58 protein-coding genes, 3 tRNA genes and 6 pseudogenes (1 of these 67 running past the window's edge) are annotated in these 56441 nt (G+C 42.2%); 39 read left to right on the top strand and 28 right to left on the bottom strand.

The features are described 5' to 3' along the window. A protein-coding gene (locus tag GBN19_RS05425) for a potassium transporter Kup (protein WP_151708409.1) crosses the window boundary here: on the top strand, positions 1-422 show its final stretch. Its footprint begins 1459 nt before the window's first position; only the last 422 of its 1881 coding nucleotides appear in the window; the start codon falls outside the window, past its left edge; its stop codon occupies positions 420-422. Between the two features lie 162 nt (positions 423-584). Here GBN19_RS05425 and GBN19_RS16075 read toward each other — a convergent pair. Continuing rightward, a pseudogene (locus GBN19_RS16075) lies at positions 585-759 on the bottom strand (hypothetical protein); the annotation flags it as partial. Positions 760-1018: 259 nt separating this feature from the next. On the opposite strand from GBN19_RS16075, the gene GBN19_RS05415 reads away from it, so the two are divergent. Both GBN19_RS05415 and GBN19_RS05410 read left to right on the top strand, forming a co-directional pair. Further along, positions 1019-2035, top strand: a complete 1017-nt coding sequence (locus GBN19_RS05415; protein WP_151777439.1) for a DNA/RNA non-specific endonuclease — start codon at positions 1019-1021, stop codon at positions 2033-2035. Positions 2036-2050: 15 nt separating this feature from the next. Continuing rightward, positions 2051-2296, top strand: coding sequence for a hypothetical protein (locus tag GBN19_RS05410; protein ID WP_151708412.1), 246 nt, complete (start codon positions 2051-2053; stop codon positions 2294-2296). Here the strand turns inward: GBN19_RS05410 and znuB are convergent. The 3 genes from znuB to GBN19_RS05395 are packed head-to-tail and all read right to left on the bottom strand — an operon-like array spanning position 2291 to position 4356. Beyond that, positions 2291-3091 (bottom strand): zinc ABC transporter permease subunit ZnuB, encoded by an 801-nt coding sequence (znuB, locus tag GBN19_RS05405; RefSeq protein WP_151777438.1) that lies wholly within the window; start codon positions 3089-3091, stop codon positions 2291-2293. The genes GBN19_RS05410 and znuB overlap by 6 nt on opposite strands. A 3-nt stretch (positions 3092-3094) precedes the next feature. Then, complete coding sequence (znuC, locus tag GBN19_RS05400) at positions 3095-3886, bottom strand: zinc ABC transporter ATP-binding protein ZnuC (protein ID WP_151777437.1); 792 nt, start codon at positions 3884-3886, stop codon at positions 3095-3097. Next, positions 3859-4356 carry a transcriptional repressor gene (locus GBN19_RS05395; protein WP_151708415.1) on the bottom strand — a complete coding sequence of 166 codons (498 nt, stop codon included), beginning with the start codon at positions 4354-4356 and terminating at the stop codon, positions 3859-3861. Before GBN19_RS05395 ends, znuC begins: the two co-directional genes overlap by 28 nt. A 125-nt stretch (positions 4357-4481) precedes the next feature. On the opposite strand from GBN19_RS05395, the gene GBN19_RS05390 reads away from it, so the two are divergent. The 18 genes and pseudogenes from GBN19_RS05390 (at position 4482) to GBN19_RS05305 (ending at position 19860) form a co-directional block, all read left to right on the top strand. Further along, complete coding sequence (locus GBN19_RS05390; RefSeq protein ID WP_375707854.1) at positions 4482-5318, top strand: metal ABC transporter solute-binding protein, Zn/Mn family; 837 nt, start codon at positions 4482-4484, stop codon at positions 5316-5318. Positions 5319-5488: 170 nt separating this feature from the next. Further along, on the top strand, positions 5489-5887 hold the full coding sequence (locus tag GBN19_RS05385) for an ATP synthase subunit I (protein ID WP_151708417.1): 399 nt from the start codon (positions 5489-5491) through the stop codon (positions 5885-5887). Between the two features lie 99 nt (positions 5888-5986). Then, complete coding sequence (gene atpB, locus GBN19_RS05380; protein ID WP_151708418.1) at positions 5987-6862, top strand: F0F1 ATP synthase subunit A; 876 nt, start codon at positions 5987-5989, stop codon at positions 6860-6862. 81 nt (positions 6863-6943) lie between these two features. Continuing rightward, positions 6944-7183, top strand: coding sequence for a F0F1 ATP synthase subunit C (gene atpE / locus GBN19_RS05375; RefSeq protein WP_111894935.1), 240 nt, complete (start codon positions 6944-6946; stop codon positions 7181-7183). A gap of 40 nt (positions 7184-7223) precedes the next feature. Continuing rightward, positions 7224-7694 carry a F0F1 ATP synthase subunit B gene (locus tag GBN19_RS05370; RefSeq protein WP_151777435.1) on the top strand — a complete coding sequence of 157 codons (471 nt, stop codon included), beginning with the start codon at positions 7224-7226 and terminating at the stop codon, positions 7692-7694. Between the two features lie 11 nt (positions 7695-7705). Further along, on the top strand, positions 7706-8242 hold the full coding sequence (locus GBN19_RS05365; RefSeq protein ID WP_151708420.1) for a F0F1 ATP synthase subunit delta: 537 nt from the start codon (positions 7706-7708) through the stop codon (positions 8240-8242). Positions 8243-8283: 41 nt separating this feature from the next. Further along, entirely contained in the window at positions 8284-9828 is a 1545-nt protein-coding gene (gene atpA, locus GBN19_RS05360) for a F0F1 ATP synthase subunit alpha (RefSeq protein ID WP_151777434.1), read from the top strand. A gap of 77 nt (positions 9829-9905) precedes the next feature. Continuing rightward, complete coding sequence (gene atpG, locus GBN19_RS05355; RefSeq protein WP_151777433.1) at positions 9906-10775, top strand: F0F1 ATP synthase subunit gamma; 870 nt, start codon at positions 9906-9908, stop codon at positions 10773-10775. A 29-nt stretch (positions 10776-10804) separates the two neighbouring features. Beyond that, positions 10805-12199, top strand: coding sequence for a F0F1 ATP synthase subunit beta (gene atpD / locus GBN19_RS05350; protein WP_151777432.1), 1395 nt, complete (start codon positions 10805-10807; stop codon positions 12197-12199). A gap of 27 nt (positions 12200-12226) precedes the next feature. Further along, entirely contained in the window at positions 12227-12646 is a 420-nt protein-coding gene (locus GBN19_RS05345; protein WP_151777431.1) for a F0F1 ATP synthase subunit epsilon, read from the top strand. A 337-nt stretch (positions 12647-12983) separates the two neighbouring features. Then, the gene (locus tag GBN19_RS05340) at positions 12984-13388 is read left to right on the top strand and encodes an ExbD/TolR family protein (RefSeq protein ID WP_151777430.1); all 405 of its coding nucleotides are present in this window, start codon (positions 12984-12986) and stop codon (positions 13386-13388) included. Between the two features lies 1 nt (position 13389). Then, positions 13390-14208 carry an energy transducer TonB gene (locus GBN19_RS16220; protein ID WP_151777429.1) on the top strand — a complete coding sequence of 273 codons (819 nt, stop codon included), beginning with the start codon at positions 13390-13392 and terminating at the stop codon, positions 14206-14208. An 18-nt stretch (positions 14209-14226) separates the two neighbouring features. Next, the gene (locus tag GBN19_RS05330) at positions 14227-16509 is read left to right on the top strand and encodes a TonB-dependent receptor family protein (RefSeq protein ID WP_151777428.1); all 2283 of its coding nucleotides are present in this window, start codon (positions 14227-14229) and stop codon (positions 16507-16509) included. A gap of 12 nt (positions 16510-16521) precedes the next feature. Continuing rightward, positions 16522-17145 carry a MotA/TolQ/ExbB proton channel family protein gene (locus GBN19_RS05325; RefSeq protein ID WP_151777427.1) on the top strand — a complete coding sequence of 208 codons (624 nt, stop codon included), beginning with the start codon at positions 16522-16524 and terminating at the stop codon, positions 17143-17145. Between the two features lies 1 nt (position 17146). Next, positions 17147-18397, top strand: coding sequence for a phospholipase D-like domain-containing protein (locus GBN19_RS05320; RefSeq protein ID WP_228271215.1), 1251 nt, complete (start codon positions 17147-17149; stop codon positions 18395-18397). Then, on the top strand, positions 18387-19145 hold the full coding sequence (locus GBN19_RS05315; protein WP_171494438.1) for a CDP-diacylglycerol diphosphatase: 759 nt from the start codon (positions 18387-18389) through the stop codon (positions 19143-19145). Before GBN19_RS05320 ends, GBN19_RS05315 begins: the two co-directional genes overlap by 11 nt. A gap of 161 nt (positions 19146-19306) precedes the next feature. Then, positions 19307-19429, top strand: a pseudogene (locus GBN19_RS16345) (hypothetical protein); the annotation flags it as partial. Positions 19430-19551: 122 nt separating this feature from the next. Further along, complete coding sequence (locus GBN19_RS05305) at positions 19552-19860, top strand: hypothetical protein (protein ID WP_228271214.1); 309 nt, start codon at positions 19552-19554, stop codon at positions 19858-19860. Here GBN19_RS05305 and GBN19_RS05300 read toward each other — a convergent pair. Continuing rightward, positions 19857-20300 (bottom strand): ATP-binding protein, encoded by a 444-nt coding sequence (locus GBN19_RS05300; RefSeq protein ID WP_151777424.1) that lies wholly within the window; start codon positions 20298-20300, stop codon positions 19857-19859. The genes GBN19_RS05305 and GBN19_RS05300 overlap by 4 nt on opposite strands. Before the next feature lie 222 nt (positions 20301-20522). Between GBN19_RS05300 and adhP the strand changes: the two genes are divergently transcribed. After that, positions 20523-21554: an alcohol dehydrogenase AdhP gene (adhP, locus tag GBN19_RS05295; RefSeq protein WP_151777423.1), complete on the top strand. Its 1032-nt coding sequence runs from the start codon at positions 20523-20525 to the stop codon at positions 21552-21554. Positions 21555-21609: 55 nt separating this feature from the next. Here the strand turns inward: adhP and GBN19_RS05290 are convergent, their stop codons facing one another. The 3 genes and pseudogenes from GBN19_RS05290 to GBN19_RS16065 all read right to left on the bottom strand — a co-directional run. Continuing rightward, positions 21610-21900, bottom strand: coding sequence for an RcnB family protein (locus tag GBN19_RS05290; RefSeq protein WP_151777422.1), 291 nt, complete (start codon positions 21898-21900; stop codon positions 21610-21612). Between the two features lie 220 nt (positions 21901-22120). Then, entirely contained in the window at positions 22121-22666 is a 546-nt protein-coding gene (locus GBN19_RS05285) for a glutathione peroxidase (RefSeq protein ID WP_151777421.1), read from the bottom strand. A gap of 30 nt (positions 22667-22696) precedes the next feature. Further along, a pseudogene (locus GBN19_RS16065) lies at positions 22697-22930 on the bottom strand (hypothetical protein); the annotation flags it as partial. 141 nt (positions 22931-23071) lie between these two features. Between GBN19_RS16065 and GBN19_RS05275 the strand changes: the two are divergent. Beyond that, positions 23072-23980, top strand: a complete 909-nt coding sequence (locus GBN19_RS05275; protein WP_151777420.1) for a DMT family transporter — start codon at positions 23072-23074, stop codon at positions 23978-23980. Here the strand turns inward: GBN19_RS05275 and GBN19_RS05270 are convergent. After that, positions 23977-25323 (bottom strand): alpha/beta fold hydrolase, encoded by a 1347-nt coding sequence (locus GBN19_RS05270; RefSeq protein WP_151777419.1) that lies wholly within the window; start codon positions 25321-25323, stop codon positions 23977-23979. The genes GBN19_RS05275 and GBN19_RS05270 overlap by 4 nt on opposite strands. Before the next feature lie 199 nt (positions 25324-25522). On the opposite strand from GBN19_RS05270, the gene GBN19_RS05265 reads away from it, so the two are divergent. Next, a complete protein-coding gene (locus GBN19_RS05265; RefSeq protein WP_151777418.1) occupies positions 25523-26119 on the top strand; it encodes a YqiA/YcfP family alpha/beta fold hydrolase in 597 nt (198 codons plus the stop codon). A gap of 4 nt (positions 26120-26123) precedes the next feature. Then, complete coding sequence (parE, locus tag GBN19_RS05260; protein WP_151777417.1) at positions 26124-28004, top strand: DNA topoisomerase IV subunit B; 1881 nt, start codon at positions 26124-26126, stop codon at positions 28002-28004. Between the two features lie 48 nt (positions 28005-28052). On the opposite strand, the pseudogene GBN19_RS05255 reads toward parE, so the two are convergent. Beyond that, positions 28053-28481: pseudogene (locus GBN19_RS05255) on the bottom strand (transposase); the annotation flags it as partial. On the opposite strand from GBN19_RS05255, the pseudogene GBN19_RS05250 reads away from it, so the two are divergent. Continuing rightward, positions 28480-28734 (top strand): annotated as a pseudogene (locus tag GBN19_RS05250) (transposase domain-containing protein); the annotation flags it as partial. The pseudogenes GBN19_RS05255 and GBN19_RS05250 sit on opposite strands and share 2 nt — an antisense overlap. A 120-nt stretch (positions 28735-28854) precedes the next feature. On the opposite strand, the pseudogene GBN19_RS05245 reads toward GBN19_RS05250, so the two are convergent. From GBN19_RS05245 to GBN19_RS05230, 4 genes and pseudogenes are all read right to left on the bottom strand, one after another. Then, positions 28855-29823: pseudogene (locus GBN19_RS05245) on the bottom strand (zinc-binding dehydrogenase); the annotation flags it as partial. A gap of 5 nt (positions 29824-29828) precedes the next feature. Beyond that, positions 29829-31247 carry a coniferyl aldehyde dehydrogenase gene (locus GBN19_RS05240; RefSeq protein WP_151777416.1) on the bottom strand — a complete coding sequence of 473 codons (1419 nt, stop codon included), beginning with the start codon at positions 31245-31247 and terminating at the stop codon, positions 29829-29831. Between the two features lie 9 nt (positions 31248-31256). Continuing rightward, positions 31257-31943, bottom strand: a complete 687-nt coding sequence (locus tag GBN19_RS05235) for a type 1 glutamine amidotransferase domain-containing protein (protein ID WP_151777443.1) — start codon at positions 31941-31943, stop codon at positions 31257-31259. Between the two features lie 18 nt (positions 31944-31961). Continuing rightward, a complete protein-coding gene (locus GBN19_RS05230; protein WP_151777415.1) occupies positions 31962-32570 on the bottom strand; it encodes a TetR/AcrR family transcriptional regulator in 609 nt (202 codons plus the stop codon). Between the two features lie 476 nt (positions 32571-33046). Between GBN19_RS05230 and GBN19_RS05225 the strand changes: the two genes are divergently transcribed. The 4 genes from GBN19_RS05225 (at position 33047) to GBN19_RS05210 (ending at position 38030) form a co-directional block, all read left to right on the top strand. Then, positions 33047-34231 carry a 5-methyltetrahydropteroyltriglutamate--homocysteine S-methyltransferase gene (locus tag GBN19_RS05225; RefSeq protein WP_151777414.1) on the top strand — a complete coding sequence of 395 codons (1185 nt, stop codon included), beginning with the start codon at positions 33047-33049 and terminating at the stop codon, positions 34229-34231. A gap of 102 nt (positions 34232-34333) precedes the next feature. After that, positions 34334-35740: a methylenetetrahydrofolate reductase C-terminal domain-containing protein gene (locus tag GBN19_RS05220; protein ID WP_151777413.1), complete on the top strand. Its 1407-nt coding sequence runs from the start codon at positions 34334-34336 to the stop codon at positions 35738-35740. Positions 35741-35896: 156 nt separating this feature from the next. Continuing rightward, on the top strand, positions 35897-37195 hold the full coding sequence (locus GBN19_RS05215) for an FAD-dependent oxidoreductase (RefSeq protein WP_151708434.1): 1299 nt from the start codon (positions 35897-35899) through the stop codon (positions 37193-37195). Between the two features lies 1 nt (position 37196). Next, positions 37197-38030 (top strand): SAM-dependent methyltransferase, encoded by an 834-nt coding sequence (locus GBN19_RS05210; RefSeq protein ID WP_228271213.1) that lies wholly within the window; start codon positions 37197-37199, stop codon positions 38028-38030. Here GBN19_RS05210 and GBN19_RS05205 read toward each other — a convergent pair. From GBN19_RS05205 to hisF, 3 genes are all read right to left on the bottom strand, one after another. Continuing rightward, a complete protein-coding gene (locus GBN19_RS05205) occupies positions 38011-38907 on the bottom strand; it encodes an EamA family transporter (RefSeq protein WP_151708435.1) in 897 nt (298 codons plus the stop codon). The two genes, GBN19_RS05210 and GBN19_RS05205, sit on opposite strands and share 20 nt — an antisense overlap. Positions 38908-39041: 134 nt before the next feature. Then, positions 39042-39117 (bottom strand) — tRNA-Thr (locus GBN19_RS05200). Positions 39118-39188: 71 nt separating this feature from the next. Further along, the gene (gene hisF, locus GBN19_RS05195; protein ID WP_151777412.1) at positions 39189-39947 is read right to left on the bottom strand and encodes an imidazole glycerol phosphate synthase subunit HisF; all 759 of its coding nucleotides are present in this window, start codon (positions 39945-39947) and stop codon (positions 39189-39191) included. Between the two features lie 112 nt (positions 39948-40059). Here hisF and GBN19_RS05190 point away from each other — a divergent pair, with 112 nt between their 5' ends. Genes GBN19_RS05190 through GBN19_RS05180 form a run of 3 tightly spaced genes read left to right on the top strand, consistent with a single transcriptional unit; the run spans position 40060 to position 42046 of the window. Then, positions 40060-41016: a homoserine kinase gene (locus GBN19_RS05190; RefSeq protein ID WP_151777411.1), complete on the top strand. Its 957-nt coding sequence runs from the start codon at positions 40060-40062 to the stop codon at positions 41014-41016. Between the two features lie 2 nt (positions 41017-41018). Beyond that, positions 41019-41636 carry a DUF1294 domain-containing protein gene (locus GBN19_RS05185; protein ID WP_151777410.1) on the top strand — a complete coding sequence of 206 codons (618 nt, stop codon included), beginning with the start codon at positions 41019-41021 and terminating at the stop codon, positions 41634-41636. A 14-nt stretch (positions 41637-41650) separates the two neighbouring features. Next, positions 41651-42046 (top strand): DUF4870 family protein, encoded by a 396-nt coding sequence (locus GBN19_RS05180; protein ID WP_151708439.1) that lies wholly within the window; start codon positions 41651-41653, stop codon positions 42044-42046. 38 nt (positions 42047-42084) lie between these two features. Here GBN19_RS05180 and hisA read toward each other — a convergent pair whose 3' ends face one another. From hisA to hisB, 4 genes are all read right to left on the bottom strand, one after another. After that, the gene (gene hisA, locus GBN19_RS05175) at positions 42085-42822 is read right to left on the bottom strand and encodes a 1-(5-phosphoribosyl)-5-[(5-phosphoribosylamino)methylideneamino]imidazole-4-carboxamide isomerase (RefSeq protein WP_151708440.1); all 738 of its coding nucleotides are present in this window, start codon (positions 42820-42822) and stop codon (positions 42085-42087) included. 74 nt (positions 42823-42896) lie between these two features. Beyond that, entirely contained in the window at positions 42897-43487 is a 591-nt protein-coding gene (locus GBN19_RS05170) for a 3'-5' exonuclease (protein WP_151777409.1), read from the bottom strand. 60 nt (positions 43488-43547) lie between these two features. Further along, positions 43548-44165, bottom strand: coding sequence for an imidazole glycerol phosphate synthase subunit HisH (gene hisH, locus GBN19_RS05165; protein ID WP_151708442.1), 618 nt, complete (start codon positions 44163-44165; stop codon positions 43548-43550). Then, positions 44165-44758 (bottom strand): imidazoleglycerol-phosphate dehydratase HisB, encoded by a 594-nt coding sequence (gene hisB / locus GBN19_RS05160; protein ID WP_004898951.1) that lies wholly within the window; start codon positions 44756-44758, stop codon positions 44165-44167. The genes hisH and hisB overlap by 1 nt, the downstream gene beginning before the upstream one ends. 89 nt (positions 44759-44847) lie before the next feature. Between hisB and GBN19_RS05155 the strand changes: the two genes are divergently transcribed. The 4 genes from GBN19_RS05155 (at position 44848) to GBN19_RS05140 (ending at position 47089) form a co-directional block, all read left to right on the top strand. Continuing rightward, on the top strand, positions 44848-45249 hold the full coding sequence (locus GBN19_RS05155) for a GNAT family N-acetyltransferase (RefSeq protein WP_151777408.1): 402 nt from the start codon (positions 44848-44850) through the stop codon (positions 45247-45249). A gap of 63 nt (positions 45250-45312) precedes the next feature. After that, positions 45313-45388: transfer RNA gene (locus tag GBN19_RS05150), tRNA-Phe, on the top strand. A 128-nt stretch (positions 45389-45516) separates the two neighbouring features. After that, positions 45517-45592, top strand: a tRNA-Phe gene (locus tag GBN19_RS05145). A 150-nt stretch (positions 45593-45742) separates the two neighbouring features. Next, on the top strand, positions 45743-47089 hold the full coding sequence (locus GBN19_RS05140) for an Nramp family divalent metal transporter (protein ID WP_151777407.1): 1347 nt from the start codon (positions 45743-45745) through the stop codon (positions 47087-47089). Here the strand turns inward: GBN19_RS05140 and GBN19_RS05135 are convergent. The 4 genes from GBN19_RS05135 to ompR form a co-directional block, all read right to left on the bottom strand. Then, entirely contained in the window at positions 47086-47505 is a 420-nt protein-coding gene (locus GBN19_RS05135; RefSeq protein WP_151777406.1) for a GNAT family acetyltransferase, read from the bottom strand. The genes GBN19_RS05140 and GBN19_RS05135 overlap by 4 nt on opposite strands. A 129-nt stretch (positions 47506-47634) precedes the next feature. Further along, complete coding sequence (locus tag GBN19_RS05130) at positions 47635-49125, bottom strand: acetyl-CoA hydrolase/transferase family protein (protein ID WP_151708445.1); 1491 nt, start codon at positions 49123-49125, stop codon at positions 47635-47637. A 268-nt stretch (positions 49126-49393) separates the two neighbouring features. After that, the gene (locus tag GBN19_RS05125; protein ID WP_375707853.1) at positions 49394-50806 is read right to left on the bottom strand and encodes an ATP-binding protein; all 1413 of its coding nucleotides are present in this window, start codon (positions 50804-50806) and stop codon (positions 49394-49396) included. Positions 50807-50821: 15 nt separating this feature from the next. After that, complete coding sequence (gene ompR / locus GBN19_RS05120; RefSeq protein WP_004898958.1) at positions 50822-51586, bottom strand: osmolarity response regulator transcription factor OmpR; 765 nt, start codon at positions 51584-51586, stop codon at positions 50822-50824. A 315-nt stretch (positions 51587-51901) separates the two neighbouring features. Between ompR and GBN19_RS05115 the strand changes: the two genes are divergently transcribed. Both GBN19_RS05115 and GBN19_RS05110 read left to right on the top strand, forming a co-directional pair. Then, the gene (locus GBN19_RS05115; protein WP_151777405.1) at positions 51902-54262 is read left to right on the top strand and encodes a Tex family protein; all 2361 of its coding nucleotides are present in this window, start codon (positions 51902-51904) and stop codon (positions 54260-54262) included. A gap of 83 nt (positions 54263-54345) precedes the next feature. Continuing rightward, the gene (locus GBN19_RS05110) at positions 54346-54852 is read left to right on the top strand and encodes a DinB family protein (protein ID WP_151777404.1); all 507 of its coding nucleotides are present in this window, start codon (positions 54346-54348) and stop codon (positions 54850-54852) included. A 49-nt stretch (positions 54853-54901) separates the two neighbouring features. Here the strand turns inward: GBN19_RS05110 and GBN19_RS05105 are convergent, their stop codons facing one another. The 3 genes from GBN19_RS05105 to GBN19_RS05095 all read right to left on the bottom strand — a co-directional run. After that, positions 54902-55789: an SDR family NAD(P)-dependent oxidoreductase gene (locus GBN19_RS05105; RefSeq protein ID WP_151777403.1), complete on the bottom strand. Its 888-nt coding sequence runs from the start codon at positions 55787-55789 to the stop codon at positions 54902-54904. A gap of 274 nt (positions 55790-56063) precedes the next feature. Next, complete coding sequence (locus GBN19_RS05100; RefSeq protein ID WP_266095376.1) at positions 56064-56366, bottom strand: PLP-dependent transferase; 303 nt, start codon at positions 56364-56366, stop codon at positions 56064-56066. Further along, positions 56332-56441, bottom strand: a 110-nt coding sequence (locus GBN19_RS05095) for a transposase (protein ID WP_171494437.1), incomplete at its 5' end; no start/stop codon positions are given. The genes GBN19_RS05095 and GBN19_RS05100, both read right to left, overlap by 35 nt.

Below are 56441 nucleotides of genomic sequence, written 5' to 3'. Positions count from 1 at the left end.
CAAACGTTGTTCCACATGCGATGTTGCATAACATTAAGCACAATAAGGTATTACATGAACGTAATATTCTTATTACTGTGATGGTACAAGATGTTCCGTATGTGACCCAAGAAGAACGGATTCAGGTTGAAACACTCAATGAGCGTTTTTATCGTATGCAATTGTTTTATGGTTTTAAAGATGAACCTAATGTTCCGCGTGATTTAAAACAGGCTTATGAACAGCTCGGCTTTGAGTATGATTTGATGCATATCAGCTTCTTTATTTCTCGTGATCGCGTTGTACATAAAGTTGGGGATGGTATGTCACCATGGCGTGAACGTTTATTTATTTCTATGCAACGTAATACCAGTCCTGTGAGCGATTTCTATCAGATTCCAACCAATCGTGTGGTTGAATTAGGTGGGCAAATCGAAATTTAAGCCTAAAAAAACCAAGGTGAAGACCTTGGTTTTTTTATCGGAATTATTAAGCTTATGGCGCTGGTGTCATTGCTGGAGCTGGGCTTTCAGGAGTTGCTGCTGGTGCAGTATTGTCTGACGCCATGGGCTGAGTTGGTTGAGGTGTTGCAACTGCTGTAAATTTACCACTGCTCATTAAGTCAGCCAACGAACCTGGTTGACCATTGACCGTGGTACTTACTTTTACCTGAGATAAGCTTTCTAAGGTTTCACCTGGTTGTACAGCAGGCTCTGCAAAGGTTGCTGTTACAGTAAACATCCCCATAAATAAGCCAACACCCATCGCAATATTACGCATATTTGAACTCCAATATTAAAAAAATTGTGTGAGTTTTACCTCAAACACCATCCCATAGATTAGTTTGCTTCGCAACTAAGTGTACGGAATATCAGTAAATTAGAAGTAAAAGTAATGTATAACCACAACAAACTGTTACGCAAAAAAAGTCTGAGAAAAACAAAGCATCTTTATGCTTTGGGTATTTGAAATTTACAGCATATACTTTCTAAAATAAGCTTGCTAAGCAGCTTTTTTAAGTGTTCAAGGATAAAACGACATGACTGCATTTCTTCACCGTCATTTTCAATGGCTTATTCTCGTGGGGGCAACTACAGCCGCAGGGGTAACCTTTGCACAAGATTCATGTCTTTCTCAGTTTTATCAACAAACACCACCAATTTCAGTCAAATCGAGTTTGCAGAAAAATAGCTTCCCATTGTGTTTTAATGGTTTTAATGTGATGTATTCAGGTGTTTCCAAAACTCCGCTGTGGAGTGCTGAGCGACTAACGGCAACACGACTGAGTCAGAAGATTAAACGTGAAGACCAGTTTCATGAAGAACAACAAGTCCCTGAGCAATTTCGTGCCACTTTAGCTGATTATCGCGCTTCAGGTTATGACCGCGGGCATATGTCGCCAAATGCAGATATGCCTGATAAATCTTCACAATATGATAGTTTCTCTTTAGCCAATATGGTGCCGCAAGCACCAAAGAATAATCAAGAAATTTGGCGTAAACTTGAAGAAGCAACACGGGGATTGGTCAAAAAACACAAGCAAGATGTGTATGTAGTGACAGGTCCTATCTTTACAGGGCAGCGCTTAAAGACGATTGGTAAGGGGAAAGTGATTGTACCAAGTGCTGTGTTTAAGGCAGTTTACATGCCAAAAACAGGTGTGATTGGTGCATATTATGCCCCGAACAATAACTCCCAACAGGTTGAAGTAGTTAGTGTTTGTGAAATTGAACAGCAAACGGGCTTAAATTTATTTCCAAAATTATCAGTTAATGTAAAACGTAAAATTTATGATTTACCTTTGAGTACAACAGATCTTCAAGCGAATGCTCTACCAAAATTATTGAAAACAGACCAAAAGAGTCAATGTGCTGAGCCGTCAGGTACGACGGCAGATTTGCGTTCATTGCAGCAATCATTTGATCAAGCGGTACAGCAAACCACAGATCAAGTCACCCAAAATGTGGAAAAAACTGTACAGCAAGAAGGAGAAAACTGGCTAAAAAAGTTGTTTGAAGTGTTGCTAGAATTTCTTTTAAAGTTATTTAAGTCTTAAAATCAGGAGTTGAAGATGTTTAAACCTTTTGCCGATGAACAATCATCCTCTGCAATTTATGATTTAACGCTAGAAAATCAACTAGACTGCATCAATTTGTATGGCAATCTGCAAATTACCAAAGATCAGCAAGGTTTAGCCGCGGCCAAAGCTTTACAGGCTTTAATAAATCAAGTCGTTGAAGTTTTACAGCAGCAGGAAAATCTGCCCGAGCACATAGAACGGCAACCCGAGCAAGAAATAGAGAACCCATTTTTATAAGGTGCTACGGATTTTCTGTAGACAAAAAAGTGCAAAGAAAATACTCGACATGGTGAGAACAATGCTTAAACCACTTGCAATGTCGAGTAAAGCACTGACCCATAGACCAACGCCTAGTGCAATTTGACCGATGATAAACGCATAAATCACCATTTGCTTTGGAGAGTGTGCCAGTAAGCGTGCCGCTAAGGCAGGAATCACCAGTAAAGCACCCATCAACAGTGATCCTACAGCACGCAGAGCCAATACAGTGAAGAGCGCCAACAGTAGCATAAAGATAAAGCGTTGCAGTTTGGCATTTACCCCTTCGCTGATTGCAATATCGGGGTCAATTGCAATCTGAATCTGTGCTGACCAGAATTTCCATAAAATTCCAACAGCAATCACAATAATGACCGCAAAGATAGGTAGATCTGACCAGCTAATCGTGAGTAAATCCCCAAAAAGATAGCTCAGAAGTTCTGGACGTAAAGCAGGTAAATTCTGGATCAGCATTAAACCTGAACAAAGCAATGTAGCTGCACAAAGTGCGAGCAGTGCGTCATTGGGTAAACGCCGATCATGCAAAATCCATAAAATACACACCAGTAATAATGCTAAACCTGCAACACCCACCCACATAGGAAGCTGTAATACACCCGCAACAGCAACGCCAAGCAAAGTACCATGTGACATGGTGTCTGCAAAAAATGACATTCGCCGCCATAGCATTAGGCAGCCGAGTGGAGCAGTCAAAATAATGAGTAAAGCACCCATCACCCATGCAGGGAGTAAAAGTTGTAGCCATTCTGTCATGGGTTAAGCTTCCGGTTCAGGGTGAATATGTGGTCGATGATCATGTTCACAGCTTGCCGTTGGGCTATCGCCATGAGCACAGTGATCATGATGATGTTGATAGAAGACGCGTTGTGTCCCAAATATGGCTTGATATTCAGGATGCTGCTGGACATTTTCTGGAGATCCACTACAGCAGATGTGTTTGTTCAGACAAACAACACGATGTGTCCCTTGCATCACCCATTGCAAGTCATGAGATACCATCACCACAGCACAGCCATAGCGTTCAGGTAAACTGCGGACATATTCATACAGTTCTGCTTCAGATTGGATATCTAAACCCTGCATAGGTTCATCGAGAACTAAAACCTGTGGTTTTCGTAATAATGCTCGGGCTAAAAGAACACGCTGTCGCTCCCCACCAGAGAGTTGTTGAACCTTAGCCTCTTGCAGTTTTTCAATACCTGTTTCAGCAATAATTTGCTGTTTAGTGCTTTCGTCACAGCGTTCGAGCGCAAGTAAATCCCGTACACGAAGTGGTAGACTGTGAGACGGATTGAACTTTTGTGGGACATAGGAAAATTTTAAACTGCGATCTTTAAGCACTTTTCCTGATGTTGGCTTCATAATGCCTAACAACACTTTGATGAGGGTCGATTTTCCTGCGCCATTTGGACCAATTAGCGTCACGATTTCATTAGCATGCAGCTCAAAGTCGACCTGCTTTAAGATCTCACGTTCTTCAATACGAACATAAATTTTCTGTAATGAAATCAGGGCAGGCGTTAGTGACGTTGTGTGCACTGTTGGCATTTTCCTGAAATTTCAATGATAGTGTGATGAATACTGAACTCATCAGAATGAGCAAGTGAATTGAGGTGAGCCATTAAGGCATCGGCAGACGCTTCTTTCACGGCTTTGCAGCTCACACAAATTAAAAAAGCAGCTTGATGCCCCTCACGTGGGTGGCAGCATGGAATAAAGGCATTAATTGAACTTAAACGATGGATTAAGCCTTTATCCAATAAAAAATCTAAACTACGGTAAACAGTAGGTGGAGCAGCTGGCTTGTCAGAAGTATTTTTAATTTTTGCCAAAATATCATATGCACCTATTGGCCCTGAAGCATTCAAAATTAAACTAAGAACTTCTTTGCGTAAGGGAGTGAGGCGTGCACCTGTTGCAAGACATAGCGCTTCCGCCTGCTCTAGGCGAGAATGAATATCACCGTGGTCATGTACCTCGTGTAAGCTATTAGCGTGCGAATGCGAACATGAACTCATAAATATCTTACCTATGGTGCTTCAAAACAGAATAAGTTAACTCTTTTATAACAATATCACTATTTTTAGTGTTATAGTGTAACACTCAATCCGAAGTGATGCTATATAGAGATCGTTTGAACATGATGGCGCGTTTTTTTGCAATGTGTGTCTTACTCTGCATGAGTGGCAGTTTATGGGCACAGGGGTTGGTTGTATCGATTCATCCATTATACCTCATCGCTAAAGAAGTGACCAAAGGTGTAGAAACGCCAACTTTATTATTAGGCAATCAATCTGGACATGATGTACAACTGACTCCTGCCAATCGTAAAGCTATTCAAGATGCTGAATTGGTTTTGTGGCTAGGTAAAGCGCATGAAGCACCATTGGATAAACTGCTAGGACATAATCCAAATGCTATTTCACTGTTAAATTCGGGTGTTTTGGCTACATTGCCAATGCGTGATGTAGAAGGTCAACCAATCGCAAATACTGTAGATACACATGTTTGGCTAGATCCAAATAACGCTGTGCGAATCGGTTTTTTTATTGCGGCATTACGTTCTAAGCAGCATCCTGAGTATAAAACCGAATATTGGGCGAATGCTAAAAACTTTGCTCAACAACTTCTGATTAAAAGTAAACAGGTTGGCGCATATAAAAATACAATCCAGTACTGGTCATATCATGATGCCTATCAGTATTTAGAGCGCCCACTCAATTTACGACTTGCAGGAGCGTTGAGTACAGATCCACATATTCCTGCAACTGTCACACAAATCAAGTACCTTAATGATCATCGACCATATCCGCAGATGTGCTTACTTGCAGAGGGTCAGGCCAATAATCAATATCAAAAGTTACAACCTTTCCGTTTTCAAGCAGTAGACGAAAGTATGATCGGTGAAAATAACTTCATTTCAGGTTGGACTGATTTGGCTAAAAATATCCAGAATTGTGCAAGAAATATGCGAAAATAATCAGATCAAGAGAATCTTAATAGAAAATTAAAAAACGACAGATTATTTCAAAATCGTACGTCTTAAGTCGGGAAAAGATTGCATGTTTAGGGGGGGGACTCTATAATGCCACCGATTAAAAACGATCATCAGGTTAACTTGTCAAGCTTTTATGCTGTGAGTAGAGATTAATGAGCCGACCAAGTCGCATGATTGACCGACGATTGGCGAAAGCTTTGGTCTTCTTGCAAGCATTGACGATACCTGTTGCAACTTTGATTGCTTGGGTGCTGAAAGATAGTGTGGTAGCCAAAAGTATCGCCTTAGGTGGACTGGTTTGTTGGTTGGCACATTGCTATTTTGCTTGGCAATCTTTCCGAGTTGCAGGAGCACGTGCCTCGAAACAAGTGCTTTCAAATATGTATCGAGGCATGATGGGTAAGTTTGCTATTGTGATCGTTGGACTGATTTTGATTTTAAGCAATGTCAAGCCGTTGTCATCGGTGGCGTTGTTTTGTGGTTTTATTCTCGTTCAAGCCATGTCGTGGGTTGCTCCTTGGTGGGTATCACGTCAACAAAAACGAGTATAGGCGCATAAGAAATTGAATATATAGAGCAAGGTGAGATATCTAGCAGCGTGCGATATTCACCTACTCTTTTTAGTAATTGACATTGACCAGGTGTGATTTATGGCTGCTGAAGAACATGCCCTTACTTCGACAGAGTATATTAAGCATCACTTGACCAATTTGACCTATGGTAAAATGCCAGACGGTACATGGAAATTGGCTGAGAATGCGAAAGAAGCTCATGATATGGGTTTTTCTGCTATTCACTTGGACTCAATGGGTTGGTCAATTGGCCTTGGTATCATTTTCTGTTTGCTTTTCTGGAGTGTTGCGAAAGCTGCCAATTCTGGCGTGCCTACCAAATTCCAAGCAGCAATCGAAATGGTTATCGAGTTTGTTGACTCAAGCGTTCGCGATACCTTCCATGGTAAATCTCGTTTAATCGCACCACTTTCACTGACCATTTTCATGTGGATTTTCCTCATGAATTTAATGGACTTGATTCCTGTTGACTGGATTCCGTATTTGGCTCAACACATTGGTGCAAGCGTATTTGGTATGGACCCTCATCACGTTTACTTTAAGATCGTTCCGTCTACAGATCCTAACATTACCCTTGGTATGTCATTGTCTGTCTTCGCTCTCATCTTGTTCTATAGTATTCGTGAGAAAGGGATTGGTGGTTTTGTTGGCGAATTAGCGCTCAATCCATTTAACCCAAGTAACCCGATTGCAAAAGCGTGTCTAATTCCTGTTAACTTAATTTTGGAATTAGTGACCTTCCTTGCACGACCAGTTTCATTGGCTCTACGACTATTTGGTAACATGTATGCAGGTGAGTTAATCTTCATCTTGATCGCATTATTACCGTTCTGGATTCAATGGGCATTGTCTGTGCCTTGGGCGATCTTCCACATTCTCGTAATTACGTTGCAAGCATTTATCTTTATGATGCTGACCATCGTTTACTTGAGCATGGCAAGCGAAAAACATTAATGGTATTGCCTAATTGTCATGTGCAGTTAGGCGAATTTTTATATTTTAGTTTGGTATAACTAACCTCTGAGGAATTTTTTCATGGTATTAGGTCTAGTTGCAATTGCATCTGCTATCTTAATCGCTTTCGGTGCTTTGGGTACTGCGATTGGTTTTGGTCTTTTAGGTGGCCGCTTCTTGGAAGCTGTTGCTCGTCAACCAGAATTGGCTCCACAACTTCAAACTCGTATGTTCTTAATCGCAGGTCTTCTTGATGCTGTGCCTATGATCGGTGTTGGTATTGGCTTGTTCTTCATCTTCGCTAATCCATTTGTAGGTTAATAGCTTCATTTCTAAACCCATAGAACTTTGAGGAATAGTAATGGATATTAACGCAACATTGATTGGCCAAGCGATTGCATTTGCGATTTTTGTCGCATTCTGCATGAAGTTTGTTTGGCCACCACTAATCAATGCGATTAGTGAGCGTCAGCGTAAAATCGCTGATGGCTTAAATGCTGCTGAAAAAGCTAAAGCTGACCTTGCTGATGCGCAAGCACAAGTTAAGGCAGAGTTAGATGCAGCAAAAGCACAAGCGGCTCAATTGATCGAACAAGCGAACCGTCGTGGTGCGCAATTGGTCGAAGAAGCGCGTACCCAAGCATCTGCTGAAGGTGAGCGTATTCGTCAACAAGCGAAAGAAGCTGTTGATACAGAAATCAATTCTGCTCGCGAAGAATTACGTCAACAAGTTGCTGCTCTTGCAGTTACTGGTGCAGAAAAAATCCTGAACCAGCAAGTTGACGCAGAAGCTCACAATGCCATGCTGACTCAGCTGGCTGCTAAACTTTAAGCGAGGGAAATATGGCTGAACTCTTGACGTTGGCACGCCCGTACGCCAAAGCAGCATTTGCTTACGCTTCTGAGCAAGGTGCAACTGACAATTGGTCGAATGCGTTACAAGTGCTCAGTGCTGCGGTGCAAGACGAAGCATTTTCCGCTTATTTAAATCGCCCTGAGCTTACTCCTGTGGAGCAAGTAGAGCTTTTTGCTAAAGTTTTAGGTGAGCAACAAACGCAAGCTGTGTCAAATTTTTTGACATTGCTTGCGGAAAACGACCGTTTGGCGTTGCTTCCTGAAATTGCAGCAGAATATGAACAGCTTAAATCACAGAATAACAACACGGTTGATGTCGTAATTGAATCGGCATTCCCGTTAACTTCTGTTCAGGAACAGTTGCTTGCACATGCGTTAGAAAAACGTTTTAACGCAGCAGTTAATGTTTCTGTTGAAGTAAATCCTGCGCTCATTGCAGGAGTTGTGATTCGTGCAGGCGATCAAGTGATAGATGACTCTGCGCTTAACAAGCTTGAAAAAATGCGGACTCGTCTTCTTGCCTAAAGCAAAAAGACTGAACTAATAAAAGATTGAGGAATAGCGCAATGCAACAACTGAATCCATCCGAGATCAGTGCGCTCATTAAACAGCGTATCAGCGATCTGGACACCAGCGCGACCGCTAAAAATGAAGGCACCATTGTAATGGTGTCTGACGGTATCGTGCGTATTCACGGTCTTGCTGATGCAATGTACGGTGAAATGATCGAATTTGACGGCGGCTTATTTGGTATGGCACTGAACCTAGAACAGGATTCAGTGGGTGCCGTTGTTTTAGGTAACTACCTAAGCCTGCAAGAAGGTCAAAAAGCGCGTTGTACAGGTCGTGTATTAGAAGTTCCAGTTGGTCCTGAACTTCTTGGCCGTGTCGTAGACGCTTTGGGTAACCCAATTGATGGTAAAGGCCCTATTGATGCAAAACTAACTGATGCTGTTGAAAAAGTAGCACCAGGTGTAATTTGGCGTCAGTCTGTCGACGAACCTGTTCAAACTGGTTATAAATCAGTTGATACCATGATCCCTGTTGGTCGTGGTCAGCGTGAGTTGATTATTGGTGACCGTCAAACTGGTAAAACAGCAATGGCGATCGATGCGATCATCGCTCAGAAAAACTCTGGCATTAAATGTGTATATGTAGCAATTGGTCAAAAACAATCGACTATCGCTAACGTTGTACGCAAGCTAGAAGAAACTGGCGCTATGGCGTACACCACTGTTGTCGCTGCTGCGGCTGCTGATCCTGCTGCAATGCAGTATTTGGCTCCGTACTCTGGCTGTACAATGGGTGAATACTTCCGTGACCGCGGTGAAGATGCGTTGATCATTTATGATGACTTGTCTAAACAAGCAGTTGCGTATCGTCAAATTTCATTGCTTTTACGTCGTCCACCAGGTCGTGAAGCATACCCAGGTGACGTATTCTATCTTCACTCACGTCTTCTTGAGCGTGCTTCTCGTGTATCTGCTGACTATGTTGAGAAATTCACTAATGGCGCAGTAACTGGTAAAACTGGTTCTTTAACTGCATTGCCAATCATTGAAACTCAAGCAGGTGACGTATCTGCATTCGTACCAACAAACGTAATTTCGATTACTGACGGTCAGATCTTCCTTGAAACTTCGTTGTTTAACGCAGGTATCCGTCCTGCTGTGAACGCGGGTATTTCTGTATCGCGTGTTGGTGGTTCTGCTCAAACTAAGATCATCAAAAAATTGTCTGGTGGTATCCGTACCGCTTTGGCACAATACCGTGAATTGGCAGCATTTGCTCAGTTCGCTTCTGACCTTGACGAAGCAACTCGTAAACAACTTGAACATGGTCAACGTGTAACTGAGTTAATGAAGCAAAAACAATATGCTCCTTACTCAATTGCTGACCAAGCTGTTTCTGTTTATGCATCTAACGAAGGCTATATGGCTGACGTAGAAGTTAAGAAAATCGTTGCATTTGATGCTGCGTTAATTGCTTACTTCCGTTCAGAATATGCTCCGTTGATGAAACAAATCGATGAAACTGGTGACTACAACAAAGACATCGAAGCAGCAATCAAAGCTGGTATTGAAAGCTTTAAAGCGACTCAAACTTACTAAGTTCAGTTTTAGTTAAGTTTGGTTCACGGATCAACCTTCGGAAGCTCGAAAGGGCTTTCGAATACTAGGTTAAGCGTATGGCAAATTTAAAAGAAATTCGCGCCAAAGTAGCTAGTATCAAGAGCACGCAAAAGATTACTCGCGCGATGCAAATGGTAGCTGCTTCAAAAATGCGTCGTGCGCAAGAGCGCATGGCTCAGGGCCGTCCGTATGCCGATAATATGCGCCGTGTAATTGCTCACTTGGTACAAGCAAACCCTGAATACAAACACCGTTATATGGTGGACCGCCCAGTTAAGCGTGTTGGTTACATCATTGTATCTTCAGATCGTGGTTTGGCAGGTGGCTTGAACATTAACTTGTTCAAGAAAGTTGTGCAGCATGTCAAAGCACAACAAGAGCAGTCAATTGAAGTTGAATTTGCTTTGATTGGTCAAAAAGCGGTTTCGTTTTTTAAGAGTTACGGCGGTAAAGTGCTGGGTGCAACCACTCAAATTGGTGATGTACCAAGTTTGGAACAGTTAACTGGCTCAGTGCAAATCATGCTTGATGCATTTGATAAAGGCGAATTAGATCGTATCTACCTCGTTTCAAATGGTTTCGTCAACGCAATGACACAACAGCCTAAAGTTGAACAACTAGTTCCTTTAGCACCAGCTAAAGAAAGCGATGACCTCAACCGTCAATATGGTTGGGATTACATCTACGAACCAGAAGCAGAAGAATTGTTAAATGGTTTGTTGGTTCGCTATATCGAGTCTATGGTTTATCAGGGCGTGATCGAAAACGTTGCCTGTGAGCAGTCTGCACGCATGGTTGCAATGAAAGCAGCAACCGATAACGCAGGTCAGCTTATTAAAGACCTACAACTCATTTACAACAAGCTGCGTCAAGCCGCGATTACTCAGGAAATTTCCGAGATCGTTGGCGGTGCCGCTGCCGTTTAACATTATTAGTTTGAATTGAGGAGACAGCAATGAGTAGCGGTCGTATCATTCAGATCATCGGCGCGGTTATCGACGTCGAGTTTGAACGCACTAGCGTTCCTAAGATCTATGACGCTCTCCATGTTGATGGTACTGAAACTACATTAGAAGTTCAGCAACAACTTGGTGACGGTGTTGTTCGTACCATCGCAATGGGTTCTACAGAAGGTCTTAAACGTGGTCTTACTGTAACTAGCACAAACGCACCGATCTCTGTTCCAGTTGGTACAGCCACTCTTGGCCGTATCATGGACGTTTTAGGTCGTCCTATCGATGAAGCAGGTCCTGTTGCGACTGAAGAACGTTTGCCGATTCACCGTCAAGCGCCTTCTTATGCTGAACAAGCAGCTTCTACTGACCTTTTAGAAACTGGTATTAAAGTCATCGACTTACTTTGCCCGTTTGCGAAAGGTGGTAAAGTTGGTTTATTCGGTGGTGCTGGTGTTGGTAAAACCGTTAACATGATGGAATTGATCAACAACATCGCGAAAGCACACTCAGGTTTATCTGTGTTTGCTGGTGTTGGTGAGCGTACTCGTGAAGGTAACGACTTCTATCACGAAATGAAAGATTCTAACGTTCTTGACAAAGTAGCAATGGTCTACGGTCAGATGAACGAGCCACCAGGTAACCGTTTACGCGTAGCGTTAACTGGTTTGACTATGGCTGAATACTTCCGTGATGAGAAAGATGAAAACGGTAAAGGCCGTGACGTATTGTTGTTCGTTGACAACATTTACCGTTACACATTAGCTGGTACCGAAGTATCTGCACTTCTAGGTCGTATGCCATCTGCAGTAGGTTACCAACCTACACTTGCAGAAGAAATGGGTGTTCTTCAAGAGCGTATTACGTCGACTAAGTCAGGTTCGATTACTTCGATCCAAGCGGTATATGTACCTGCCGATGACTTAACAGACCCATCGCCTGCAACTACATTTGCTCACTTAGACGCAACAGTAGTATTGAGCCGTGACATCGCATCTTCTGGTATCTATCCAGCGATCGATCCACTTGACTCAACTTCACGTCAGTTAGACCCATTAGTTGTTGGTCAAGAGCACTATGAAATTGCGCGCGCAGTACAAAACGTATTGCAACGCTATAAAGAGCTTAAAGACATCATCGCAATCTTGGGTATGGATGAGTTGGCAGAAGAAGATAAATTGGTTGTTTACCGTGCGCGTAAAATCCAACGTTTCTTCTCTCAACCATTCCACGTAGCTGAAGTATTTACTGGTGCTCCTGGTAAATTAGTACCACTTAAAGAAACGATTCGTGGCTTTAAAGGTCTATTAGCTGGTGAATACGATCACATCCCAGAACAAGCGTTCTATATGGTTGGTGGTATTGACGAAGTGATTGCTAAAGCCGAGAAACTTTAATTAGCTACTCTAATTTAGGAGATTCTCATGGCGACTATGCAATGTGATGTCGTAAGTGTGAAAGAGTCGATTTACTCTGGCGCAGTGACGATGTTAATCGCAAAAGGTGCAGGTGGTGAGCTAGGTATTTTACCTGGACATGCACCGCTTGTAACTTTACTCCAACCTGGCCCGATTCGTGTTCAGTTGGAAAATGGTACAGAAGAAATCGTCTATGTATCAGGTGGTGTTTTAGAAGTTCAACCTCACGTTGTGACGGTTCTTGCAGATACTGCAATCCGCGCGGACAACTTGGACGAAGCTGCAATTATGGACGCGCGTAAAAACGCTGAACATTTGCTTGCGAACCAAAAAAGTGATTTGGACTCTGCTGCTGCGTTGGCTGCACTTGCAGAAACTGCTGCTCAGCTTGAAACTATCCGTAAAATCAAAAACCGCGCGCAATAAGCAGCGGTTGGAGATTGAAAAAGCCACTCGAAAGAGTGGCTTTTTTATGCCATATTTAAAGGTTATTGTGAATAAATATTAGCTCTTAAAATAAGATAAATAAAAAATTATTAATATATGTGTAAATCTGAGTTTAAACGGTTTTCTAATTTTAAATATGACATTTATTTTACTATTTTATGAATTTTTTATTTCAATTAAAAATTAACATCATAATAATAATCAGTTTATTTTTAATGATAAATATAATGATTTTATTGTGAAGGAATATTAACCGAAATGTAATAAAGCATCTTTATGATTTTCTCAATCAGTAAATTGGTTCGGTAAAATACTTATGCGTTATTGGGAAGATACAAAAAGGAATAAGCCACATATAGAATTAATACCAATGATCGATGTAATGATGTTCTTATTGGTATTTTTTGTATTAATCAGTTTGAATGTTATTCCTTCACAAGGTCTAAAAACACAATTACCTTCTGCAACGACTGCACAATTATTAAAACCACAAAATAAAGCAATTGTGACATTAACTCCTGATCATATTCAGTTAGATGCTCAAGAAGTTAATTTAGATCAAATGATTCAACAGCTAATCGCTCAAAAACAAAAGGGTGCACAAACCGCAGTCATTATTAATAGTGATAAATCGGTTGAGGTTGAACAGTTGGTGAAGGTCATGGATCGCTTGCGTGCAGATGGTTTTACATCTGTTTCATTGGCGGCGCGGAAGCAATGATATGGAGCTAATTTATCGGAACAGGCATGCCATTAGTTGGTTTCCTGCATTATTGGTTGGTATTTACTTATTGCTATTAAGCTCGGTAGATATTTTAAAAGTAAAGCCAAAATATGAAGAGAAGGCAATCGAAATTAGTTTAGCCGAGCCTTTGCCTGAACCAAAGCCAGCTGAGCCAATGCCTAAAACCGTAGAGCCTCAGCCTGTTGTTCCTACACCACCGCTTCCAGCACCCGTTGAACCTGAAGCTGCAATTGAACAAATTAAGCCAAAACCTAAACTTAAAAAGGTTGAGGAGCAAAAGCCAAAGCCTGTCAATAATCTCCAACCTGTTCAGAAGAAGACCAAGCCTGAACCTCAGCAAGATGTAAAGTCAGAGCCGAAGCCAGAAACAAAAACGGAAGCGACAAAGCCTGAGCTTAAATCGGAAGCTAAGTCTGAACCGAAACCTGCTGTACAACCTGAACCCAAGAAAGTTGAACCCGCGCCAAAGCCTACTGCATCTGTCAGTTCTGCTTCAGCTGAAGCGTCATATTTGGCAAAAGTTCGTGGTGCTGTAGAAGCACAAAAACGCTATCCCACTGGTAGAGAAGCATCTTTGGAACGTCCCGAAGGAAGTGTTGAGGTTTGGCTTGAGGTTGATCGTTCTGGAAAAGTATTAAGTTCAGGAATCTCAAATAAAGCCAAAAGTATGTTGTTGAATCGTGCAGCAACCAACAGTTTACAAAGTATTCAGAAGATTTCACCTTTCCCAGCAGATGCTTTTGTTGGATCGAATACTAAGAAATTTACAGCAACTCTAAATTATCAAGCACCTTAGCTATTTAGGAAAACTAAAATGAAATTTTTCGAAAAGACACGCTTATGCATTTCTATTCTTACAGTTCTTTCGACGATGTCAGTCTATGCGGAAGATGAAAATACAACGACGGATGTTGGGTTGATTAATGTCAAAGGTCAGTCTTTAGGTGGTGGTAAAATGGTGATAGAAGATACACCAAAAGCCCGTTCTACCGTCACAAAAGAAGCTTTGGATAAAGATCCTGGAATTGGTAATGCCATAGATAAAATTAAGAATGTACCTGGGTTGCAAGTTTCCAGTACCGATTCATCTGGTATTTCAGGTTTAAGTTATACCATGCGTGGTATGAGTGCAGATCAGATTGGTTTATCTGCTGATGGGATCCCTGTAAATGACTCGGGTAACTATGCTGTTTATCCAAACCTTTTGGGCGATTCGGAAAATATTGATTCTGTTTTTGTAACTCAGGGTTCTTCAGAAGCGGATGGCCCACATATTGGTTCGAGTGGTGGGAATATCGGTTTAACGACAAAACGCCCAGAAAAGAAAATGGGTGGGTATGTTGAACAAACTTTTGGTTCAAATAATTTATATAAAACATTTGTTCGTTTAGAAACAGGAAAAATTGGTAACTTTAGTGCATGGATCTCTGCATCAAATACAGAAGCAGATAAATGGAAGGGGGAGGGAGATTTAAAAAATAACAAACTTGAAATGGCTGCTCTATATGAGGCAGATAATGGAAATAGTAGTAATCTGATTGTTAAATATAATAAGCAGAATAATTATAGTTATAATACGATTTCGAAAAAAGATTATGATACCGCTGAAAATGCAGAGGGTACAACGGGTCATCAGGCAGATTATTCAACCAATATAAAAAATAGTAGATATTATGGGCTTGCACGTAATCCGTTTGAAAACCTAACCATAAGTTTTACACAAAAACTGGTTTTAACAGATAACCTAAATCTCATGATTCAGCCTTATTATTATTGGGGTAATGGTGGGGCTGGTAATGGTCAATCTTATGTACTTGCAAATAATGATAACAATGCAGGCAATTATAATCTGACAGGATTTCCGACATCCTCTTCAGCCGCAACCAAGTATTGGCGTCCTTCTTGGACACAAACATGGCGTCCTGGAATCACGACAAAACTGAATTGGAATATTAATGACCAGCATAGTGCAACATTCGGTTATTGGTATGAAAAAGCACGTCAACGCCAAACGCAGCCCTATATTGCGCTTAATGGTGATAACACGCCTAGTACGGTTTGGGCAGATGATGCCAATAATGTGCTAACAGATACCAATGGTACGGTGATCCAAGGTCGTAATCAATTCACCACAACACCAGCACAACGTGTCTGGGCGCAAGACACATGGACAGTAACACCTGCTTTGAATTTGGTTGGCGGCTTATCTTATGAATATGTACAGCGCAAGGGTGATAACCGTGGTGCTTTGGGTATAAAAGCAGAAAAGCGTGAAGCGACTTATCACGAATGGTTACCTAACTTTAGTGCACAATATAAGTTAGGAAATTCAAGCCAAATCTTCTATAACCTGTCGAAAAATATGCGTACGCCACAGAACTATGTGCTGTATAACTCAGGCGATTCTCTTTCATTAGATCCTGAAATTACATGGAACAATGAGCTAGGTTATCGCTTCCAAACAAAAGATATGCTGTTTAGTGCCACAGCATTTTATATGAATTATAAAAATCGCCAATTATCGAGCCGTACTGTAGATGGTGATTATGAAATGATCAATGTCGGTAAGGTCGAAACCAAAGGTGTTGAGTTCGAGTGGAGCGGAAATCTGCCTTATAACTTTAATTATTATTTATCTTATAGTTATACCGATGCGAAGCAACAAGACAATATTCGCGCTTATGGTGTTTCTTTGCCAACGGAAGGAAAGCAAGTTCCTGGTTCATCCAAGAACGCATTGACAGCGACATTAGGCTATGACGACGGTCGTTATTATGGAAACTTTACTGGCCGTTATCTCAGCTCATTTTATGGTGATATGACCAACAATGAACAAATCGGTGGACGTACCGTATTTGACTTGGCTGCGGGCTACCATTTCCCTGTGAATACCAAAGCAGTGAGTGACGTAACCTTCAGATTTGGGATCAATAACGTCTTTAACAAAGAATATATAGCAGCAATTAGCTCACCAATTACGGCAGGCACAATTAATTATACCAATGCCGCAGGCGCTAGCAAAACACAGACCAATACTGCTTATTACACTATTGGTGAAGACCGTACTTATGTCGCTTCACTGTCTGCAAAATTTTAAGGAGGCGATAAAATGAACGCTGAATTGATTCATAATATTATTTTCTATGCTATGTATGCTTCTTTGATTTTGCTTTGCATTATTTTTGTTGAGCGAGCAATTTATTTCACATACACCTTAAAACAAACGCGTATCGTGAATGATGCTTTAGAAAAAAGTAAGCTAGATACCTTGTCTGAGAAAAAGGCAAATAATCCCGCTTATCAAATGATTGAGCCTTTCTTAAAATCTGTGCCACGTTCAGAAACAGAACGTACAGATTTATTAGAAAAGCAATATTTACAGAGCAAGGGGCTTTTAAACCGTGGGATCTGGATTTTAGAAACGATTGTGACGGCAGCGCCTTTATTGGGATTGTTGGGTACAATTATGGGGATTATTGACACTTTTAGTGCCTTGGCTGCGTCTGGTGTGTCAGACCCGAGTAAAGTCTCTGCTGGTATGGGAACTGCGCTGTATGCAACAGGTTTAGGGATTGCAATTGCTTTGGTTGCACTTGTTGCCAATAACTTTTTAGGTAGCCGTATTGAAAAAATTACAGAGCTGTTCAAGGTGTTATTGATTAATGCGGACAAAGACCTAAAAGCAACCTCAACCAAAAATGTAAAGATCGTGGATGAAAAGCAATATGCTTAACATGATGAAAGCAAGACGGCATTTATGCCGTCTTGCTGCTTTTGCTATATTGGGGCTAAATATTGGTTCTGTCTTTGCCAAAGTCGAATCTCAAGGATTCGAACTCATTTATAACCCGCCTGTTGAAACATCATTAGAAAATCCAGATATACGTAGTGCTGCACCTGTGTGGCGTGAAATGTTTGATCAAGCAAAGCAACATATTGATATCGCTCAGTTCTATGTTTATAGCCAGCCAAAGTCAGATTTAGATGATGTGATTGCGGCTTTGCATCGGGCAGGGGCAAGAGGGATTCATATTCGCTTTTTGGTCGATAAAAAGGGCATTGGGATGTCAAATCCAGAAACAATTGCCCAAATCAAGGCGATTCCGAATCTTGAATTTAAAGAGATGGATTTTGCTAAAATTCAAAATGGTATTATCCATGCCAAATATTTTATTGTTGATGGAACAACGGCCTTTGTTGGAAGTCAAAATTTTGATTGGCGAGCGCTTCGTCATATCCATGAAACAGGCTTGCGTATTACCGACAAAAATACGGTTCAGCAGATTCAGGATATTTTCACGATGGATTGGGAAAACCAACAACGTCTTGTCCAGAATATAGCGTTACCACGCATTCAGCAGCATACCCAATTACCCTTGCCTTTAGCAGCGCATGCATTGCTTGCAAGTCCAGCCGAAGTTACACCTGAACAGACGATTGACACGCAACAAGCTTTTCCAAAATTAATTCAGCAGGCTAAAAATACAATTGAAATTCAGGTGATGCAGTATGCGCCGTTACAATATAGTGATTCGGGGAAACGTCAATTTTATGGGTTGATTGACAATAGCTTGCGTGCAGCGGCAGCAAGAGGGGTACAGATCAAGCTGATGGTTTCAAACTGGAACCTGAAACAACCTGACCTTGCATGGTTAAAAAGTTTGGCATTGGTGCCAAATGTTGAAGTCAAAATTGTGACTATTCCAAAAAGCAAAGACGGTTTTATTCCATTTTCTCGGGTGGTACATAGCAAATATATGGTGATTGATCAAAAGATTGCTTGGGTCGGGACCTCTAACTGGCAAGGTGGATATTTTGATCATTCTCGAAACCTTGAGTTGGTTTTAAATGATGTCACAATGGCACGTCGTTTAGATCAGCTGTATCAGCAATTATGGAATAGTACTTATGCTGAATTATTGCAGGTTCAGCGTGAATATCGACCTATAAATCCTGCAAAAGAGGAATTGTCTGTTGAGTTTTAATTTACGCCAATCTGCATTCACCCTATTGGGTGTCGTCATCTTATTCATTGCAGGTTGCCAAACATTAAATTATGTCGATCACAAGCGCAATATCTTATGGGAAATTGTGCATGAGCGTTGTGGAACGCCGCAGGACAAGAAAAAGGATTGTTTGGTTATGCAGCCCGATTATATCGTGTTACGCGATATTCATGGGCCAGTACAAACACTGATTATTCCAACCCAAAGGGTGCGTGGTATTGAGGATAAAAAGCTGTTGCAAATGAATATACCGAATTATTTTGAAAAGGCGTGGCAGCACCGTGACATTTTAGACCAACAGCATAATCAAAAAATTGATCCTGCTTATTTGTCTTTTACCGTGAATTCTAAATTTGGTCGAACGCAAGATCAGTTGCATATCCATTCATCTTGTTTACGTTCAGATGTTTATAAAACCTTGCAACAGTATCGCTCTCAAATCAGTGACCAATGGCAGCCATTACCTGAGAAAATTTTGGGTCATCGCTATATTGCAAAACGTATTTCTTTACAGCAACTTGCAGCACAAAGTCCATTTTTAACCTTGTGGCAGTATGTACAGACACAGCAAAAAGAAAGCATGGAAAAATATGGACTGGGAATGGTCTCTATTTCACAAGGCGAAGCTATTTTGCTTGCAACACAGCTTGATCTAACTGAGTTAAATAAAGGTTCTATTGAAGAAATTCAGGATACACATTGTACGATTACGCATCAGACATTTTAGGAAAAATCAGCTATAACGGTCTGTGGGTAGATAAGTTTTTATGACCAGAATTACCCTCGAATAGTATAATTGTCATGGACAATGCAGTCTCCCATAAACGACAAGATATACAAGATCTATTAACCCAACATAGGCATCAAATACTTTAGTTACCACCTTATAGTCCTGACCTTAATCCTATTGAAAAAATGTGGGCATGGGTGAAAGTAAAAAGGAAAAAATGGTTGGTTAACTCAATAGATCAGCTTTTTAGTCGTTTCTTTAATGAGTGTATGGGTAATTAAACGGTTTGACTATACTGGTGAATCAGGCGGTATTGTGTAAAATTTAAAAGGCTTATTCCAAGGTCGAGCCTGAATTTGTCTTATTTTATGGTATAAGAGAAGTCTATGCTGTCAGGTTAAACATGATGAAACTTATTGAAATCGAACCTCATTTTTGGGAACTATATCAGAATCAAGATCAACTCTATTTAAGCGTCAGTGTGGATAATAGTGCAGCAACCTATAACTGGGATTTGCACCTGACACAAGCACAGCAACAAGCGTATCAGCAACAGGGACGAGAAAGTATAGTGGAGATTGCCAAACAAATTGTGGCTGCTGTTTTTCGTGGTGATTTTTCATTTGTGGAACAATACGCAACGACTTTAGAAGAACAAAATGCCATGTTGGCTGCATTTAAAATATGGCGCAATCTGCAAAAAAATGATTAATCTTGATACTGAATCGAAAATTTTCCCTCAGTGCTGCTGATTTGTACCTGATAAATTTCGTCAAATCCTTCACTCAACTGAGGTGCTTGTAAACGTTGATGTGTGGCTCGCACGCCTTTTTCAGGAATAAGAGCTTTACCTTGACGTTGCAGATTGCGTGTTAAAGCACCTTCTAGAGAAGTTTGAAAATAATAGGCAATGATTTGAAACCCTGCTTGTTTAGCTTGATGGATATATCGAGCACGATCTTCAGCAGAAACATTAGTGTTATCAATCACACATTTTGTTTTAGAGGCGAGACAAGCTTCAAAAATCAATTTTTCCCGATGCCGAGTTTTCAACATGCCTAAATTAATACGCAAATGGGTATGATAAAAATATTGTTGGTAAAATGTAGATTTCCCTGATGCCTGAATTCCAATAAAAATAATGAGTTGCATACTTTATCTAATTTTAAAATCTTATTGATGATGTATTAAAACATGGTTCATTGAGCTAAGTATTTTATTTAAAAAAAGATTTCAAATGCGTTAATCTGAGATTATTTATATAAAACCTACCAAATACCTACCTAAATTACCTTAGTTTATTAATGAGAATGATTATTAAGTTTATTGAAAACTGTCAACATTCTTGATCAATGCAATAATAAGGAAAATAACATGGGAAGCACAATGAAAGCTGCTGTTGTCACAGCATTTAATCAACCCTTAGAAATCCAAGAGGTCGCTATTCCAAAAGTCAGTGCTGGTAAAGTACTGGTCAAAGTGATTGCCACAGGTGTATGTCATACCGATCTTCATGCCATGCATGGTGACTGGCCGATTAAACCAACTGTTCCGTTTATTCCTGGGCATGAAGGTGTTGGTGAAGTGATAGAAATTGGTGAAGGAATTTCACATCTCAAAGTGGGGGATAAAGTTGGAATTCCATGGCTATATTCAGCTTGTGGGCATTGTGATCATTGTTATGCGGGCTGGGAAACCTTGTGTAAAGAACAGCAAAACTCAGGCTACTCCGTCAATGGCAGCTTTGCGGAGTATTGCCTTGCTGATGGTGATTATGTCGGTGTAATTCCAGAAGGTGTAGATTTATTGGAAATTGCACCAATTTTATGTGCTGGCGTAACTGTCTATAAAGGTCTAAAAATGACAGAAGCCAAGACGGGGAATTGGGTCGCAATTTCAGGAATTGGGGGTTTGGGACATGTTGCGGTGCAATATGCTAAAACAATGGGCTTCAATGTTGTCGCAATTGATGTGGATGATTCCAAACTTGATTTGGCAAAAGAACTGGGTGCAGATGTTGCAATTCATGCGCTCAAAGTGAATGTCAAAGATGAGGTGATGAAAGCCACAGGAGATGGCTGTCATGGTGTGTTAGTGACGGCAGTTTCTCCGAAAGCCTTTGAGCAGGCGGTTGCTATTGTACGTCGTGGCGGTACGATGGTGCTTAATGGCTTACCTCCAGGTAAGTTTGATCTGTCTATTTTTGATATGGTATTAGATGGCATTACTGTACGCGGTTCGATTGTTGGAACACGTCTAGATTTGAAAGAAGCTCTGGATATTGCAGCGCGTGGTAAAGTGAAGGCACATATCAGTGTTGAGCCACTCGAAAATATTAATGATATTTTTGAGCGCATGGAACATGGCAAAATTGATGGTCGTATTGTGATTGATTTAGCACTTTAAGCCATAAAAAAACAGGGTGCATATGCACCCTGTTTTTATTTTTTTAGATAGATAATTAATGAACGACTTTAACGACATGATGGTTGTTGGTGTTGATCAAGACATATTTATGGTCGACTTTATACCACTGTTGATGACGTGCTGGACGTGGTAACTTTTTGAAGTGGCGGTAATCTACAGCATGCGCACGTTTAAAATGAGCAGGTGGTGCAGCATGACCAACACGCCATTCGGTGGTTGTCACGGTCTTTTTCACATAGTGTGGGTCATTTGGATGTGCAAACACTGAACCAGCGGCTAAAGTTGCAGATACCGTTAAAATAATTCCTTGGACTAAACGTTTCATTGAATTCTCCACATGTTATTACTGTTATTTCGATAGTTTTATTTAAGCAGATTCGGGAGATAAGCCAAGATGGATTTTGTTGGGACAATTTTAAAACCATGAACAGACCATGAAAATATCCCTGACTAATGTAAACTTAGATTAATTGCTTAGTATTTATGAAAAGATAAATCAATAAAAAATAGAGTAAATCTGCTTGGATTTACTCTATTTGAAAATATTATTTGGCAAGTTCAGTTTCAATTGCACTGACAATACGTTCATCATCGGCAGTGATGTCTGGTGCAAAACGTGCCACGATGTCACCTTTTTTGCCAATCAGGAATTTCTCAAAGTTCCAAAGAATTTCAGGCTTTGGATTTGGTGTTAAGCCATATTCAACCAAATCTTTCCACCAAGGGCCTTCACCAATACGCTCTGGTTGTGCCGCAATCAGTGCTTGATAAAGTGGGTGTTTATCTTCACCAGCAACTGAAATTTTTGCGAATAGGGGGAAATCAACTTGATAATTCAGTGAGCAGAACTGTTGAATTTCTTCATTGGTGCCTGGTTCTTGTGCTAAGAAATTATTCGCAGGGAAGCCTAAAATCTCTAAACCTTCAGCTTGTTTCGCCTGATACAGTTTTTCCAAGCCTTCGTATTGAGGGGTTAAACCGCATTTAGATGCAACATTAACGACTAACAAGACTTTGCCTTGGTACGGTGCAAGTGTTGTGGTTTCACCTGTAATGGTGTTTACAGGAATTTCATAAATAGACTGGCTCATGATGCAATCCTTAAAAAGTAGACTAATGTTTTAAAATGATTTTTTGTTAAAAACAAGCAGATTTACGTGACTAGCGTTCCAAGCGCATTTCCGCAGGGATTTTTCCCAAGTAACGCCGAAAAAATGCAATAAAACTGGCGCTATGGCGAAAGCCAAGCAAGGAAGCACACTGTAGATCAGGGTACTTTTATTATAGTGATCAACCACGATGCCACCAAATAATGAACCGACCGCAATCATCACCTGAAACATCCCTACAAATAAAGTGGTTGAGCATGCGATGCGGGTTTGGGACTTATTTTAAGCCATGTCATGTTTACGATATTGATGTCGGATTTGCAGTATTTCAATCAAATCCGCCGTTCGGCACAATAGTCGTCTGATCCATGATGAAGAGAGAATGTGATGCAACAACGCCAAATAACCCCGTGGTGGGCATTGGTGCTGCCCTTATTGGCTGTACTGATTTGGTCACTGAATATTGTGGTGACGCGGTATGTTTCGGACTTCATTTCACCTGTCAGTATTAGTTTTTATCGCTGGTTGATTGCTTTCGTGTTACTGACCCCGTTCATGCTGCATCGGGCATGGCAGGTGCGAGCGCAGATCCGTCAGCATTTGGGGCAACTGGCGATTTTGGGTGCATTTGGTATGGTGTTGTATCAGGGCATTGCCTATACCGCATCGCATTATACCTCTGCGACCAACATGGGCATTATTAATGCCTTTATTCCTGTATTTACCATTTTTGTGTCGATGCTGTTGCTTCGAGATATTCCCAATCGTTTTGCGTTGATTGGAAGTGCCTTGTCGTTTTTTGGATTGCTGTATGTGATCGGACAAGGGGATTTTTCAGCTTTGTTAGCATCAGGACATCATTTTGGTGATGCGTTGATGGTAATCGCTGTATTTCTCTATGCATTCTATGGCGTATTTCTGAAAAAATGGCGTTTGAATTTGCCTTTGATGGTCAGTGGTTATCTGCAAATTGCGTTTGCTTTGCTGTTTCATCTGCCGTTTATTGCGTATTTGGGTTTGGATGCCTTAAATAGCAAAAATGTGTTAAGTGTAGTGTATGCAGGTGTGTTTCCATCCTTGTTTGCACCGATTTTATGGATGTTGGCAGTGCAACATTTAGGGCCAAATCGAACCAGTATTTTTATGAATCTTATGCCTGTGTTTACCGCAGTGATTGCGCTGATTTGGTTGCATGAGCAATGGACGATTTACCATACGCTAGGTGGCGTGATGATCTTGTTGGGCATTGCACTGGCGCAGAAGAAAACCGCGAGTAAGGTGTTAAAACAGGTTTAGTCTTCGCTTTGCATTTCAAGCAGGCTTTCGAGTTCATAAATTCCCAAATCTACCACATGACGATGCAAGAAGTTTTGTTCTGGCAGTTCAGGATTTGGGTATAACCAACGGGTAATTTGTTCAGCAACACTCGAATGATATTGGATTTCAAAATGATTTAAGCCATAAAACACGGCTTTATGAGCATCTGGAACATTTAAGTTAAAGCGTGGATTGGGGTGTTCGCCAAGCGCACTTTTCACGCTCACCAAGTAATCGCCAATAATCGATAAGGTTTTGGTTTTAATCTTTTTAAATTCCATTGTACCCGCAACCAAAAAGGTGTTGATATGGGCAGGCAAGGGAGCGGGTTTACGACTGTCATCCATTGAACCAATACGTATGGATAGATGTTCCCAGTCATCATCACGGACACTGCCATAGCGCAGATCTAAAATACCGTTACTGCGAAAGTTGACCACATGACGGGCAATTTTAACGAGCGGAAACCGTCCAAGCCGCTCTTGCAGGCGAAAACCAAAACGCTCTAGGGCTGCACCATGATGTGGTGAACCAATACAAATCAGGTTTTGACTACGATGAAACCAGTGTTTTAAATCTTGTTTGCCATAAAATAAGGCACTACGGCAGACCAGTCCGCCCATACTATGCCCAATCAGATCAATCGACTGAATACGAGGATTACGTTCGATCAGGTCTTCAAGCAAATTGGACAAGCTACGTCCATTGGCTGAAATCCGTCTTCCAGTATTGTAGTTGAGATATAGCATGGTATTGTAATCACGCTGTGCCAGTAGACGTTCACCAATCCCTTCATAGCCATGATTTGACCAATAACGATGGCTCATACATAAACCATGTACAAAGATGACTACACGTCCACCCACATCCCCTTTTTGGATGGCACCATAGTGGTCGTAGAGAACCATTGGCAAGGCAAGGGGATTTTGTTGCAATAAAAAATAATCACCCGCAATCCCATTTAAAATACTGAGTGCTTCTTGAGCGATTGGACTCAGTGCTTTATCGCGCATGTGTGGATAATGTTGCAGAATATGTCTTAAACATGGCGCAAGAAAGCGACTTCCATATTTCTTAAGCAAATCATAAACCAGATGGTTAAACTGATGAATGATACAACTGCGCTGTAAGCGCTGCGCACGTTGCTCATCAATCGCGAGTAGACTCGACAATAACTCTGTTTGAATATCATGCATTAAGCCGTACAAGTTTTGTGTCGGCGTTGTCAAAAGTTGTGCAAAACCCTCCAGCAAGTCAGCTTGACTGGGTGGGGTGTCATCCCAACGACAATAAGTCTCATGTAGCGGCGTTAAACTTGGCATAGTCTTTGATCTCTCTATAACTGTGCTAACCAAGTATTGTCTGGTACTACGGCAATAGTTTATGGTTTTGCTATGCTTTACCATACGCAATTTTTACGCAGGCTGAGCGGGCTTTTGTCCTACAAGACCAGTTTAAATCATCATAAATGGTCATGCGGGGAATGATGTAGATTTAATACAAAATTGATGGTTGATTAAGATGAATATTATTTATTTACATGGTTTTCGTAGTCATTCTTATTCTATAAAGGGGCAACAGCTTAAACAATACTGCCAGCAAAATCACCCTGAGTACAGCGTTCATTTACCCGATTTGAATATGCCACCGTTGGAAGCACTGGCGCATATTTCAGGCTATATGCAGATGCTCGATGATGTGGTTCTGGTCGGGAGTAGTCTAGGGGGCTTTTATGCAACCCATTTGGCAGTGCAACACAACTGTCCTGCGGTATTGATTAATCCTGCTGTGCATCCTTATCCTTTGTTTATGCGTTTGTTTGGTCAAGGGCAAATCCCATTACAAGTCACAGCCGACTGGACACTGGATGAACCACAGTTGCAACAATTGGCTGCCATGGATATCCCTATTGTGCAAGATGCCAGCAAATTGTTAGTGTTATTGCAACAAGGCGATGAAGTCTTGGATTATCGGGAAGCACAACGTTATTATAATCAGGCTCAAACCCCCAGCATGATCATGACAGAAGTGGGGGGAAATCATGCCATGGAAAATTTTGCTGATAAAATTCCCATGTTGCTGACTTTTTTAGCCTTAGCGATCACAAAGGAAAAATAATCACGTGTCACAATATACGGCTCAATCCCTCGAAGTTTTATCTGGTCTAGATCCTGTACGTCGCCGTCCGGGAATGTATACCGATACCACGCGTCCAAACCATCTCGCGCAAGAAGTGATTGATAATGCGGTGGATGAAGCTTTGGCAGGGCATGCCAATCAGATTAGTGTCACGGTCTTTGAAGATGGCTCACTCTCGGTTCAGGACAATGGTCGCGGTATGCCTGTCGATATTCACCCTGAATATGGACAAAGCGGGATTGAGATCATTCTGACCAAGCTGCATGCAGGCGGTAAATTCAGCACCGACAACTACCAGTTTTCAGGTGGCTTGCATGGGGTCGGGATTTCAGTGGTCAATGCCTTGTCCAATCGTGTTGAAGTGGATGTGCAGCGTCAGGGCAATCTCTACAAGATGGCTTTTGAACATGGTGAGCCTGTTGCACCGCTTGAAGTGCTTGAAGGTAAAGCGCCGAAACGTGCCACAGGCACACTGGTACGCTTTTGGCCAGACAGCAAATATTTTGACAATCCGAAATTTGCTTTAAAAGCCTTAAAACATAACCTGAAAGCCAAAGCGGTTTTGGCGGCAGGTTTAAAAATTTGCTATATCGACAAGATTAATAACGAAAAAATCGAATGGCAGTTTGAAAATGGTTTAGTTGACTACTTGATGGATGAACTGCAAGATCGTGAGATTTTGCCACAGCCTGCCTTTGTTTCACGTGGTGATGCAGAACGTGCCAGTTGTGAATTTGCGGTGTGTTGGAATGTTGAAGGCGGTGAGCAGATTCAGGAAAGTTATGTCAACCTGATTCCAACGGCTCAAGGCGGAACCCATGTCAATGGCTTGCGTTCAGGCGTGACCGATGCACTGCGTGAGTTTTGTGAACTGCGCAATTTGTTGCCACGTAACATGAAACTTTCCGCAGAAGATGTCTGGGATGGCGTGAACTATATTCTGTCGCTCAAGTTCCAAGAACCACAATTTTCAGGGCAAACCAAAGAGCGTTTGTCGAGCCGTGAAGCGGCAGGGATTGTGCAGAATATTGCCAAAGATGCTTTTGCTTTATGGTTTAACCAAAATGCAGAAACCGCAACTCAACTGGCTGAAATGGCAATTGCCAAAGCAGGTCGACGTTTAAAAGCGGCCAAAAAAGTTGAACGTAAACGCATTGTTTCAGGGCCAGCATTGCCAGGCAAATTGGCGGACTGTGTTGGGTTAACCCGCGAAGAAAGTGAATTGTTTATTGTCGAGGGGGATTCTGCAGGGGGGAGTGCCAAGCAAGCCCGTGACAAGAATTTCCAAGCGATCATGCCGATTCGCGGGAAAATTCTGAATACATGGGAAGTGTCTTCTGACGAAGTTTTGGCATCACAAGAAGTCCATGATATTGCGATTGCGATTGGTGTAGACCCAGGCAGTGATGATTTATCGGAATTGCGTTACGGAAAAATCTGTATTCTTGCCGATGCCGACTCGGATGGTTTGCATATTGCGACTTTACTGTGTGCCTTGTTTGTGAAGCATTTTCCTGCTTTGGTGGAAGATGGACATTTGTTTGTCGCCATGCCGCCATTGTTCCGTGTCGATGCTGCTAAAGATGTATTTTATGCCCTTGATGAAGATGAGCTGGAAAGCATTTTAGCCAAGATCAAAACTAAAAATCCGCAAATCACCCGCTTTAAAGGGTTGGGTGAGATGAATGCGAGTCAGCTTCGTGAAACCACGATGGATCCGAATACGCGCCGTTTGGTACAGTTAGATTTGGATGATGCTCAATTCACAGCCAGTTTGCTCGATAAGTTACTTGCCAAAAAACGCTCTGCAGATCGGAAGCACTGGTTAGAGCAAAAAGGTAATTTAGCTGATTTGGTGGTTTAATTTTGTGAATAAAAAAGAGGGCAAAATTGCACTGCTGTCCCAGAAATATCATAAGAAGAGCCTCCACTGAGGCTCTTCTTGTTTTCGCCGATTTTTATTAGGCATAAACAGTGATTTCAAAAGCCTTCTTTCAAATAGATTCACCTGAATAATCCGAAGTAAGCGTTGAACACTCCAACCATCGCCTGCTAAATGTGGGTTAAAACTTACGAGAAAATATGCAATTAATACAATCCAAATTTGTGTTTTGATGGCATTCTGACTTCGACCCAGAAAAGACTTCAATTTTAGATTTTGCTTGATGGCTTTGAAAAATAGTTCAACTTTCCAACGATCTTTGTAAATCGCTGCAATGGTTGAGGCTGCCAAGTGAAAATTATTACTCAGAAATTTAAAAGTTCTTTTCTTGTCAGCATTATAAAATTCTATACGCCTTAACTGTTTAGGTACACCTCTTTTTTTAGCATGAGCACATGATGGGAATTTGCCTATTTGTAATAATTGGGTTGAAAATCAAATGCGCCCATGGGCTTTAGGCAGAAAGAATTGGTTGTTTGCAGGATCACTGCGTAGTGGCCAACGGGCAGCGAACATCATGACTTTAATCCAGTCAGCCAAGCTGAATGGCTTAGATCCGTATGCTTATTTAAGTGATGTGCTGAAAAGGCTACCGACACATAAAATGAAAGATATTGAAGCGCTACTGCCACATAACTGGAAGCCTGCTTGAGTTCAAGCGGGTTTCACTGGATGCTTACTGAGCTTTTCATGTTGGCATTCGAGATTGGATTGAATATCTCGTAGACTTTGCCTGCAGGAAAGCCACCTTTAATGGTGATGTGTGCTGAATTAGCAGGACTTTACCCTGTTTACCTGAACTTAGACTGCGTTTCACGGCGTGTTTAATTTCGGCAAAAGGAAAAATCGCTTCAACAGGCAGTTTTAGTTCTTGGCTGACAAGGCGCTGCATAAGCTCGGTAATCAGACGCTTTTTATCTGCCACACTCATGTTTTGGCTGACTTTACTGCCCCAAAAACCTTTTACGGTGGCTTGTTTAAAAATCAAATCCCCCGAAGCAATTTGCATTGGCTCGCCGAGTTGAGTCCCAAACGAGACCAAGGTGCCATTTTCACCGAGTAGGCTGAGTAAGTCGGCACTGGCTTGTCCGCCAATCGAGTCCACCGCAGCACGAATCGGTGCGCCCGCCACAATCTGCTCAACTTGCTGTTGCCAGCCATTTTGTGCAGTCGAAACCACATGCTGAATGCCCAAAGCCTGTAATTCAGCTACAGCTTCATCGCGACGCACAAGGTTAATGCTATGCACGCCACGCGACTGAGCCAGCATCGCCAGTGTTTTGCCAACTGTCCCATTCACAGTATTCTGGATAATCCAGTCGTCTGTATTGACCTGTAAAAATTCCAGTAACATCAGGGCACTAAGCGGCATGGCAATCAACTGTGCTGCAACTTCATCAGGAATGGCATCGGGCAGTGGAATGACCATACGGCTTGGCGCAATAAAATATTCGGCCCATGTGCCATGTACCGAAGCCACCGCAACCCGTTGTCCGACCTGTAAATGTTCAACTTCTGCACCAATCGCATCAATAATACCGACTGCTTCACTGCCACCAATCGCAGGGAAGCTTGGCTTGTAACCATAGCGTCCACGTACCGTCCACAAATCATGATGATGAATCGGTGCAAGCAGGGGACGAATGCGTACATGATCAGCCTGTAATTCAGGCACAGGTTGATCGGCTAAATGCAGCACCTCTTCAGGTTCGCCAAAGCGCTCATGAATTAAACTTTGCATGAACATTACTCCTGAGCTGGGTTCAGCATATCCTGTAATTGCTGATACGCTGCTGCATAAGGTGCGCGTAAACGTAAATTGGATTCACCTTGTGGGCTTTGCACCACAATCGGTTTGGCATGACTAAAACGTCTGAACCCATGAACCCCGTGATAAGCCCCAATTCCCGATGCACCGACACCGCCAAATGGTAAAGTTTCAATCACCACATGGGTCATGACATCATTCACCACCAACGCACCCGAAGTGGTTCGTTCAGCAAAATACTGTTGTGCTGCGGCATCTTCTGAGAAGTAATACGCTGCCAACGGGCGTGGATGCGCATTGATATAGTCAATCGCTTGCTGTTCTTGCTGATAGGTTTTAATCGGCAAGATCGGACCAAAAATTTCTTCCTGCATCACCAACATGTCATCGCTGACATTCAGCACCAAAGTCGGCACAATTTTACGACGGGCATCTTCATGAGTGGCATCCTGAGTGTGCGCAGTCAAAGGAATCAAGGTCGCTCCTTTGGCTTGAGCATCTTCTAAGACATGCATTAAACGCTGATAATGACGTGGGTTAATAATCGCGGTGTAATCAGGATTATCTTGGAAATGACTAAAGCTCTCAGCGATAAATTGCTGGGCGAACGTCACAAAATCCTGCTGTTGCTGTTCAGGTAACAACACATAATCAGGTGAAATACAGATTTGCCCTGCATTGAAGGTTTTCACCGTCAAAATGCGTTGCACAGCCTGTTCAAGTTTGGCATCAGGGGCAATCACCACAGGTGATTTACCACCCAGTTCCAAGGTCACAGGCACCAAATTTTCTGCGGCGGCGCGCATCACATGGCGCCCGACTTGGCTACTCCCTGTAAACACCAAATGATCGAAAGGCAGTGCACTAAAGGCAGCACCCACCTCGGCATCACCCGTCACCACACCCAGTTCCAGTGCATCGAAATATTGTGGAACCAGTTCTGCCAATAACTCAGCCGTTTCTGGGGTCAGTTCAGACGGTTTAATCAGGGCACGGTTGCCCGCAGCAAACACACCTGCCAGTGGGCTAAAGGCAAGATTCAGCGGAAAATTCCACGGGCTGATAATTCCCACCACACCGAGCGGTTGCTGATGAATCTCGGTACGCATCTCAGCATACGGTGCAGCCACAATTTCAGGTTGTGTCCACTCAGCCAGTTGTTCTTGGGCATAACTCAGTGCAGCAACCGATGACAGAATATCTGACACCAAACTTTGGTAAGCGCTGCGATGCCCAAAATCTGCCGAAATCGCAGCAATGAGTGCTTCACGATTTTCAATCAATAATTTCTTGGCACGTTCCAAACGGTCATGGCGTAGTTCCAGACTAGCAGGGGCCGCTTGGGTATGCGCTTGGCGCATGGCTGCCAAGCGTTGTTGTAAAGTTGAAATATCCATCTGATATACTTAAGCTGCTGGATTTAGTAAAGCAAGAAGCTCTTCTGCAACAGCTTCCGAGCTGGCAGGGTTTTGTCCTGTTACCAAATGTCCCTCCGTCACCGTGAAGGACTGCCAGTCTGCACCTTTTTGATAGTGTGCGCCTTGTGCTTTAAATTCATCTTCAATTAAGAACGGTACAACCTCAGTCAGCCCAACCGCAGCTTCTTCACTGTTGGAAAAGCCTGTGACATTTTTACCTGCCACAAAAGATTGACCTGCTGCTGTTTTGACATGTTTCAGTACCGCAGGGGCGTGGCAGACCAAGCCCATTGGTTTACCTGCGCGGTCAAAATGCTCAAGCAGTGCAATGGAGTCGGCATTTTCGGTCAAATCCCAAAGCGGGCCATGACCTCCTGGGTACATCACGGCATCGAAACCAGTCACATCAACTTCAGCAAGAACGTGGGTGTTTGCCAAGAGTGCTTGCGCTTCAGCATCTTGCTCAAAACGTCGGGTTGAATCCGTCTGGAAATCAGGTTCGTTACTTTTCGGGTCAAGTGGTGGTTGCCCACCTTGTGGTGAGGCTAGGGTAATCTCTGCACCCGCATCTTTAAACACATAATACGGTGCAGTAAATTCTTCCAACCAAAAACCTGTTTTATGACCTGTGTTGCCTAAGCGGTCATGTGAAGTCAGTACCATTAAAATTTTCATCATATTCTCCAAAATGCCTTAGGCGGTCGCTTGACCGAGCATAAATTCTGTTGCCCGCAGTGCATCGTGCATCGGGTCTTTGCTTTGACTGAGTTTGCTGAGCAGGGCAGCACCGAGCCACATCTGATACAGCACTTGTGCGGTGGCAGCAGGGTTGCTGCACAGATGCATTGAAGCTTCATCGACACCGCGTTGTAGTAATTCACTAAGGCGAGCGAGAATAACCTGCACGCCTTGATTCATGATTTGCCGCATATCTTCCGATAAATCAGACACTTCAGCAGCAAGTTTTACGATCAGGCAGCTTTCAGCCCAACCTGTATCAGGCTGCTCAGGGTCCTGAATCCATGCCTGAAAGTAACTGAGTAATTGCTCACGCGCCGACCGTTCAGGTTGATTCCAAAGCATCGAAAGACGTTGTCCATAGTTGCTGATGTAGTGTTGTAGTAGCTTGCAGCCAAATACCTCTTTAGATGAAAAGTAGTGATAGAAAGAACCTTTAGGAACACCACTGGTTTTTAAAATTTCCTGCAAACCGACACCAACAAAGCCTTTACGCAGTACCAGCTCAAAGCCTGTATCTAAAATATGCTGTCGAGTTTGTTCTGCTTTTTTGCTCAGGGTCATCAGGTTACCTATTTAAAATAGACCAGTCGTCTATTTATTAGAATAGCGTAAATTATTTTGTTGTCAATTGTGTGGGCTTGAAGAGGGTGGATGAGTAAGAAGTTGCGTTAATGCTTCTAAATTCAAATACTTTAGCGAAAATTCTCAAGATTAAAGTCTGAGATTTTTTACAAAAGGCTACAATTGTGATGAGTTCGCCTGATGATGAATTTTGCTCAGAATGAAACCGAGAAACATCATATATAAAACTTAAATGATGAATATTGCTCATTTAAAAATTGCCATTTTTGCTGATGTTTTTTCAGCTTTTGATGAAATATAGTCATATTTATGTATTTTATTTGATCAATAAAAAATTAACTCAATGAAAATAAAAATGTATTTCTATAAATGAGTAAAATTAATCTAATTTTTAAAAACATGAAAATTATTGTTTAATGATGTTCAACGATAAAACATAAATGTTGAGTATTGCCATGAGTAACACCACTGCACAAGCACGACAACAATATGCAGGTTTTAAAGCAGATCACGTCGGGAGCTTTTTACGTCCACAGCGCATTAAACAAGCCCGTTTAGATTTGGCGGCAGGCAAAATCAGCCAAGCTGAATTGACTCAAATTGAAAATGAAGAAATCATTCAACTGGTTGAACAACAAAAACAAAATGGCGTGCATGCCATTACCGATGGCGAACTGCGCCGCGCGTGGTGGCACTTTGACTTTATGGAACATTTGGTTGGTGTTGAAGGTTTCGATGAAGCAGAAGGTTATAAATTTAAAGGCATTGAAACCAAACCGCATCAGGTACGTGTCATTGGGAAAATTGATTTTGCCGATACCCATCCACACTTACAGCATTTCAAATTTTTAAAAGATGTGGTGGGGGATGATACTGAACATGTGGCGAAAATGACCATTCCAAGCCCGAACATGTTTTTACACCGTAAAATCCGTTGTTCCAATGAATTTTATGCCAACAATTTGCAAGCTTATGCAGAAGATTTGGGGCGTGCTTACCAAAAAGCTGTACGTGCATTTTATGAAGCAGGCTGCCGTTACTTGCAACTTGATGATGTGTACTGGGCATTTTTGGTGTCACAACAACGCCAAGATGAAGAACAACAATTTGGTGAAACGACACAAAGTCTGGCAGAAGCCTGTGTCACAACCTTGAATTTGGCATTGCAAGACAAGCCCGAAGATTTGGTGATCGGCATGCACATTTGCCGTGGTAACTTCGCATCAACATGGATTTATGAAGGTGGTTATGACGGCATTGAAGACTATATCTTCAAGCATTTGCACAATATTGACCGTTATTTCTTGGAATATGACAACGAGCGTTCAGGTGGTTTTGCACCATTGGCAAAACTCAAAGGCAGCAATGCGGAAGTGGTCTTGGGTTTGATCACTTCTAAAGTGGAACAGCTTGAAGATAAAAAGGAAATTGTGGCACGTATTCGTGAAGCAGCACAGTATTTACCGCTTGAACAGTTGGCACTTAGCCCACAATGTGGCTTCTCTTCGACTGAAGAAGGCAACCATGTTGCGTATGAAGCGCAGTGGGAAAAACTACGTCTAATCAATGAGATTGTGGCGGAGGTTTGGTCAGCTGCTCCGCAAGCGAGCAGCAAAACATCATTCGTTGTTGAATGCTAATCTGATTGAAAAGGCTGCATTCAACGCGATGCAGCCTTTTGCTATTTTTCTTGTGTCTGGGTCTTTGCTAAAATACGTCTTTAGATTGATATCCCTGCGCACATGTCGGCACTTTCGCATTATTTGCAACAGCAACAATTTTGTCTGATTCTCGAACAGATCGTATCGAAACGTGCGACTTTGCCCTCAGTTTCTAGTTTGGCAGGTTTGCCGTGTGTCATGGCTTTTGCAGATCGTGTACATGCTGATGATGATCCATCCCCCATCTCTTTGGCGCAAAGAGTTAGCCCTGAGCAAGCTAAGTTATTACATTTCTCAGGGAAAGCACGTGATCTCAAAGATTTAGAGCAGTTTATTGAGCAAGCCAAACAACAAAATATGCGTGATGTGCTGTTACTGACAGGTGACAAACTCAAGCAGCATAATTTTGGCAACCAAGATCCGCTGCAACGCACACGTTATTTAGAGTCGGTCAGTAGCCTGATGTGGGTGAAAGCACATGCGCCCGACATGTACTGTGGTGTAGCGTTTAATCCCTTTAAATACACCGAAAGTGAAGAACAAGCCCAGTATTTAAAATTTGAAAAAAAACAGCGTGCTGGCGCAGATTTTGTAATAACCCAGTTGGGGTATGATCTTGCTAAGATTTTAAAATTTAAACAGTTTGTAGATCAAACAGTGCAGCCTTGTCTAGTTTTGGCCTGCGTGATGCCGTTGACTTATCGCCGTGCCAAATTTATGGTCAAGCAAGAAGTGGCAGGGATCGAAATTAGTCGTCATTTACTACAACATTTAAAAGCTGAGCTACAGCAAGATGCTGCATGGGCAGAGCAGCGGGTGTATGCGCGGGCAGCATTGCAAATCTGGATTTACCGACATTGGGGACTGGCAGGTATTCATGTCTCAGGTTGTCAAAATTCCGAACAGCAAGCCCTACTTGAACAGGCATTGGCTCAGTACGAAACATGGACGCTTGAACAGTGTCTGATGGAATGGAATCATCTGTGCAAGATTGTGCGTGGTGATGAAATGCAGCCTGATTTATCGGTAGCCTATCCGCAGCAACAGCCTTCGGTGTTGAAATATCAGATGTTACAGGTAACGCATGACTGGTTATTTGATAGCGCACTGGCACAAAACATTGGGCGATGTGTCTTTCAGTTAAAATTTTGGCAAAAAGGCTGGGCAGCGAAAAGTATTTTGGCCGTTGAATATGCCAGTAAACATACTGTCGTTGGTTGTGAAAGCTGCGGGCAATGTCGTTTGGCAGAAACCCTGTATATTTGCCCTGAAACCTGCCCGAAAGGTTTAGCCAATGGCCCTTGTGGTGGTACGCGGTTAGATCGCTGTGAATTTGCGGATCGTGAATGTATTCACAGCCAAAAATACCGTTTGGCCAAACAGGTCAAGCAGCAAGAGCTTTTACGCAGTGAACTGATTCCTGCCGTACCTGTCGAAGTCCGTCAGACCAGTTCGTGGGTGAACTGGTTTCAGCCGAAAAATCAGTGATTTTTCCATGATTATTTTGAAAATTTCAAGGCAGAATTTCTTGCAAAAAACGACTGTAAAAGAATGTAAAAAAACGAATTATGGTATTTTTTAACAAGGTATTTGTCCACGACTTCGCACATAATGAAAAAAATGGGCTAAAAAACGGATAAAACATTGGATATTGCAGTCATTGGTAGTGGCATGGCTGGGCTTGCCACAGCACGAATTCTCAAAGATGCAGGACATAATATTACCGTATTCGAATCGTTGCCCGGACGTGGCATGGACAGTCATACGGTTGAATTTGATGGGGGAATTATCGATGCGCCCTTGCGTGTCATGAACCCTTATCTTTGGAAAAATACCTTAAGTCTTGCAACACATTTAGGCATTAAAACCTTTCCAGTACGTACTTATATGGCATGTAGCTGGTTGTTTGAAGATAAAACAGAAACGTGGTTAACCACGTCACGCGCACCGATTGGGAATTTCCCGATCATCAATAACCGTAAAGGTTTACAACAATACGGTGTGCGTATCGTGAAAGGCATGCTCCAGCTGAAAACTGCGATTCACCGTTTCTTTAAATCAAAAAACCAGAATATTACGCTCACCGAATTTATTAATAAAAACGACATTGAAGAAGTGTTCTGGCATGGTGCAGTCATGCCTGTGCTGTACACGATCTGTACCTGTAACCCGAAAACCATTGGTGAATGGCCAGCAAAACCGCTATTGGTCTTTTTAAGCCAGTTGACCAGTGGTGTTGAGTTATTACGTTTAAAAGGCGGTACGCCTGCTTTTGTGAATAAGTTGATGGAAGGAATCACAGTGCATAGTGGTGCTGCGGTGACTAAGGTTGAACTGAAAGATGATAAAGTCTTTGTTGAAAATCAGGCAGGTACACAGCAATTATTTGATCGTGTGATTGTGGCAACCCCAACCAATAAAGTGGAAGACTTCCTGAATCCAGAACAGTTTGCTGAAGATTTGCAGCTTTTAAAACAGTTCCGTTTTGAAGAAGGTGACTTGGTCATTCATACCGATGCAACGGTGATGCCGCCACGTCGTAAAGACTGGGCAGTCCTCAGCTATATGATGGATCGTAAATTTACCCGTCAGCAGTTTACCGTGTGGATGAATGCGATTGAGCCAACTTTGGTCGGTAAAAGTCCTGTGTTCCAAACATGGCGTCCAGTGACACCGATTGATCCGAAGAAAGTTATCTCAACGGTGAAATTGAGTCGTGCTGTGGTGAATTCACAAACTGTGGAATTGAGCCAAGAATTGCAGCGTCGCCAAAAAGCACCAGACCGTAAAGTGTATTTCTGTGGTTCTTGGTCTTGTGATGGTTTGCCAATTCTTGAGTCTGCGGTGACTTCAGCGATGCAAATTGCGAAAAATCTGGGTGCGCCAATTCCATTTGTAGGCTTAAAACCAAAACCAGAAGTTGCACCAGAATTAGGTTACTAATTTGCGCTTATTGCAACGGCTCCGCCAAAAACTCCCTCAGCATAAGTATGCGATAGATACAAAAATGCTGGGGGATGCTGCAACACTGGCGTGGAGTAATTTGGGCTTGTGGTCGTCACAAGCCCAAACTTATGTCGAGGCCTGTGAACAGCTTGCAGCACATCTCGCTCAAAGTATTCAGCTCTCAGCACAAGATTGCCTGCTCGATTTAGGCTGTGGGCATGGCGCGAGTTTGCAATATTGGGCACAGCATTATGCAGTGCAGCATATTGAAGCGGTTGAAATACAAACGGCATGTATTGAAAAAATTCAGCAGCAAGCCTTGGCTTGTGTGCGTGAGTTGCATCAGTGCTCGTTTATGAATTTAAATGCGGCAAATTTTGCTCAGAAATTTGATGCCATTGTGTGTTTAGATGCACTTTATCATTATGATCTGCATCAATTTATTCCTCAGATTCCCACACTGTTAAAACCTCAAGGTCGAATTGCTTTTCACACGTTACAGCTCAGTGAGAATTGGTCAAATGCCCATTTTTTGAGTCAGCAACGTGATCAATATTTATTAAAACTGGCAGATGTTCAACTCAAGCATCTAATGTCACAAGCGCAATTACAACAATTACTTGAACAGCAAGGCTTTAAGCAAATCCAAATCCAAATTTTATCTGAACCTGTATTGGCGGGCTTTGCCGATTATGTTCAGCGACAACCTCAATTTCATGGTTTTCAGCAGGACTTGAATGCTTTAAAAATCCAGATGACAGGCAAACTTTGTCAGCAACTTAGACAAAGTCATCGGATTGATTATGTGCAAGTCAGTGCAACTTTGGCTTAATCCAGCGTTGTCCAAAGACATTAATCACTAAGCCTGAAATAATCACGGCAGTCGCAAGCATTTGATTGATGCTGAGATGTTCTCCCAAGAAAATGGCTGCGGTGATCAGTCCCACGACAGGCACGAGCAAGGTCAGTGGTGCAATCATTGAAGTTGGGTATTTGCTGAGTAAGTAACCCCAAAGACCATAGCCCATAATCGTGGCAATAAAAGCCAAATAACCTACCACAAAAATTTGATGCACATGGGCATGCTGCAAGCTCCAAACAATCTTGTCAGAACCTTCAAATATCCATGAGCATAGAAAAAATGGCAAAATGGGAACTAGCGCACTCCAAACCACCAAAGACATTGGGTTGACCTGATGCTGTTGCACAATCACTTTATTGCAAATATTGCCACATGCCCAAGACAACGCGGCAGCAAAAACCAAGAGCAGGGGGATCATCGGAAGATCAGTTTTACTGCCTGTATGCGATTCGACAGCCAGTAAGAGAATACCCAATACTGCAATCGCCATTCCAGCATAATGATGACGCTGGATTTTTTCTTTCAGTAAAGAATGACCAAGCCATAAGGTAAAAAAAGCTTGTGCTTGTAACAGCAATGAAGCCAAACCTGCGGGCATTCCCAAATGAATTGAAAGAAACAGTAAGGCAAACTGCCCAAAACTAATGCTCATGCCATAGGCGATTAACCATTTGAGCGGAATACGAGGCGCACGAATAAAAAATAAGGCAGGAAACGCCACCACACTAAAGCGTAAACCTGCGAGGAGTAAAGGTGGAATTTCTGCGACCCCAAGTTTAATCACAACAAAATTGAGCCCCCACGCGAAAATGATACACAGCGCTAAACAGAGATCTTTAATTGACATGGTCATCATTAGATTTTATCAAATGGTTGAAACGTATTTTAAATACACCCAGTCTAAGCATAGCTTAAAAATTGATTTTTAATGCAATAAAAAAAGCCCCAAGTTTTTTCAAACTTGGGGCTTTTTGAATTCGATGGTGCCGACACACGGATTCGAACTGTGGACCTACTGATTACAAGTCAGTTGCTCTACCAACTGAGCTATGTCGGCAACGTGGCGAGAATTCTACTGGATTTGTGTAAAAGGTCAAGCCAAAAAATGAACAATTGATTTAAAGCAGCTTACAAACGCATTTCAATGCCTTGCGCTGCCAAAAATTGCTTCGCTTCAGGAATTGTATGCTGACCAAAGTGGAAAATGCTGGCAGCTAAAACTGCATCTGCGCCACCTTTTAAAATTCCATCAGCCAAGTGTTGCAAATTGCCGACACCACCAGATGCAATGGTTGGAATGGTGACACGGTCATTAATGGCACGCATTAAAGCAATGTCATAACCTGCTTTGGTGCCATCGGCATCCATACTGGTAAGCAGGAGTTCACCCGCACCGTAGTCTGCCATTTTAACTGCCCAGTCAATCGCATCAATGCCTGTGGGTTTACGACCACCGTGAGTAAAGATTTCCCATTGATTGTCACCCGTTTTTTTGGCATCAATCGCAACGACAATACATTGAGCACCAAAACGTTGAGAGGCTTCCTGAACAAATTCAGGGTTAAACACGGCAGCCGAATTAATGCTGACTTTGTCTGCGCCAGCATTGAGTAATAAGCGAATATCTTCAACTTTACGGACGCCACCACCCACAGTCAGAGGAACGAAAACGCTTTCTGCCATACGTTCAACAGTACGATAAGTGGTGTCACGTCCATGATGGGTTGCTGTAATGTCGAGAAAGGTGATTTCATCTGCACCTTGTTCGTTATAACGGCGTGCAACTTCAACAGGATCACCTGCATCACGAATATCTAAAAATTGTACGCCTTTCACTACACGGCCATTGTCCACGTCAAGGCACGGAATAATACGTTTTGCAAGCATTGTGACATCCAAATGTATCGGTCTATGGAAAGAAAGTTCCCGAGAAAGGGTGACATCTTGGTAAACTGTGGCAACATTCTACCAAACTTATTTTGTTTCACGCAGGTTTTCTATGTCGGTTTACACTCCTTTGAGTTTAAATGAAGTTCAGCAATTTTCCGCAGCCTATGGATTGGAGGTGGTTGAGCTGATTCCGATTCAAGGTGGGATTCAAAATACCAACTATTTCATTGTGACTCATGACCAAAAACAGTTTGTACTGACCGTCTTTGAAAATGAAACAGAGCAAAGTGCAGGAGAGTTGGTTCCTGTCTTACAACAGTTAGCAGCACATGGTGTACCTGTCGCTGCACCACTCTCGCATGGCGGGCGTGCGATTCACTATATTGTGGGGAAACCTGCACAAATTGCCCCACGCGTTTGGGGTGAGCATCCTGAGATCACCACAACGGGACAAGTGGCAGAAATTGCCAAAGCGCAAGCTCAACTGCATGTTGCATTGCAAGATTTTCCACTCACCCGTAGCCATAGCCGTGATCATGGGTATTGGGCAGAGATAGGGCAAGATTTAAAAAATAGCATGTCCGTAGCCGATGCTGAGTTATTTGATCAGGTCTATGCGGTATTTGCTGAGTATCAAGCCCAATATCCGCAACGTCCAAAAGGCTGGGTACATTCAGATTTATTCCGTGATAATACGCTATTTAAAGGCGATGAACTGCAAGGCATTCTGGATTTCTTTGAACTGAATTTTGATGAGTTATTGTTTGATGTTGCGATTACCATCAATGATTTTTGTAGCCAGTTCCCAAATGTGGAATTGGATGCTGACAAACTACAAGCCTATTTAGATGCCTATCAGCAGATTCGTGTTTTAACTGACGATGAACAAGCATGCTTGGATGTTTACTTGGCGATGGCAGCATGTCGTTTCTGGTTGTTACGTTTAAATGTTGCTCGTCTGAATGCAGCGCAAGGACGTGGTGGAGACGATGTACACTGTAAAAATCCAAATGAAATGCGCGCGATGCTACAGCAGCGTTTAACTCGATTAAGTCAGGAATCATAACAATGCGTGATCAAGGGCGCTTAGTTGAATGGTTAGATGACAAAGGCTATGGATTTATTCAGCCCAATGATTTGAGTAAGCCACGAGTTTTTTTGCATATCAAAGATTTTGCGCAGCGTGGCCCACGTCCAATTTTAGGCTGCGCACTGGATTACGTGGTGATTGTAGATGAGCGTGGGCGCTTTCGTGCCAAGCAGGTGGTTTATCTAAAAGCCAAGCAAAGTCAGCCTAGTCATCAGCCTCAAACACGAGCGGCAGCATCGAGTTTGCATCCCATCGTGATTGTTATGGTGATTTATGCACTATTTTTATTGTTGGCAGTGGGACTCAAGGCTTTGCCAAGTGGTTTGTTGCTTTATATCCTGCTGATCAATGCGGTGTGTTACTGGCAATATGCGCATGATAAAAAAGCAGCTCAGCAAAAACAGCGTCGTGTTCCTGAGCAAACACTGCATATTTTGTCTTTGCTTGGAGGATGGCCTGCTGCATGGTTTGCACAACAAAAGTTACGTCATAAAACTCAAAAACAACCATTTCGCCAAATTTATTTTGCGACCATTGTGCTAAATATCATATTGTTATGTATAGTTATAGCATTCTTTCCAAAATTCATACATTAGATAAGGAGAGTTAAATGTACATTGATAGCGAACTACAGGCGAAAAAGAATCTCACCTTATTGCTGTATGTGCTGTATGGTTTTGCAATTTTTTCCGCGGGGATTTTGGCAATCGTTGCCTTGATTGTGAATTATGTCAAACGTGATGCGATGCACGGTACGATTTATGCCAGTCATTTTACTTGGCAGATTCGTACGGTGTGGTGGTACTTGTTTTGGAATATTCTGGGTCTATTGCCTTTTGGGTATTTGTTTTTTAGTTTTGATCAGCCTGATGTGTTTATTGGTGGATTATTTGCCGCACTGGTGTTTTGGGTGGTGGTGGCAACAGTTTCTTGGATTTGGATTGTCTATCGAGCAGTGCGTGGCGTGATTGCTCTGAATGATGAACAACCGATGTATCAGAATTAAAAAAAGAGCTCAGATGAGCTCTTTTTTATAAGCTTGAATTAGATCAAAATTTTGTCTTCATCAAGTAAGATTTGTGCATCACGTAAGTTGAGTGTGCCTTCATAAATTGCACGACCTGTGATTGCGCCAAGAATGCCTGATTTACCTTTTAATGCACGAACATCTTCAAGATCGGTTACGCCACCTGAAGCAATAATCGGTAAGCCACAGTAGTCTGCAAGTGCCACAGTTTGCTCAACATTGACACCTTGCATCATGCCATCACGGGCGATGTCGGTATACACAATGCTCGATACACCTGCATCGGCAAAGCGTTTTGCCAAATCAGTTGCTTTCAAGTCAAGCACATTTGCCCAACCATCTGTCGCAACGTAACCGTCTTTGGCGTCGATACCGACAATGATGTGACCTGCAAATTTCTTGCATGCTTCTTCTACAAACTCGGGTTCTTTCGCCGCTTTTGTACCAATAATCACAAAAGAAACGCCAGCTTCCAAATAGTGCTCAATAGTTTCAAAAGAGCGAATCCCACCACCGATTTGAATCGGTAAATCTGGGTGTGCTTTGGCAATCGCTTCAACCACGCCTTTATGAATCGGTGTTCCTGCAAAAGCACCATTCAGATCAACCAAATGCAAGCGACGTGCGCCTTCATTTACCCAATGGGTTGCTGTTGCCACTGGATCGTCAGAGAAAACGGTATCATCTTCCATACGGCCTTGTTTTAAGCGAACACATTTACCATCTTTCAGGTCAATCGCTGGGATGATGAGCATGCTGTAGCACCTTATTAAAATTGCAATCTAAGAATGGGATTTATCTTAGCAAACTATTTTTAAATCCTTAATCCTTAATCACTTGGATTTTTAATTTTCTGCAAAGCCAAATAAACCTGCAAACTGGCATAGGCATCATTGGCTGCATAGCGTTTTTGCATTAAAGATAAGGGTTGTTGACTCCAGTTCGATACAGTAACACGATGTGGCTTGGCTAAATATTGCTGCAAAATCAATGCAACAGCAGTTTGAATACCCACCTGATTGTCATAGCCAAAGTCTTTGAATTGATGAGATAGATCGAACAGTCCTTCCAGTTTAAGCTGATGCTTATGCAGCAATTTTTTATCATTTTTTAAACCGAATCCCACTTTGAGAATCTTCGGATTGGCGAGTAATGCTTTGAGTGCAGGCTGTTGAAACTGCGAGTATGGGAATAAAAATGTGTATTCGGGTGTTGCGATCTGAATCAGATGTGGTCCTGTTTGCACTTCACTCTTTTGAAAAGTGGGTTTGCTTTCCGTGTCAAAACCGACACAGTTGAGTGTTTCGAGCTGTTGCTCAAAGAGTAAAACCTGTTCAGGTTGCTTAACATCAATCATCTGTTGATCGCTTACCCCTTGAAAAGCAGGCAGTTGAGACAGTGTGGCTTTATCTAAAGGCATACAAAAGGCAAAAAAATCGACCTAGATACTATAGGTCGATTTATTCACTTCTGGAAAGAATTAAATATCCCATTCCACAAAGTTTTTGAGCAGTTGCAAGCCTGCGGTATGACTTTTTTCAGGGTGGAACTGTGTCGCAAACAAGTTTTCTTTCAAGATTGCAGTACAGAACTCAATTCCGTAGTCACACGTTGCAGCGACAACGTTTGCATCTTTCGGTTCAACATAATAGCTATGCACAAAGTAGAAGCGGGCATCTTGTGCGATGTCTTTCCACATTGGATGACTTGGGTCACGTTGATGGACTTGGTTCCAACCCATATGTGGCACTTTTAAACCTTCAATTTTTGGAAAATGTTTCACCACACCTTCAAAAATACCGAGTGCTTCACTACCGCCATTTTCTTCCGAGCTTTCAAGCAACGCCTGCATGCCGACACAAATTGCGAGTACAGGTTTATTGAAAGCGGCATTACGAATCACGTCATCAATGCCTGCTTCACGCATCCCCTGAATACAGTCGCGCATAGCACCAACGCCAGGGAACACGATTTTATCAGCTTGAGCAATCAGTTTAGGATCATTGGTCACATCAACCGTTGCACCGACATATTCTAGGGCTTTTGCCGCAGAGTGAAGATTGCCCATGCCATAGTCAAGTAAAGCGATACGGGTCATTACAAGCTCCCTTTAGTTGATGCGATACTGTCAGCAGCACGCGGATCAACTTCACACGCCATACGTAAAGCACGCGCAAAGGCTTTAAACACGCTTTCAATTTGGTGGTGGCTATTTTTACCTTTCAGGTTATCAATATGTAGCGTCATCAGGGCGTGATTGACAAAACCTTGGAAAAACTCGGAGAATAAATCGACATCGAATGTACCAATGCGTGCGCGGGTAAATGGAATATCCATAAATAAGCCAGGACGGCCAGAAATATCCACAACAACACGTGATAAAGATTCATCAAGAGGTGCGTAGAAATGTCCGTAGCGGCGTATGCCTTTTTTGCTACCAAGCGCTTGAGCAAATGCCTGACCGAGTGTGATGCCACAATCTTCAACAGTATGGTGATCGTCAATTTCCAGATCGCCGTCGCAATGGATGTCGATGTCGAACAGACCATGTCGCTTGATTTGATCAATCATATGGTCTAAAAAGGGAACACCAGTATTTAATGTGCCTTGACCCGTACCATCGAGGTTAACCCGAACTCGAATTTTGGTTTCGTTGGTATTTCTGACCACTTCACTGATACGTTGCGTCATAGACACATTCCTCAAAAACGTCAAATTTTGCGATAAAAATAGCTGTGCGATTGAACACAGCATATTAATTTGCTCAGGAGGGTTAATCAATGCCTATTACCGTACATGCTTATACTTCTCTTCCAAGTGAAGATATACGCAATCAGCTTGAGCGTTTATATGACACCAGCCCTGAATTTAGCGATGGGCAAGATGCAATTGATCAACTTGAACACAATCTCACTCAGTATACCTTACTTTATACTGCAGAATTTAATAGCCGTATTATTGGTGCAATTTGGTGTCGTGGAACAGGTGAAGAACGGACTTTAGAATATATCGTTGTTCACCCAGCCAATCGTGGACGTGGGGTTGCTGAACGTTTGGTGGCTGAAGCGTGTCGTATGGAAAAAGATAAACAAGCGCTACGTTTTATTCCGGGTTGTGGTGCAATACACCGCTGTTTAGTTCATTTGGGGCAGTTATCTGTGGCAACGACGCCACAACAATAAAATGAAAAAAAATGATTTAATACTTGACGTTTTTAGAATTAAGTTGTTTAATACGCCCACATTGGCGCGATAGCTCAGTCGGTAGAGCAACGGATTGAAAATCCGTGTGTCCCCAGTTCGATCCTGGGTCCCGCCACCATAATTTGTGTTTTCAATCCCTGATTCCTAAATCAGGGATTTTTTTTGCTTAAAGCTTAGCCAAATAGTATTAAAAACAAAATTTTACGTTGACACAATGCTGAAGTTCAGGCTTAATACTTTGCATTCGGCGCGATAGCTCAGTCGGTAGAGCAACGGATTGAAAATCCGTGTGTCCCCAGTTCGATCCTGGGTCCCGCCACCATATTCGAAAAGCCCCAAACTTAAGTTTGGGGCTTTTTTTATGTTTGTTATTTTCTATTTTGTTTTATGATGCAAGAACCACAAAGATAAAAATATGTAAACAATAATCATTTTCAAATAGAATAAAGAATTATTGTTGTTGAGCATGGATATGCCAGAGAACATCAAAAAAAGTTTAGATGAATTACATGCAAGTGTTTCGGTTCCTGAGGTGCATGCAGGATTTTTTAAAAAATTATGGGCATTTTCTGGGCCAGGTGTACTTATTGCCGTTGGGTATATTGATCCCGGCAACTGGATTACTGCGATTCAAGGTGGGGCACTTTACGGATATTTGCTGCTGTTTGTGATTTTAATTTCAAGTTTGATTGCCATGCTATTGCAAGCTTTATGCGGCAAGTTAGGTATTGTCACAGGTATGGATCTCGCGCAAGCGACACGTGCGTGGGTTGGTTCAAAATATGCTTGGATACTGTGGTTATTTGCTGAACTTGCCATTATGGCAACCGATCTGGCTGAAGTGATTGGGACAGCAATTGCCTTTCATTTATTGTTTGGAGTTTCATTATTTTGGGGAGTGGTGTTGACTCTGTTAGATACATGGCTGCTCTTTGTGTTGTTATCAAAAGGAATCCGAAAGCTTGAAGCAGTCGTTTTTGTATTAATCCTGACGGTTTTTGCAATCTTTGCTTATGAGGTCGTACTTGCTAAACCGAATGTGAGCAGTATTGTGCAGGGCTTCTTACCCAGTCCAACGATTTTGACCGCAAAGCTTGAAGGGCATGATTCTGCATTGTTGATTGCATTGGGAATTGTTGGGGCAACAGTCATGCCGCATAACCTGTATTTACATTCAGCTTTGGTTCAGTCACGTAATTATGTGCGCTCAGATCGGCAGCATTTACGTGAGGCAATTCGTTTTGCGACATGGGATTCGAATTTACAATTAAGCTTTTCTTTTATCATTAACTGTCTACTGTTGGTTTTAGGCGCAGCATTGTTTTTTGGGCATAGTTTACCAAATACAGGTCATTTTTCTGCACTGTATGCCTCTTTACAAGATAAAAATATCGTCGGGTCAATTGCCAGTGAAACATTAGCAATCCTGTTTGCAATAGCTTTACTTGCTTCAGGGCAGAACTCAACGATTACAGGAACATTGACTGGACAAGTGGTGATGCAGGGCTTTTTGCAACTGAAAATTCCTGCATGGGTACAGCGTGGGATGACACGTAGTATTGCGATCCTACCTGTATTGCTGTGCTTGTATATTTGGGGGGATCGTGAGCGTGCTTTAGAAAATCTGCTGGTTTATTCTCAGGTATTTTTAAGTTTAGCTTTGCCGATGTCGATGATTCCTTTAATTTATCTGACTTCAAGTTCAAAAGTGATGGGAGAATTTGTAAATTCAAAGTTCACCAAAGTGCTGGTGATATTATCTGCAGCACTTTTAATCGGTTTAAATTTATTGTTGATTATAGAATTTATGTTTTCCTAATCCTGAATCAGGCGTTTACCCAAACAAACGGTTTCAACTTCCTCGTAACCGAGCTGATCATAGAACTGACTGACCGCAAGATTTTCCTGCCGCACCAGTAATTGAACTTTGGGACAACCTAAAGCAGTCAGGCGATTTTCCATCTGTTGCATGAGTGCCGTAGCAACACCTAAGCGCTGATAATGTGGATGTACAGCTAAATAATGAATCCAGCCACGATGTCCGTCATAGCCTCCCATAATTGAGGCTATCAAACGCTGATCTTTTTCTGCAACTAAGAATAAACCATCTTTCTGCTGTAGTTTACGAAAGGCATCAATTTCTGGATTATTCCATGGGCGGGTCAGATTGCACATTTCCCACAGTGAAACGAGGTCTTCAATATCTTGGTCTTGAACTTGGCGAATGACGAACATAATTTTTATATCATTAGAATGGTTCTAATTAAAATAATCAAAAAATTCGGGTTGTGTAAGGTATTTTAGACAAAAGAAAAGAGGCATGTAACAACATGCCTCTTTTTAAAGATTCAGTCTAAAACTGAATTAAGGCAGCATTTTGCCTTTTTCTTCAAAGTTAGTGTGCCACTCAACTGCTTCTTTAAGTAGGTGAGGGGTATGACCACCTTTTGCACAAGCACGGTCAAAGTAGTCATTCAACGCAGCTTGGTAGTCAGGGTGTACACAGTTGTCGATAATCACGCGTGCGCGCTCACGAGGTGCAAGACCACGAAGGTCAGCAAGACCTTGTTCAGTCACTAAAATATCAGTGTCGTGTTCTGTGTGGTCAACGTGGCTCACCATTGGAACAACAGAAGAAATGTCACCGCCTTTCGCAATTGATTTGGTGACGAAAATTGCAAGGTGAGCATTACGTGCGAAGTCACCAGAACCACCAATACCATTCATCATTTTGGTGCCGCCAACGTGTGTTGAGTTCACGTTACCGTAAATATCGAACTCAAGTGCAGTGTTGATCCCGATAATGCCTAAACGACGTACCAATTCTGGATGGTTAGAAATTTCTTGTGGACGAAGTACAAATTTGTCTTTGTATGCTGCAAGGTTGCCAAATACACGCTCGCCACATTTTGGAGAAAGTGTCATTGAACAGCCTGAAGCAAATTTCATTTTACCAGCATCAATCAACTCGAAAGTACAGTCTTGTAGTACTTCTGAGTACATAACAAGGTCTTCAAAGCTCGAGTGTTTAAAACCAGTCAATACAGCATTGGCAATTGAACCAATCCCTGCTTGAAGTGGTGCAAGGTTATGCGGTAAACGACCTTCAGCCACTTCTTTTTCAAAGAAGTCGATCAAGTGGTTAGCAATTGCTTGAGTTTCTTCGTCTGGATCAGTCACGTTTGATGGTGAATCTGGAATATCGTTAAATACGATACCCACAACTTTGGCTGGATCAAACTTGATGCCTTTTGTACCAATGCGTTCTTCAACATGCGTTAAAGGCACTGGACCACGATTTGGACGTGATTCAGGAATATAAATGTCATGTGCACCTTCAAATTCAGTACTTACAGACGTATTGATTTCGATGATGAGTTTGTCAGCAAATTCAACAAAACTTGCAGAGTTACCTACAGACGTTGTTGGAATGATGAAGTTGTCTTCTGAAATCGCAACCGCTTCAATGACCGCGATATCTGGGCGTTTTAAAGTCAGGTTACGCATTTGTTCAACAGTTTCAGACAAATGCTGGTCAATAAACATCACTTGACCGTTATTGATGGCTTTACGAAGTGTATTGTCCACTTGGAATGGCATACGACGTGCTAAAGCACCAACTTCTGTGAGTTGTTTGTCTAAATCATTACCTAAGCTTGCGCCTGTAATTAAAGATATTTTTAAAGGATTTGTTTTTGCGCGCTCAACCAAAGCCAAAGGTACTGCTTTTGCTTCACCAGCACGAGTAAAACCGCTCATCCCTATTGTCATACCGTCTTGAATTAATTCTGCTGCTTGCTCGGCTGAAATGACTTTGTCATGTAATGAAGCTAAGCGAATACGATCTAATGACATGTTCTACTCTCAAAAAAAATGGATTTTTAAGTTATGCAGAGGCGATTCTACCCTTTGAATCACGAATTTTCATGCTTGTTAGGCTAAGGTCTAATTTTTAAAATAAATATAAATATCAAGAAAATAAATGATTTTTAAGGTTTTGAAAATCATCAATAAATAAAAAAGAAATCAAACGTTTGTCTAATAATTTTTTGATGAAAAAACAGACATATTATTTCGGTTTTGTAATGTCTTTTACCCAGTGTTCAAAAAGGGGCTTGAACTTTTATGAATTTTCAGATTTAGGTAGAGGGAGTGAAATAATCGCTTCAAAGCCACCTTCAGCACGATTACGCAAAATCAGTTCACCCTGATGAATATCCACAATTCGTTTCACAATCGCGAGTCCTAAACCGCTGCCCTGAATTGTGCGGGCGCTATTGCCGCGTACAAAAGGCTGCATCAGGTCATCAATTTGATCTTCAGGAATACCTTCGCCATGATCAGCTACACAAATTTTGATGCTCTCGGCATCAGAACTTGCAGACAGTTCAATAGGTTCAGCACCATAGCGTTTGGAATTGTTAATCAGGTTACCAATCAAGCGTTTTAGCGACAGGCTGCGAGCAGGAATAATCGGAAGAGGCTCTGGTGTGAAGCGAATATCGAGTGGTTTAAACTGGACAACTAATTCTTGTAGTAATGTATTGATATTGGTATCTGAGAGTTCTTCATCAGATCCATCACGCATATAAGAAATGAACTGATTTAAAATCGCATCCATATCTTCAACATCGTAAATTAGCCCATCCCGTAAAAATTCATCGGGGAGCATTTCAGCGGTCAGACGAATACGGGTCAGTGGTGTGCGTAAATCATGTGAAATTCCTGCAAGCATAATACGGCGGTCTTTTTCGATTTGCTCAAGCGTGTAAATCATATGATTAAAGGCTTGGTTGACTTCGCGAATTTCAAGAGGTCCATGATTGGTTGCCAAGAAAGGTGCTTTGCCTGTTTTACTGTAGCTATTGGCTGCATTTTGCAAGCGTTTGAGTGGTCGGTTTAGCTGGCGTACTAAAGTTAAAATGATCACCGCAGAGAAAATTGGGACACCCAAGAACCAAACTAAAATCAATTCTAAGCTGTAGTTGGCATAGTTTTTTAGCGGTTCACGAACCCAAGCACCATGCATACTTGGCGTTTGTACCCAAATACTCGGGGTTGGCTTGAATTTAAAGAAGACCGTGACATCTTGAGGATTGGCACTGATTTGTTCAGCTAAACTTTTTTCAATACGATCTGTGAAAAAGTCAGCGATGGGCTTGTCAACAATTGCAGGGAATTTACGCTTATCGGTAATAAACTCCACACCCAAGCGTTTGTTGAGCCATGTATCAACAGGAATTTCCTGCCCATTGTGTAAGATTTTAAAATTTGGGTTATGAATAATTTCAGATTCAATTGCCAAATAACCCGCGTGTTGCTGGAGTTCAGGCAAGTATAAGGTACGCCAAATGAACCATAACGACATAAACAAACTAAAGCACACTACAAAAGTCACAAGAACTGTGGTGCGCAGCGCAGCCGAACGCGGTTTTAGTTTATCTAAAAAGCGTTCAAATTGGGTTCGTGGTTTGGCATAGTAACCCGAAGAATCGAGAACAATATTATTCTTCGGGTTATTTGGTTCAGCTGTCACGTAAGACCGCCCTAATTATTCGGCACCATCTGGAACAAACACATAACCGACGCCCCAAACGGTTTGAATATAGCGGGCACGTGCTGGATTATCTTCAATCAAACGGCGCAAGCGGGAAACCTGTACGTCAATTGAACGTTCCATTGCACCCCATTCACGACCACGGGCAAGGTTCATGAGCTTGTCACGGGTCAACGGTTCACGCGGATGCTGTACCAGTGCTTTAAGGACAGCAAACTCACCTGTAGTTAAGGTGACCACTTGACCTTCACGAGTCAAGGTGCGAGTCGACAAGTCGAGTGACCAAGGACCAAAACTCACCACTTCCATATGCTGGCTTGGCGCACCAGGCACTTCACGCACTTGGCGACGCAAAATAGCGCGGATACGTGCAAGCAATTCATTTGGGTTAAATGGCTTTGGCAAATAGTCATCTGCACCTGCATCTAGACCAGAGATACGGTCAGAATCGCTACCACGTGCAGTCAACATAATGATTGGCGTATCGATATTCGATTGGCGTAAACGACGGCAGATGCTTAAACCATCTTCCACAGGTAGCATGAAATCGAGCACAATTAACGAAAACAACTCACGTTGTAACAGGCGATCCATTTGAGTGGCATCGTGAGCAGTTTTCACGACAAAGCCTTTATCTTCTAAAAAGCGTTGCAACAAAGTACGAAGACGGACGTCATCATCTACGACCAAAATTCGTTCAACGCGATCGGTGTCGTGAAGTGCGACATCTTTATTGTCAGCAGGTACCACTAAACTCATGAAGTGCTCCCTTGATTATCATTTATATAATAGTCGATGCTTTGAGTATAATGCTTTCATATTACTTATGGCTATGTATTAATTTGCTCAAATTAACAAATATATACAGTCGCCTACGATATTTTACCTAATTTTTATTCAATTGATTTTATTCAGCTCTTTTTCTAAAAAGCAAGTGACAGCAACAACGGAAAAACCAAGAAACAACTGAATGATGATGATAATTTTAGTTTTTCGGCATAATTTCTGTAGATTTTACGAGCATGGTCTTTATAATCACTGCTTTTAGTTCTATTCCTTATGGGATCAAACACGATGACTGACCTCGTTCAGCAGTTGGCAAGCGAGCTTGCCGTACGTCCGAACCAAGTAGAAGCTGCGATTCGCTTAATTGATGAAGGCGCAAGTGTTCCGTTTATTGCCCGCTACCGTAAAGAAGTCACCCAAGGCTTAGACGATACACAACTGCGTCAGCTCGATACGCGCTTGAGTTATTTGCGTGATCTCTACGAGCGTCGTGAAAAAGTAATTCAATCATTACAAGAACAAAACAAGCTCAATGATGATTTATTGGCACGCGTGAATGCGGCAGAAACCAAGAATGCGCTTGAAGAAATCTATGCGCCATACCGCCCAAAACGTACCAGCAAATCGTTCAAAGCACGAGAGGCAGGTTTAGGTGATGCAGCAGAGAAAATCTTGACAGAACAGCTTGAGCCAGTGGCTGCGGTTGCAGGTTTTGAACATGTGGACTACCCAGATGTTGATAGTCAGCTCGATGCGGTTCAACACATTATTATTGATGACTGGGCGCAAAATATTGCACTGACCACAGAATTAAAAGCGCTATTTGCAAAAACTGCCATTTTAAAAAGTGCAGTGGCTTCGGATGAGAAAAAAGAAGTTGGCAAAAAGTTCCGCGACTACTTCGAATTTTCAGAAAATCTGAACAAAGTACCATCGCATCGTTTATTGGCGATGTTGCGTGGTCGCCAAGAAAATGTCTTGGGCTTAAAGGTTGATGGTGAAGATGATGCAGCGATTGCTCGTATCGAAACTGAATACAATCTCGATCAAGTTCAGCCACAAGCTCGTCAGGATTTCTTAAAGCACACAGCAAAACTGTTCTGGTTGGGTAAACTACGTCCGCAAATCGAGCATTCTTTACTGACTGAAAAACGCTTAGCGGCTGAAGCTGAAGCAATGAACGTATTTGCTGAAAACTTACGTCATTTGTTGTTGTCTGCACCAGCGGGGACGCGTTGTACACTGGGTGTCGACCCTGGTATTCGTACAGGCGTGAAACTGGCGGTTGTGAACCAGTCGGGCGATGTGGTTGCACACAGCACGATTTACCCATTTGCACCCAAAGAAGATAAAGCAGGTTCAATTGCTGAGTTAGCGCGTCTTTGCCGTGAACATCAGGTTGAACTGATTGCGATTGGTAATGGCACAGCAAGCCGTGAAACTGAAGCTGTGGTTGCTGAAATGATGGCGCAAAATACCGATCTTCAATTGACCCGTATTACGGTCAGTGAAGCTGGTGCATCCGTCTATTCAGCTAGTGAGCTTGCATCACAGGAATTGCCAGAACTAGATGTTTCAATTCGTGGTGCAGTGTCGATTGCACGTCGTTTACAAGATCCATTGGCTGAGCTTGTAAAAATTGATCCAAAATCAATTGGTGTAGGTCAGTATCAACACGATGTGAATCAAACAGGTTTAGCAAAAACGCTGGATGCAGTGGTTGAAGACTGTGTGAACGCGGTGGGTGTAGATGTAAATACAGCATCGGCAGCAATTTTGGGTTATATCGCGGGTCTAAACAAAGCGATTGCACAGCAAATTGTGGACTATCGTAAAGAAAATGGTCGTTTCGATACGCGTCAAGGCTTGAAAAAAGTGCCTCGTTTAGGTGAGCGTACTTTTGAACAAGCGGCAGGTTTCTTACGTATTCAGGATGGTGCTGAACCATTAGATGCTTCTGCGGTTCACCCAGAAAGTTATGGTTTGGTTGAAAAAATCGTCGCAGCCAAAGCAATGACAGTGAAAGATATGATCGGGAATACCGAGATTATCCGTCAGGTCGATGCGGATCAGTTTGTCGATGAGCAGTTTGGTCTGCCAACCATTAAAGATGTTTTGGCTGAACTTGAAAAACCAGGTCGTGATCCACGTCCAGAATTCCGTACAGCGAAGTTCCGTGAAGACATCACGGAAGTTGCACAGTTGACTGAAGGCATGGAGCTTGAAGGTGTCGTGACCAATGTCACGAACTTTGGTGCTTTCGTGGATGTCGGCGTGCATCAGGATGGTTTGGTGCATATTTCTGAATTGGCGAATGAATTTGTTTCTGATCCGCATAAAGTGGTAAAACCAGGTCAAATTGTGAAAGTTCGTGTGATTCAGGTCGATGCAGAGCGTCATCGTGTGAATTTGAGTATGCGTCCAGAAGGTTCTCAAGCGCCTGCGAAACCACAGCGTCAACCACGCCGTGAGCAGTCTGCTGATCAGGCGGATCGTAAACCAAAACGTCCGCAGCAACCACGTAAAGAGCAGGGCGATCGTCCACAGCGTCAAGGTGGTCAGAAGCCACAAGGCAATAAACCACAAGAACAGAAAATTGGTGGTTTAGGTGCGCTGTTGCTGCAAGCAGGGATTAAAGGTTCAAAATAATTTGAACTGATGAAACCTCCCTTCGGGGAGGTTTTTTTATGCAATTAAATTAAAAAAATTGAAAGAAGAAAGGCATAACAATCATGGATATTGAAACTTTAAAGCTACTGGCACATTACAATATTTGGGCAACCACAAAACTGAATCAGACTTTAGCCGATGTGAGTGATGCTGATTTTTATCGGGATATTGGCTTATTTTTTAAAAGTATTTTTGGGACTTTAAATCATGTATTGCTTGGTGAGCATGCGCTTTGGTTTGCACGTTTTGCAGAAGGACATTCACCAACATTAACGCTAAATACGATTGTTAAACAAGATCGGCATGTGCTGGTTCAGGCATTGCAGGAGAAAGCCAGCAATTGGTTAATATTCCTAGATGAGCTTGATCCTCAGCGTTTGACAGGAACTTTGGATGATCAAACTTCAACAGGTCAGCCGAAATCCTTGCCTTATGCAGCGACTTTATTGCATGTGTTTAATCATGGTACACATCATCGTGGACAGATCAGCGCAGCCTTAACGGCAATGGGATATCCATGTCTAGAATTGGACTTGGTATATATGTTGGTTGAACAACAAAATCGTTGAGGATGGAATAATGACCAAGCCTATCTACTAGACTTGGTCAGCTGAGTCATTACCAATGCTCACCAGGGAACAAACGTGCATACGTGCGTTGCAACAAATTCAATTTTTCCTGTTCGCCGACTGAAGCGCTAGAGCTAGGGAATAGGTTAAAGCCAATCGACATTAACTTATTATTAATTTCAGGTGCAATCGCATACGTCAATGAAGACAGGTAACCCAAGTGCGTGGCAATTTTCTTCGGTCTTTTCACAATCGCATAGGCCACCAAATCCGCTGCCTGCTCAGGTGAAAGCGTTGGGACATATTTATAAATTTTGGTCGGTGCAATCATTGGCGTGCGTACCAATGGCATATACACCGTGGTAATCGAAATTTTATGTGAGTGTACTTCGGCAGATAAACAACGGCTAAATGCATCGAGAGCCGCTTTAGACGCCACATAAGCAGAAAACCGAGTCGCGTTGGCAAGTACACCAATTGAGCTGATGTTAATAATTTGCCCATTTTTACGGTTAATCATGTGTGGCAAAATATTTAACACTAAACGCACAGCACCAAAGTAGTTCAGCTGCATGGTGCGTTCAAAGTCATGGAAGCGGTCAAGCGATTCATGCACAGCACGGCGAATCGAGCGTCCTGCATTGTTAATCAAAATATCAATATGATCGACATCGGCTAAAATCTGCTTAGATACGGCATCAATCGCGTCCATTTCATTGAGATCGCAAGGATAAACAGAAGCTTTGCCACCTGCTTGTTCAATTTCCGCTTTAACTTCTAAAAGTTTTTCTTCTGTTCTCGCAATTAAAAGTACATGTGCGCCTGCACTTGCTAGTCTTTTAGCGACAGTCATGCCAATGCCACTTGAAGCACCTGTGACTAATGCAATTTTGTCATGCACCTTATCTTGGAATAGTTTTTCAAGTTTCTTATTCACGTGTTTAGCCTGCCTCGATTCAATCTAAAGGAAATAGAGTATGTAATTATTCTATGGGATATTGCTGGCTTTCTTGAAATAAAAACGTCAAGATTGCTAAAAAAGCATACAACCAATATTGAGAGGAAATCTAGAGATAAGGGTATGAATTTATAAACAATAAATAGAGTAAATACTCTATTTATTATGTGGGTTAGATGATTAAAACATGAAATTGCCCAACGGTCTAGCACAGGTCAAAGAGATGCACTCAAAGCAGGCAACTTCATTTGAATTAACCAGCATTTAACGCTTGTGCAAGGTCTGCAATCAAGTCATCAATATGCTCAATTCCGATGGATAAACGCACCATGTCGACACTGACTCTAGCGGCTTTCAGTTCATCAGGATTGAGTTGGCGGTGTGTGGTCGTAGCAGGATGGCAGGCTAAACTTTTGGCATCGCCAATATTTACAAGGCGCGTAAATAGTTGCAGGGCATCAATAAAGCGTGTGCCACCCGCCAAGCCATCTTGTACACCAAAAGTTGACATCCTCCCCGACCTAAAGGACGGGGATTCCCCCTGCGAGACGCTCATGTCCGAGCGCGAGAATATTCAGTGCTGAGTTTATGTCTCGATCATGGAGCGTACCGCACTCCATGCACTGCCATT

The organism is Acinetobacter brisouii, from assembly GCF_008993995.1.
GTDB classification, from domain to species: Bacteria; Pseudomonadota; Gammaproteobacteria; order Pseudomonadales; family Moraxellaceae; genus Acinetobacter; species Acinetobacter brisouii_A.
Note: the sequence above shows the minus strand (reverse complement) of the source record. Positions and strands in the feature narration are given on the sequence as shown.

What these genes read in the sequence shown, in the direction of transcription:
- GBN19_RS05415 (WP_151777439.1), top strand. Translation starts at nt 1,019, where the DNA reads ATGACTGCATTTCTTCACCGTCATTTTCAATGGCTTATTCTCGTGGGG.
- hisA (WP_151708440.1), bottom strand. Translation starts at nt 42,822, where the DNA reads ATGCTCATCATCCCAGCGATTGACCTGAAAGATGGTAAATGTGTTCGC.
- GBN19_RS05225 (WP_151777414.1), top strand. Translation starts at nt 33,047, where the DNA reads ATGAGTAACACCACTGCACAAGCACGACAACAATATGCAGGTTTTAAA.
- GBN19_RS05190 (WP_151777411.1), top strand. Translation starts at nt 40,060, where the DNA reads ATGTCGGTTTACACTCCTTTGAGTTTAAATGAAGTTCAGCAATTTTCC.
- GBN19_RS05305 (WP_228271214.1), top strand. Translation starts at nt 19,552, where the DNA reads ATGATGAAACTTATTGAAATCGAACCTCATTTTTGGGAACTATATCAG.
- atpA (WP_151777434.1), top strand. Translation starts at nt 8,284, where the DNA reads ATGCAACAACTGAATCCATCCGAGATCAGTGCGCTCATTAAACAGCGT.
- GBN19_RS05370 (WP_151777435.1), top strand. Translation starts at nt 7,224, where the DNA reads ATGGATATTAACGCAACATTGATTGGCCAAGCGATTGCATTTGCGATT.
- GBN19_RS16220 (WP_151777429.1), top strand. Translation starts at nt 13,390, where the DNA reads ATGGAGCTAATTTATCGGAACAGGCATGCCATTAGTTGGTTTCCTGCA.
- GBN19_RS05270 (WP_151777419.1), bottom strand. Translation starts at nt 25,323, where the DNA reads ATGCCAAGTTTAACGCCGCTACATGAGACTTATTGTCGTTGGGATGAC.
- GBN19_RS05180 (WP_151708439.1), top strand. Translation starts at nt 41,651, where the DNA reads ATGTACATTGATAGCGAACTACAGGCGAAAAAGAATCTCACCTTATTG.
- znuB (WP_151777438.1), bottom strand. Translation starts at nt 3,091, where the DNA reads ATGACAGAATGGCTACAACTTTTACTCCCTGCATGGGTGATGGGTGCT.
- GBN19_RS05100 (WP_266095376.1), bottom strand. Translation starts at nt 56,366, where the DNA reads ATGAGCGTCTCGCAGGGGGAATCCCCGTCCTTTAGGTCGGGGAGGATG.
- ompR (WP_004898958.1), bottom strand. Translation starts at nt 51,586, where the DNA reads ATGAGTTTAGTGGTACCTGCTGACAATAAAGATGTCGCACTTCACGAC.
- GBN19_RS05385 (WP_151708417.1), top strand. Translation starts at nt 5,489, where the DNA reads ATGAGCCGACCAAGTCGCATGATTGACCGACGATTGGCGAAAGCTTTG.
- GBN19_RS05325 (WP_151777427.1), top strand. Translation starts at nt 16,522, where the DNA reads ATGAACGCTGAATTGATTCATAATATTATTTTCTATGCTATGTATGCT.
- atpE (WP_111894935.1), top strand. Translation starts at nt 6,944, where the DNA reads ATGGTATTAGGTCTAGTTGCAATTGCATCTGCTATCTTAATCGCTTTC.
- adhP (WP_151777423.1), top strand. Translation starts at nt 20,523, where the DNA reads ATGGGAAGCACAATGAAAGCTGCTGTTGTCACAGCATTTAATCAACCC.
- GBN19_RS05345 (WP_151777431.1), top strand. Translation starts at nt 12,227, where the DNA reads ATGGCGACTATGCAATGTGATGTCGTAAGTGTGAAAGAGTCGATTTAC.
- GBN19_RS05240 (WP_151777416.1), bottom strand. Translation starts at nt 31,247, where the DNA reads ATGGATATTTCAACTTTACAACAACGCTTGGCAGCCATGCGCCAAGCG.
- GBN19_RS05330 (WP_151777428.1), top strand. Translation starts at nt 14,227, where the DNA reads ATGAAATTTTTCGAAAAGACACGCTTATGCATTTCTATTCTTACAGTT.
- GBN19_RS05410 (WP_151708412.1), top strand. Translation starts at nt 2,051, where the DNA reads ATGTTTAAACCTTTTGCCGATGAACAATCATCCTCTGCAATTTATGAT.
- GBN19_RS05205 (WP_151708435.1), bottom strand. Translation starts at nt 38,907, where the DNA reads ATGTCAATTAAAGATCTCTGTTTAGCGCTGTGTATCATTTTCGCGTGG.
- hisH (WP_151708442.1), bottom strand. Translation starts at nt 44,165, where the DNA reads ATGACCCGTATCGCTTTACTTGACTATGGCATGGGCAATCTTCACTCT.
- GBN19_RS05115 (WP_151777405.1), top strand. Translation starts at nt 51,902, where the DNA reads ATGACTGACCTCGTTCAGCAGTTGGCAAGCGAGCTTGCCGTACGTCCG.
- GBN19_RS05300 (WP_151777424.1), bottom strand. Translation starts at nt 20,300, where the DNA reads ATGCAACTCATTATTTTTATTGGAATTCAGGCATCAGGGAAATCTACA.
- GBN19_RS05390 (WP_375707854.1), top strand. Translation starts at nt 4,482, where the DNA reads ATGGCGCGTTTTTTTGCAATGTGTGTCTTACTCTGCATGAGTGGCAGT.
- GBN19_RS05135 (WP_151777406.1), bottom strand. Translation starts at nt 47,505, where the DNA reads ATGTTCGTCATTCGCCAAGTTCAAGACCAAGATATTGAAGACCTCGTT.
- GBN19_RS05290 (WP_151777422.1), bottom strand. Translation starts at nt 21,900, where the DNA reads ATGAAACGTTTAGTCCAAGGAATTATTTTAACGGTATCTGCAACTTTA.
- GBN19_RS05170 (WP_151777409.1), bottom strand. Translation starts at nt 43,487, where the DNA reads ATGCCTTTAGATAAAGCCACACTGTCTCAACTGCCTGCTTTTCAAGGG.
- znuC (WP_151777437.1), bottom strand. Translation starts at nt 3,886, where the DNA reads ATGCCAACAGTGCACACAACGTCACTAACGCCTGCCCTGATTTCATTA.
- GBN19_RS05285 (WP_151777421.1), bottom strand. Translation starts at nt 22,666, where the DNA reads ATGAGCCAGTCTATTTATGAAATTCCTGTAAACACCATTACAGGTGAA.
- GBN19_RS05230 (WP_151777415.1), bottom strand. Translation starts at nt 32,570, where the DNA reads ATGACCCTGAGCAAAAAAGCAGAACAAACTCGACAGCATATTTTAGAT.
- GBN19_RS05110 (WP_151777404.1), top strand. Translation starts at nt 54,346, where the DNA reads ATGGATATTGAAACTTTAAAGCTACTGGCACATTACAATATTTGGGCA.
- GBN19_RS05395 (WP_151708415.1), bottom strand. Translation starts at nt 4,356, where the DNA reads ATGAGTTCATGTTCGCATTCGCACGCTAATAGCTTACACGAGGTACAT.
- GBN19_RS05275 (WP_151777420.1), top strand. Translation starts at nt 23,072, where the DNA reads ATGCAACAACGCCAAATAACCCCGTGGTGGGCATTGGTGCTGCCCTTA.
- hisF (WP_151777412.1), bottom strand. Translation starts at nt 39,947, where the DNA reads ATGCTTGCAAAACGTATTATTCCGTGCCTTGACGTGGACAATGGCCGT.
- GBN19_RS05140 (WP_151777407.1), top strand. Translation starts at nt 45,743, where the DNA reads ATGCCAGAGAACATCAAAAAAAGTTTAGATGAATTACATGCAAGTGTT.
- GBN19_RS05185 (WP_151777410.1), top strand. Translation starts at nt 41,019, where the DNA reads ATGCGTGATCAAGGGCGCTTAGTTGAATGGTTAGATGACAAAGGCTAT.
- GBN19_RS05235 (WP_151777443.1), bottom strand. Translation starts at nt 31,943, where the DNA reads ATGAAAATTTTAATGGTACTGACTTCACATGACCGCTTAGGCAACACA.
- atpD (WP_151777432.1), top strand. Translation starts at nt 10,805, where the DNA reads ATGAGTAGCGGTCGTATCATTCAGATCATCGGCGCGGTTATCGACGTC.
- atpG (WP_151777433.1), top strand. Translation starts at nt 9,906, where the DNA reads ATGGCAAATTTAAAAGAAATTCGCGCCAAAGTAGCTAGTATCAAGAGC.
- atpB (WP_151708418.1), top strand. Translation starts at nt 5,987, where the DNA reads ATGGCTGCTGAAGAACATGCCCTTACTTCGACAGAGTATATTAAGCAT.
- GBN19_RS05155 (WP_151777408.1), top strand. Translation starts at nt 44,848, where the DNA reads ATGCCTATTACCGTACATGCTTATACTTCTCTTCCAAGTGAAGATATA.
- GBN19_RS05130 (WP_151708445.1), bottom strand. Translation starts at nt 49,125, where the DNA reads ATGTCATTAGATCGTATTCGCTTAGCTTCATTACATGACAAAGTCATT.
- hisB (WP_004898951.1), bottom strand. Translation starts at nt 44,758, where the DNA reads ATGACGCAACGTATCAGTGAAGTGGTCAGAAATACCAACGAAACCAAA.
- GBN19_RS05320 (WP_228271215.1), top strand. Translation starts at nt 17,147, where the DNA reads ATGATGAAAGCAAGACGGCATTTATGCCGTCTTGCTGCTTTTGCTATA.
- GBN19_RS05220 (WP_151777413.1), top strand. Translation starts at nt 34,334, where the DNA reads ATGTCGGCACTTTCGCATTATTTGCAACAGCAACAATTTTGTCTGATT.
- GBN19_RS05340 (WP_151777430.1), top strand. Translation starts at nt 12,984, where the DNA reads ATGCGTTATTGGGAAGATACAAAAAGGAATAAGCCACATATAGAATTA.
- GBN19_RS05265 (WP_151777418.1), top strand. Translation starts at nt 25,523, where the DNA reads ATGAATATTATTTATTTACATGGTTTTCGTAGTCATTCTTATTCTATA.
- GBN19_RS05365 (WP_151708420.1), top strand. Translation starts at nt 7,706, where the DNA reads ATGGCTGAACTCTTGACGTTGGCACGCCCGTACGCCAAAGCAGCATTT.